The following is a 57,671-nucleotide window of genomic DNA, read 5'->3' as shown; positions in this document are numbered from 1 at the left end:
TTTTTTAGGAGCTATTTGGCTATTAATATATTTAACAATTAAGGGAGAGATAGTAGAGTTCTTCAAAGTGTTTAAAAAGAAAGAAGCACTTTATGCAGCAGCAGCGGGAGTTCTTGGTGGGCCTATTGGAATGGGAGGGTATTACCTTGCTATTAAAAACATAGGACCTTCATATTCAGCAGCAATTTCGTCAATTTATCCTATTATGGGAGCTATTCTTGCAGCTATTTTATTAAAAGAGAAACTTAATAAAAAAGGTTGGATGGGACTTATTATTGGTGTTTTAGGAGTTGTACTTCTTAGCATGGATGGTTCAGGTGGTTCAATTAGTATTAAAGGATTATTATTCGCTTTACTACCAGTTATAGGTTGGGGTTCAGAGAGTATTATTTCAAGTATTGGTATGAAAGAAGGGGAACTTAAGCCAGTTCAAACACTTAATATAAGACTTTTAGCATCAGGTGGTACTTTTGCAGCAATAATTTTACCATTGATTCATGGATATGGATTAGTAGAAAATTTATTTACAGTTAATATACCTACATTATTACTAATTGTTTTAGTAGCTTTAATTGGAGCAATTTCACTTTCATCTTATTATAGTGCAATTAATGATATTGGTGCAGTAAAAGCGATGGTTATTAATATAACTTACGTTATTTGGGCAGTTGTTTTTGGATTATTTATGGGAACAGCAACAATAACAGTTTCTAAAATTTTATTTATAGGACTTATATTTGTTGGCTCAGCCTTTGTAATCGCAAGTAAGAAATCAGAAGAATCTTTACCTGTTATTGATGAGTATATAGAGATTAAAAGAGCAAATCATGTTGAGACAGCTTATATAAGAACTGCTCAAAGAGTTGAAAAACTTAAACATAAAGAAGAGTTAGTAATTCAAAAATCTACTATGAAAATTAAGGGGAAAGAAGAACTTGAAAAAGAAAAAAATATTAAAAAAATTAATAAAAAACTCAAAGATTTAGCTTTTGAGAAATAATAAAAAGCAGTGGAATTTATTTAATTTCACTGCTTTTGTATATTTAAAAGTTTAATACACAAGCTAGTGGAAGATATATGTATGGAGAAATATCATATAGATTAATAGCATTGAGGTGGATTAAATGAATAAAAATCAAAAAGGGATAAGTAAAGGTTTAGTATCTGCTATAACTTGGGGAATAGATACTGTCATATCTGGAATTATATTATCAATGCCACCATTTAGGAAAGTGGATGGAATTATGCTTTTTGCACCACTTGTGGTTGTATTTGTACATGATTTTGTTGGTGGTTTATGGCTTCTTTTATATTTAGCAATAAGAGGAAGGCTTGGACTTTTTATAAAATCACTTAGAAAAAAAGAGGTTAAGTATGCTGTGCTCGCAGGTATTTTTGGTGGTCCTGTTGGTATGAGTGGGTATTATTTATCTATTAAATATTTAGGACCATCATATGCTGCAGCACTTTCTTCAGTTTATCCAATTATGGGTGCTGTATTTGCAGCTATATTTTTAAAAGAAAAACTTGGTCCAAGAGGTTGGGGTGGAATGATTATTTCTGTAATAGGAGTTGTCCTTTTAAGTATGGAAGGAAGTAGTGGAGCTTTTAATATGACAGGATTAATATTTGCGATAATGCCAATTATAGGTTGGGGTTCTGAGAGTATTATTTGCTCTATAGGGATGCAAAATGAAGAACTTAGACCAATACAGGTTTTAACTATAAGACAACTTGTATCAGGAATATCTTTTGGTGTGATTGTATTGCCGCTTATAGGTGGATATGGAGTTTTAAAGAGTATGATATTTGATAGAAATACAATTCTTTTAGCAATACTTGTATCACTTATAGGAGCTGTTTCACTTGGGTTCTATTATATATCAATTCATAGTATAGGACCTGTTAAAGCAATGATTATAAATATTACATATGTAATTTGGTCATTATTACTTAGTGCAGTTTTACTAGGCTCATCGATTACTTTTCAGAAAGTTATATATATAGCAATTATATTTGCAGGTTCTCTTCTTGTTATTTTTAGAAAGTCAGCACAAGAAGGGTATAAGGGATAGTATAAAAGTTATTGTTAGATAGTATTCTAGCAATAACTTTTTTTGTTAAATTGTTTAAATGGTTTACATATTGCCAATAGTATATATTTTTGTTTAGTTTAAATAGGTAGAATATTATAATATGAAACCTAAAAAGTCTAAATTCATTAGAATAGATAAATTCACTTGAGTTAGTTTATATAATATATTTTATATGGTAGAATATATTATATTTATACAAGAACTTGTATCTAAAAATTGAAAACATCAGATAAATATGAAAATAATGGGCAAAATAAAATTTGATATTATTTTTTAGGAGGATTTTGAATATGGATGATAAAATGAAAGAATTACTAGAGAAAATGAAAGAACTTGGAATGACAGAAACAGACGTTTTAAAAACACTTAATATAAGTGCAAATGAAAAAGAAGATGAACCCGTTGATGAGGATGCATTTAAAAAAGTAATGTGTCAAATGAGAACAATTATAAAAAATGCAGTAAAAGAAATTTACATAGAAAAAGTTGATAAATTAAGTGCTGTTGAAGATATAATGACAATAAGCCAATTTAAAGCAGAATATAGAGAACTTGCTATTGCAGAAAATACTAGAGTTGTATCATTTGCTAATAATATTGCTATAAAACTTTCAAAAATTGATGGAAATAAAGAATTAAGAGAAGATTTCTTAAAACTTATGATTTCAACAGAAGATGTAGTTTATGGGAATGTATTATTATTTAGAAGTGTATCTATAGGAGATTTATATAGATTTGCAATAGGAACAGGAGTAACAAAAGCAGCTTCTTACTCATTCATAAAAGAAAATGTAGAATGCAATAATATTCTTACTCTAACAACAGAAGATGAGAAGATAAAAGCAAAAGAAGATATGAAAAATCTTGTAGCTACTATTTTTAGAGGTAGATTTGCATCAGTATTAGATGATAAATATGTAGTTGAGTTTATAAAACTAGCTAGTTTAAAAGATATAGTTTTTGACGATATTAAGGATGAAGATGATATGTTTATAGCTTATGGTACGACAATATCATTACTTCTTATAATAGGAGTTATTAGAGTTAGAACTATGTTAAAAGTAGGACTAGAAGAAGTTAAGATAGAAGTTGAGAATTCAGGAAATCAAAAACTTTTAGAACTTATAGGTAGAATAAACTAATATAATAAGTAGATTTTAAAATTAAATTTAAAATTAAAGTTAGAAATCCAAATCATATCAAGTTGTATGATTTGGATTTTTTTGTTTTAGTTTATCTAGTTATTAAAGATTTTTGTTTTTTTGTTATTTCATAGATATAAAATGGTAGAGTAGAAGCAGTTATAACTAAGGATATAATTATTAATGCATTTAAGTTAAATGGTAACTTATTTGTAAGTGGCATAAGGAACGTTGAAAATGTAATAATAATTGGATGTGTTATATATATTTGTAAAATATATTTTGAAAATCTTTTTATACGTAGTAGTATTTTAAAATTGTCCTTTTGTACTATAAAATTAGCTATGTAATATAAAACTATAATACTCAAAATAGAGTAAATAAGAATTCTAAAACTACTAGGAGATGATCTATAATAGTTAACTGCTGTAAAATCAAATTTATTAAATGTATATAGATTTATATAAATTAAAGATAATGAAAAAGCAGTTATAATATAAATTTTATACTTTTGAATTAGGCTATAAATTTTATCAAAGTTTTTATAAACTAGTCCACCAAGAATGATGTAGTATCCCCATATAAGAAGACTTCTATCAAGATAGGTAAAAGTAGTAGATAGTATAGGGTTTGTAGCTTTAGAAAGCACAGTATAAGCATTTTCACTAATAAAATATTGAACTATAGTAATTAAAATAATAGATTTATAAGATAACCACTTATTAAGATAAATAACTATGTATTTAAAAATAGGGAAAAATAAGTAGATTTTGATTAATGTATTCATATACCAAAGGTGAGATTGTGCTTTTCCAAAGATAAAATCTGTGATGAAAAGTTCTACTGAATAGTTTGGCATAAATATTTTAGGAATCATAAATAGTAAATTAGCCCCTATATAGATATATAGAATTTTAGAAAATTTAGTTTTATAGAATTGTTTTAAACTTAAATTTTCGTAGCTTTTTATAATTACAAAGCCTGTGATTAGTAAAAAGATAGGAACTGCAAATCTTGAAAAGTTTAAAAGAGTTCCATATATTAGATGAGTTGAAGTAGTTGTAGCTGCAGTATTTAAAAATCTGCCTACTATATGTTGAAATACAACAAGAAAACAACAGAAAATTTTGATTAAGTTAAATTGATTAAATATTAAATGTTTCATAAAATCCCCCTTAAGTTATTAGTTTAATAATACATTTTTTGAAAAAATATGTATATTAATTAGGCGAGATTTAATAAAATGCTTACAAATATTAAATAAAAAAGAACGCCTATAAAAGGCGTTCTTTAGAGTAAATAAATTATTTTCCCATGTGAGGGTGTCCACCAATATGTGGGTGACCTTCAGGCATTTTCATTCCAGGTTTAATTTCTGGGTGACCTTCTGGCATTTTGTGACCATGACCTGTGTGACCATGTCCACCTTGTGCAGCATGTGGGTCTTCCATAAATAGTTTAGCTTCTAATTCTGTTGAAATACCTATGTTATAAAGGTAAGCATTAGCAATTTCATTTAAGAATAAAGCTTGGACTTCTTCTGATAAGTCCATTTTTGCTAAGTTTCCGATATAAGCCATAGCTCTCATTTTTGAATCTTCAATTTCTGGGAACATGAAGTAGTTAAGTGCTTCATCTTCTATTTTATAACTTTCTTTAACTATTTTAAAAATTGTTCTTCCTCCAAATAAATCAGCAAGGAATCTTGTATAAGCATGTGCAACTAAAAGCATAGGCTCTTTAGCACCAAGTTCATCTATTCTAGCAGCGTAAGCTTTTGCTGATGGTAGAGCTTCAAATTCTTTATCTCCAGCTAAAACTTTTAAATCTTTTGCTATTTGTGAAGTTCTATATAAGTCTTTAGTAACGAATGGCTTTAAAGCTTCAACATCACTATATTTATCTAAATTTCTTTCTAATGCTTCGTAAGCAACCTTTAAGTTGAATAAGTATTCAGCATAACTCTCTCTAGTAGCTTTTCCTTCAACTAATCTAGCATTGTAGCCTGTTTTTTCAGCAGCTGTATGTAAGTTTTTGTTTGATGTTCTCATTGTCATTGCAAAATTTTTATTATTCATCATAATTGTCACCTCGTAAATTATTTTTATATTTAATTGATAGTCCTTTAATTAAAATAGATAGCGTGCTAACTATTAATATACTAATAGTATAACCTTAATGATAAATAGTATCATTACAAAAATGATAAATAAAATAGTCAAAAAAAATACATTCAGAGTAAAATAGTAGGAAATAGATTTGTAGGGAAACTTTATTTATAATAGTAGAGAGTGTATTATAATATAATGGATAGATTTATTAGTAAATACAAATAAATAATTTACTAGGAAAATAAACAAAAGAAGAAAAGGGGAATTTATATGATAAATAAAGCTAGTATTATAAAAGCTTTAGTAGTATTTACAGTTGTTGCTATATTTATGTATTTATCTGGACTTGTGTTAGGGGAAAATAATAATATTATGGGATTACTTATTGTATTATTTATTTTAATGCTACTTGGAAAAGACTTAACAGGAAATCCATATAGAAACATAGCAAAGCTTTCGATACTTGGAGTAGGTTCAGTTATTTGTGCCTATCTTGCGACATTAAATCTTTTTGTTGGGGTTATTATCAATCTAATATGGGTATTTGTGATAATATACTTTAATGTATTTAACTTAAAAGTACCAATGTATTATTCATTTTTACTTACATATTTAATGTTATTAATTTTAAAAACTGATAGACATGAGATTATACCAAGATCAATTGCACTTATTTTTGCAAGTATATTAGTAGTCGTGGTTCAAGTTATTATGAGAAAGAAGAAACTTAAAACTAATAAAAGACCAAATCTACTGCGAAGCCTTAGAGTTCTAGATAAAGAACTTTCTAATATTATAAATAATAAGGATTCAAAAGAAGAGGAAGAAAAATTTTATGATTCAATGAAGTTTTGGAATTCCAATTTATTAGAAAGAAGACAAAATAACTTTTACTTTACAGCAAGTGAGAATAGAGAAAGCATAACAATGGCTAATTTAGAAAAACTTCAAAAAGAAATATTAGAACTTAAAAATCTTTATTTAAAAGATGAAAGTTATGGTGTCGTATTTGTTAGTTTAAGACTTGTCATTAATGAAATAATAAAAACCATAACACATAATGCAACTATTAAAGATGTTGAAGAGAGATTAAATCAATACTTAGAAAACTCAAAAGATAAAATAAATAATTATCATGTATATACTATTTCAGAGACTATGAAGGGATTGTTTGAACTTGTTAAAAACAGAAAGTTTGAAACTGAGGATAGTAAGATTTTAAGAGAAAGACCAACTTTCATAAAATTATTAAAATACAGTTTCAATAGAGATTCACTTAGATTTACATTTGCAGTTAGAATGGCAATATTAATATCAGCTACATATTTTGTTGTAACAGGACTTAATCTTGAGTATGGAAAATGGATTTTATTTACTCTTATGGCAGTTTGCCAACCATATGATACAACAACAGAAAAAATGGGGAAAAATAGAATTATGGGTACGGTTATAGGAGCTTTAGTTGTATTTGTAATCTTTACGCTAATTCAGAATATGGCCATAAGAATAGGTATTCTTGGAATAGGATTTTATATGTTCATAGCAGCTGAAACTCCTATTAATAAAGGTATAGGAACTACTATATTTGCACTAAGCATTGTGGAACTTACTGTAAAAGCAGGATTTGACACTATGATTATAACAGCAGATAGAGTAATGTATACAATTATAGGATTTATAGTAGCTATAATAGGAAGTAAAATTATTTTACATTATGATATTAGAAGAGAAACTAAAAGTTTAATAGATAAGTATTACAGAATTGTTGATGCAAATGCTAGAGAATTAATAGAAACAGAAGATCTAAAAAGTACAATAGTAAGACTAAGAGCATCAATGATATTTACCAAATCTATAGAGAGTAAAATTATAATAAATAATACAATTCTTAAAAATTCAGATATAGAAAAATATATAGAGAGTTCAAGAAATGTAATGATAGGAATTTACTCTAGTTTACAAAGATTGAACAAGCTAAAAGACCCTGCAGATTTAAAGAGCGTAGAGAAAAAATTAAGGGAAGTTTATAGTAAGTTTGATACAAGATATGAATCTAGTATTGTAGAAAGAATTAGTGATGATTTTGTAGTTAATGAGAAAAGTGCATTATATGTATCATTAGCAGAAGTTATAGAATCACTTACAAATACAAGAATTGCTAAAAATGAAATAGTACTATAAAAAAATGAGATATTCTAATAATAGAATATCTCATTTTTTATTTAGTTAGAATTTCGCTCATTAAATGATTTTCTAAGATTAGAAATTTCAAAATTTTTATTAGCATCTACACCGCCAGAGAGCATTTTTAAAATATTAGCAACTGACATTTCAACTCTTCTTGGAACCTCTAACTCATCAGAGTCTAGGTAATCTAGAATAAGCTGTGCTTCACTTTGATGTTCTATCATAGTATTATCTGTAGAAAGTAAAACTAACTTTAAAAATGTTTTAGTAGTTTTAATACTTTCTTCATCTTTTTTTGTTGCTTGAATCCAATTTTTAAATTCATTATTCATAATAATCTCCCTTATTAATCTAAGTAATTAAAATCACTTAAATTTCTTTAGTTTTTATAGTATATCTTTGTATCTAATATATCATATTTTAACTTTTTTTGAAGGGTGGGTTTAATTAGAATTTTGAATGAGTATGGTTAAAGGTATTAAACTAATTTTCCAAATAAATAAAAATTGAGTATAATATAAATGCTACTATAATTGGTTGTAGCAATATTTTATACAATTGGGAGATGAGAGTAGAATGGCTAATTACATTCAATGGACACCAGTATCATTAAATGAAACTTTAACATATTTTAACAATCTTCATAAAAAAGCAAAAAGTCCAAAAGAATTATATGATTATAATATAAAAATTTCTAATTTTATATCACCGACTTTTAATGCTAAAAAGATTGAAGACTTACATAATGGTAATTATAAAGTAATTGCAAAAAAATCTGGTAATAGATATAGATTAGATATTTCAAAAGGAACTAAAATTACTTATGATGTTTTACCAGTTAGACAAATTAAAGAATTACAAGATTTTAAGAATTATCTTTTAAGCAATGAAGTGAAAAAGGATTTAAAGAAAAGAAATAATATGTTTTATGTTGGTATGGGTATACTAGCTATATTTGTTATTGCTATAATAATTCTTTTTATCAAATTTAATCTATTTTAACTAAAATTTGAGAGAATTCTCCAACCTCTACAGGTGGTGAGATGAATCGATGTAGCTTTAGCTAAACGTAAATAATTCCCATGTATTAATAATTCAAGCTTGGATATAATATAATTATAGGTTTCCAAAAGCAAGTCTTAAGCTTGCAGTACCGTAGGAAATACGGAAAGGGTTCTCCTAAAAAAACCCATAGCGTTGGAAACTGATAGTCTGTAAAATAATTACCTATATGGTTAGACAGGATTATACGAAGCCCCGTCTTCAAGTCTTTAGGCTAAGTGGTGGGTATTTCACTATTTGAAATATTATAATCATATTCATATATTAAAGTGGATAAATTTATAAAGTTGTTTATTAAAAACATATTTAGTTTTTTATAAACAACTTTTTTTATTAAAAAACATAAAATATATAAAAGTTTGTGAAAAAATTAATAAATTTGAAATTTAAAGTGGTTTCTAATATGCTAAAATTTATTAGTACAAGCAATTTAAAAATATTAAAAAAACTATAAATGAGATATAATACAAATAGCAGAATAAACAGGTAATAGGAGGAATTATGTTAAAAAGTATATTTAAGTCAAATGATGCAAATCAGGTGAGTGAAGAAACAAGATTACAAGATGAAGAAAGAAGAAAAAGATTAAAAAAATTCCTAAGAAAAGCAACAATAGATGAAATAAGAAATCCAGGTATGTATAAAACCTTAATGAGGGTAAGAGATATAACAGAAGATGGGGTTAAAATAGTAGATTCGCTAGACGTTGAAAAATGGCTAAACAGACTTGTATTTAACAGATCTCAAATTATTGATGTTTATTGTGTGAAAGAAAAGAATTCAATCAAGGAATATGTAGTTACATATTGGGAAGTAGTACAACCTAAAGATTGGGAAATTAGAACACAAAATACAGTGCATTAACATAGATACACTTTAGAGTGAATCGTTTTTATATATTAAAAAGACTATCCAAATTAAAGGATAGTCTTTTTGTGTTAATTTATTTTACAGCTGAGTTAGCTTGTATTTTTCTCCAACACATATATCCATAGATAGCATTTGATGTGAACTGAATCCACATTAAAGCACCGGATATAGCACTAGCAGTAATACTTCCTGATTCAACTATTGAAACTATGAATAATACTATTCCAATTGAATCTGATACAATCCATAAATACCATTGCTCAACAAATCTGTTTGTAGCAAGTACAACAGCAGAAACTGTTAATGTAGCAGTTAATGAATCTATCATAAATTGTTTATCATGTTTGATTGTTACATCAAATAATGATTTAAAAATATCTGGTAAGTGATTTACATATGTAGCATATACTGTCCAGAATATTATAAAGAATGCAAGGAATATAAACCAATGCTTCTTTTTCATAGTTTTAGCTTGTACTGTTTCCCCAGTAGAGTTTTTGCTCCATGAGTAGAATCCTACAACTTGCATAGGTAACATATAAATTAAGTAAAGAGAAACTTCTCCATATAGGTGTCTTGAAAGTGCTACAAATATATAAGCGATTACGTTAATAAATCCCCATGTATAAGCCCACTTTTGACCCCTTGCTGTATATATTGCTGCGAATAGTCCTGCAATAGTAGATACTAAAGGTATAAGTGCATCAAAAGATATTAAACTATGAATACTACCTCCAGTGGCTAATGGACTAACGAATACCACAAGATTTATTACTAAGAAAAATATAAAGTAAATTTTGTGGAATGGTGAAAATGTTTTAAAAAAGTGCATAAAAAAAAAGCTCCCCTCGTATATGTTTATCATTTGTAAGATGTAAGTGAATTTTAATTAACACATCATCAAATTATCTATGAGTTTACAATGAATTCACAACTATTTCAATAAAATTTAATAAAATAATTAATTTTTACGAAATACTTAAAAGTTAAACCTTTACTGTTATCTATTTCACATGGATTGATTTCATAAAAATGAAATAAAAAGTAAATTTTATGCTTATATTAGGAAAAATATTTTTTGTGAGGGGGGGAGTAGATAGATTTATCTATTAGAAGGTATCGTTTAAAATGCGGTTAAGAAAAAATTATAGTAGGTAATACAATGCTTGTCAACAAGAAAAGAACTGCTCATGTATTATCGAGCAGTTCTTATATCTTTAACTAATTTAATTTTCTAATTAACTTTTAACTAATCTAACTAATTTTCTGACTAATTTAATTTATATTTTATGCTAGGTCTAGCTTAGGCAGACCTTCTATCTGAGAAGATTCTGCAAGTTTTGCAGAATCTTTTTTCTTTTGAAGTTTTCTCCAAACTATGAAACCATAGATTGAATTTATTGTGAATTGACACCACATCATTGCACCAGATAAGGCAGATATTGAGAATCCACCATGGTGAATAAGCGCTGATATGTATAAAAGTATACCAATAGCATCTGCTATTATCCATAAATACCATTGTTCTATAAATCTGTTTGTAGCAAGCACAACAGCGCAAACTGTTAATGTTGCTGTAAGTGAGTCTATTAAGAATTCCTTATCATGAGTGATTGTTATTCCAAATAAATTATCAAAAACTGCTGGTAGGTTATATACAAGAGTTCCATATGAAGCCCAGAATATTACAAAGAATACTCCGAAAATAATCCAATGTTTTTTTGTCATTCTTTTAGCTTCTACAGTGCCTTCAGATGATTGCTTTGCACTTTTTCTCCATGCATAGAATCCGACAAATTGCATTGGTAACATATAAAGAACATATAAAAGAACCTCTCCATACATATGTCCAGATATTGAGACGAATATATATGATATTACATTGAAGAATCCCCAGATGTAGGCAACAACCTGGCCCCTCGCAGTATATATAGCGGCAAAAATACCTGTAAGTGCTGAAACTAGTGATATGAGCATTAAAGGTGAAAATGCTTCATGCATACCCTCAGCTTGTACAATATGAGTAATTGATAATCCAACGTTAAATATAAAGAATACTAAGAAAAATATCTTATGAAACGTTGAAAAGTTTTTAAAAAATTTCATTTGGCCTCCCCCTCACTGAAAAAGGTTTATCTTTCGTGTTTTTTCTGTGAAAATGTTTACTTGTTATTACTCTCTAATTGTAAATTAAATTTAACCTTTTTGCAATATAAAATACAAAATATGTCGGAAAATGCAGTAAAAGTGAGGAAATCTCATATGTTTATATATTAATAAAGTATGACAAAGAAGTTAATTTTAGCTTGATAGGAAAGATTTAGAAAAAAATATGAAAAAAAATAACAAAATATTTGAAAGGAAATACAAGTATCTTACGACTTTAGTAAAGTTCTTGAGATTATTGTAGAGGAGGCTATTTTTTAGAATTTAAATTAGGTGAAAATGTATGAAAGAAATCAGTTCATTGTTTAACTGATTTCTTTTGAAATTTAGAATGTGATAAGCTTTGAAAAAATTAAGAAGCTAAATTTAAGTTCGCTTGAGAGAATTCTTCAAATTTATAGCCAAGTCCGTATACTGTAACTATAAAATTAGGATTTCCATAATTTTTTAAAAACTTATTTCTAAGGTTTTTAATATGTGTATCAATAACTCTATTAGAAAATCTGCTTTCATCAGAATGTATTAAATAATTTAATTGTTCTCTACGAAAGATTCTTTTAGGTTCATTTGTAAGTGTTAAAAGTATTTTATATTCTGTTGCAGTTAATAATATTTTTTCACCAAAAAATGAAACTTCATGATTAACAGGGTTTAAAATAAGAGTAGCACCATTGAAACTTAAATAGTTTTCATAAGATTTTTCTGTTCTTTTTAAAAGAGCCTTAGTTCTTGCTAAAATTTCCTCAGCGTAATGTGGTTCAAATATATAATCATCTGCACCAGCTTCAAATGCTAATAGCCTGTCATCAAGATTATCTTCATTTGAAATTATTATTAATGGTACATCAGAAATTTCACGTATTTCATTACAGAACTCAATATTACTTAAACCAGTAAGTGAATCATCTACTAATATAAGTAGTCTAAAATTTTGTTTTTTGAATAGTGAAAGCCCTTCTGTTTTTGTAGTAGCTTTTATAACATTGAAATTTTCATCTTTTAAATATAATTCTAATGAATCAGTTAGGATTGTTTTGTTGTTTATAATAAGTATGTTAATTTCTCTCACCTCTAAGTAATATTTGAATTTTGTAATTATCTTATTTTAAATATACTATCTTTGAAGTGGACTAACAATTAGGCACTTTTTAGTTACTACTAAAATTAGCACCCCATAACATCACTTCCCCATGCCATCATATCGTGAATTACAGGTACTAAATCTTGTCCTTTGGGAGTCAAAAAATAAAAGGATTCTATTTTATTTTTTTCTTCAAATTTTTCATTAATAACAATTTTATATTCTATAAGTAATTCCAATTGTTGAGATAACATTTTTTTACTACAGCCAGGTAGCATTCTTTGTAGTTCACCATATCTTTTTTTATCATCTCTGAGCATCCAAATTATCTTTCCAACCCATTTTTTTCCTATAATCGCACCAAGAGCCTGAATTGGGCAATTTATACTAACTTCATCTTCTTTTACTATTTTTAAACCAAACATTTAATGCACTCCTTATTATTTTAGTTAACTTATTTTAATATAACTTTGTGTCAAATAGTTGTTTTATCGTAGATAATTATACAATAAAAATGGATTTAAATGTTTTCATTTTATATTTATATATTTACATAGTGTTAGCAATGTTAAAATTTATATTTGATATAATTTAATTAATAAGAAAGAGATAAACAAAAGATGAAAAATTTAGGAGGATATGAATATGAAGAAGATAGTTGTTGTTGGAAGTATTAATATGGATTTAGTTGTGAGTGCAAAAAGAATGCCTAAAATGGGAGAAACTTTAATGGGTCAAGAAATGAACTATTTCCCAGGTGGTAAAGGTGGAAATCAAGCAGTTGCGGCAGCAAGAATTGGAGAAAGTGTATCTATGATTGGAAGTGTGGGAAAAGACACTTTTGGTGAGGATTTAATAAGACAATTAAAATTAGAAAATATAAATACTTGTTGCATCAAAAAAGAAGATATAAGCACAGGTGTTGCAACAATAATTAAAACTTCAAAGGATAATTCTATAATAGTTGTACCAGGTGCAAATGAAATGTGTGATAAAGAGCTTATTTCAAGCTTTAGACAGATTATAAAAGAGGCTGATGTTCTTGTAACACAATTTGAAATACCTACAGAAACTATTAAACTTGCCCTAAGCATTGCAAAGGAATATAAAGTGAAAACTATTGTAAATCCAGCGCCAGCAAAAGATATAGATAAAGAACTTTTAAGTAATACAGATTTTATAACACCAAATGAAACTGAATTTGAAATTATGGTAGGTAAAGATTTAAGTAGTTTTGAAACTTTAGAAGAGGAAATGATAAAGTGGCAAAGTGAAAATAAAACAAGACTTATAGTGACAAGAGGAAGTTTTGGTGTTTCATATATAGAAGAGGGTAAAATAGAAACAGTACCTTGTATAGAGGTTGAGGTTGTTGATACAACAGGGGCAGGAGATACTTTTAATGGAGTATTTGCTTGTTGCATTGCAGAAAGAATAGAAATATCAGAGGCTATAAAGTTTTCAAGTCTTGCAGCAACAATATCTGTAACAAAATTTGGTGCACAGTCAGGGATGCCAACATATGAAGAATTAAAAGAGGCTGTAAAATTAATTTACTAATTATAATAAAAATATAAAAAAAGACAGTTTGAGTTGTATCAAACTGTCTTTTGCTATTTCAAAATTAGTTGTGAGCGTGATTATGCTCTGAACATCCACAGTGACAAGTATCAGTATGTGAATCTTTCTCGTGGTGGTGGTGACCAGCTTCATGACCATGTTTGTGCTCTGAACATCCACAGTGACAAGTATCAGTGTGTGAATCTTTCTCGTGGTGGTGGTGACCAGCTTCATGACCATGCTTGTGCTCTGAACATCCGCAGTGGCAAGTTCCAGTGTGATCTGTAGTTTCGTGGTGGTGGTGTGTTGTAGCTTCTTTATTCATAATAAAAATCTCCTCTTTCTCTCAAATGTATTTTAATTTTATATATAAAGTATTTAATTTCATTTTGTTTTTTTGTTTCATGTCTTGATTATAATTTAACTGAAAATGAGAATATTATCAATTGAGTATAATTAGAGTATTATCAATTAAACTATAATAAAAGTATTAAAAATACAATGAAATATAACTATATATTATAAAATATAAAATATTAGCTATAAAATATTGAAATTAATATAAAAATGCAATATTTTTTATCAAATTGATTGAAAAATACAATTAAAAATGACTTTTTAATTGATAAAGCCATATCAGTTAAATGATATGATATTATCGAAAATGATAAGAGGGGACTTGAATATAGAGAAACAGGGGAATAAGGAAAATTAAAAAAAGAATTTTCAATTGAGAATAGTAAGTGCAATCAAAAATAAAGGATTTTATACATGAAATAGAAAGAAATTAAATGCTATAATAAAATTAAAAAATAAGATATAGAATATTAATTTAGTAGGGAGATGTTATGCATAAAATAGTAATAGTAGAAGACTCAGAAGTTATAAGAGAAGAACTTAAAACTTTTTTAGAGAGAAATGGATATGAGGTTATAGCAGTTGATAGATTTGAAAATGTAATAGAAGATATTAAAAAAGCTGAGGGCGATTTAGTTCTACTTGATATTAATTTACCTGTTTTTGATGGATATTATATTTGTAGAGAGATTAGAAAAGAGAGTAATATACCAGTTATAGTTGTTACAAGTAGAAATAGTGAAATAGATGAACTTATGAGTATGAACCTTGGTGCAGATGACTTTGTAACAAAGCCTTATAATACTCAGATTTTACTTGCAAGAATCGAAGCTGTTTTAAAAAGAAGTAAGGGAAATACAGAGGATAATTCAAAACTTACATTTTTAACATTAGAACTTAATTTAGAGAGTGGTGAAATACTTAATAAAAATGGTGGAAAAAGAACTGAGATAAGTAAAAATGAAATGAAGATATTAGCTTATCTTATAAAAAATAAAAATAAGATAGTTTCAAGAGAAGATTTAATGAATTATCTTTGGTCAACAGATTTCTTTGTGGATGATAATACACTTTCTGTAAATATAACTAGACTAAGAAAAAAGTTAGAGTCAGTTGGAATTAGTAGGGCAATTGAAACTAGAAGAGGACTTGGGTACATAATGTCAGAATGAACAATATAGAAAATAATTACCTTTAATAACTATTTTTATTAAAATATGGGTATAAAAAATAAGTATACAACAAAAGGATAATTAATAAAAGAGCTCTTTTATTTTATAAACTTAACATATAAAATTCAATAAAATGGAATTTGTTAGGAAAAAAATGGTATAATCAAGTGTGCGATAGCATAAGTTTAGTAATGGAAAGTTTTATCAAAGGGGGGACGTTAAGCAATTATGTTAATCTTGTCACTTATAATCATAGGCTTAATAGGTTTTATAATTCTAAATGAGCTATATTTAATTTTAGCTAGTAGGTTTATAAAAAATCCAACACAAGAAAATTTATTAAGGTTTATGAAAAGTTGTAAATATAGTGTTGGTAGGTCAAAAAATAATCCAGATACTTGGACAAAGCTTAGAAAAGTTCTACATATAGCAATGCTTGAAATTGATATTGATGATCAAAAGAAGTTAGAATTAAAGCATATGCTTATTAGAAAAGGCTTAAAGGATACAAAATATCTCAATAAGATTATAAAAGCAAATTCAGAGGTTTTAGATTCTTATAAGAAAGAAAATACTGGAACGCTTTCAAATAAAACAAATAATCTAGTGCAGAATAATGATAAAAAGGAAACTGGAACTTTAAATAATAAAAAAAATAATAAAGGGACAGGAACTTTAAATAACAGAAGAAATATAGGAAGTACATCTTTAGATGAATCAGGACATTTAAATGGATCTAGACCTTTAAATGAGACAGGTCATTTAAATAGAAGAAGAAATTATACTTCAAAAAATTTAAATAGAAACAATAGACAAACAAATACTTTAAACTCTGGAAGAACAGGGGAAGCAAAAGTAAACTATACATTAAAATGGTTAGCAAATGTAGGTGTAATAAACAATGTAAGATTAAAAGGACTTGGTGAGGTTCAGCAATTTGATAATATAGTTATTTCAAAAAGTGGAATATATCATCTTGAAGTTAAAAATATTGGTGGAGAAAATGGATGCAAAATTCAAATCCAAGATAGTGGTGATTGGACTAGAAAAGATAATATCACTGGTATGGAAAAAGGGATGCAAAATCCAGAATTTCAATTATATAGACATCAAAGAGTGCTAGAAGAATTTCTTATAGACCAAGGGTTTTTAGTAAAAGGCTTGGTTAAAGGGGTTATAGTAATCGCAAATGAAAATACAATCATAGAAGGCAGAGAAAATGCTAAAGAAACAATTGTTAGAGTTGATAGTCTTATAAATTATCTTGAAAGTAAATGTAATAACATTTTGAGTGAAGATGAGGTTATTGAGATATACAATTGTATAAATAAATCAGATATAAAAAATGCAGTTTAAATATAAAGCTAGGAATCATAATGATTCCTAGTTTTTTTAGTTCTTTAGATTATATGATAAAATAAATATAAGAGAAAGTGGGTGATTAGATGACTTTTAAAAATTATTTAACAGATAGACTTGGTTTTTTGATTATAAACTTAGTATCTTTTTTGCTTGTTTCAAGTACGCTTGTCATAACTAAATTTGATTTTGTAGTTATATTTTTAGTATTTATAATTTGGTTTGTACCACTTGGAATTTATATATTTTTTGAGTATTTAAAAATTAAAAATTATTATAATAATCTATTAAGTGTAAGCAAAGGATTAGATAAAAAATATCTTGTACTTGAGGTAGTAAGTGAGCCGAGTTTTTTTGAGGGGCAATTAATACATGAAGTTCTAAGAGAAAGTAATAAATCAATGAATGAACATGTAAGAGATTATAAAATTCAATCAGAAGATTATAGAGATTACATAGAAGCATGGGTTCATGAAATTAAAACACCACTTGCATCAGCAAGTCTTGTAATAGACAATAATAATAATGATATAACGCAAAAGATTGCTATAGAGCTAAGCAGGGTAGATGACTTTATAGAACAAGTTTTATATTATTCTAGAAGTAATGATGTAGGAAAAGACTATATCATTAGAAAGATAAACTTAAAAGCACTTGTAAGTAAGGTAGTTAGAGGAAGGGCAAAAGATTTTATAGGTAAAAAAATATCATTAGAGCTAGAATCATTAGAGGAAGAGGTATTTATAGATGAAAAATGGTTTGAATTTATTATAAATCAAATAATTCAAAATTCTATAAAATATTCCAAAATAGATGGAGCAAAGGTTAAAATATTCTCTGAAAAATTAGAAAATGCAGTTAGGCTATCAATATATGATAATGGTGTTGGAATATCAGAAAAAGATATTAATAGAGTATTTGAAAAAGGGTTTACAGGGGAGAATGGAAGGAAATTTACAAAGTCTACAGGGATGGGACTTTATATATGCAAGAAGCTTTGTGATGGTCTTGCAGTAGGACTTTCAATAGATTCAAAACAAGGTGAATATACAAAAGTAGAACTTATAATTCCTATTGGTGGAGTAGGTAGTCAGATAATTTGATGAGAGTATATTTTAAGAATTTTACTAAGCATGTTAAAATATAAGTAAAGAACTTAAAATAAATAAAAGAAATGGGGTGAAAGGTATGAGAGTTAATTACCATACACATACATATAGATGTACTCATGCAAATGGAACAGAAGAAGATTATGTTAAAGCTGCGATAGAAAATAATCTTTCTGTTCTTGGGTTTAGTGACCACATTGCATATCCTGATGATAAGTCAGGAAATAGAATGATGTATTCAGAGGTTAAACCATATTTAAATGAATGCTTCAGAGTAAGGGACAAGTATAAAGATAAGATTCAAATATTAGCAGGGTTTGAATCAGAGTATGATGAAAAATATCATGATTATTATGAGTATCTTTTTAAAGAACTTAAAATAGATTATCTAGTTTTAGGTCAACATTATTTTATGGAAGACCAAAAGTTTTATAATACATTTAAATTAGAATCAACACAGGATTATATTAGATATGCAAAGTCAGTTGAAAAGGCTCTTGAAACAGATTATTTTAAATTACTTGCACATCCAGATGTAATATTTATAAATGATTTTCCATTTGATGATAATTGCAGTAAGGCTATTGAGATATTAATAGAGGCTATAAAAAAATCTAATATAGTTATAGAATTTAATGCAAATGGAATAAGAAGAGGGCTAAGAGTATTCTCTGATGGAGAGAGATATACATATCCATATATGGAATTTTGGAAAAGAGCACAGGAAGAGAACCTTAAAGTTATAGTATCATCTGACTGTCATAACCCAAAACATATGTGGGATAAAGCAGTAGTAAAAGCATATGATATGGCAACAGAACTTGGGCTTAATTTAGTCTTCACAATATAATAAATAAAAGTGGTGGAATTAGTATTAATTTCATCATTTTTTATTGTGAAAATATAAAATGAAAATAACATAGATTACATACCAATCTTACAAATTTGTAAGGTTGGTGAAAGGTAAATCAATATGTGAAAATAATGGAAAAATATATAATAAGTTTAGAAACAAAAGAGAATTAACAAAAGAGGAGAAAAAATTATGTATTTTGAACTAGCTAAAAAGAATATAAAAAACAATTTAAAAGATTATATATTATACTTTAGCACTATAACAGTAATAGTAAGTATATTTTTTGCTTTTACATCAACTGATGTAGCAAATTATATTCTAAATTTACTTGGAGGTTTAAGTGGATTTAAAACTAGAAGTATGGTGGATACTAAAATTGTAATATCTGCTTTAGTAATGATAGGACTTGCTATCATTATTATTTACTCTAATTCATTCTTTATAAAAAGAAGAAAAAAAGAAATTGGAGTTTGTCTAAGTCTTGGAATGAGTAAAAAAAGCGTAGCAGGAGTTTTATTTTTAGAAGCAATATTAATTGCCATAATAGCACTTGTAATTGGAATTATAGGTGGAGTGGTATTATCACAGTTAATACTCTTTGGAATGTTACATACTGTAGGGCTTGGAAGTGCAGATTATAAGTTTATATTTTCACTAGAGGCTCTAATTGAAACAGTAGTTTACTTTATAGGTGTATTTATAGTAGTTGGGATTATAAATATGAGCTTTGCTAGTAAAAAAATATCTAATACATTAACAGAGCGAAAGAAAGGAAGTTTCTTATTACAAAAGAGATTAGTTACAAGTATTATAACTTTAATTATAGGAATTATAGCTGTATGTAGCACTTATTATGTATGGATGCTTGGTAATCTTGAAATAAAACAAGGCTTTTTTGTAAATGGAGGAATGGCTATTGTATCAACAATTATCTTTATGATAGGACTTGTTAATATAATAATTCATGTTATATCTAAAAATGAAAAAGTTTTTCTAAAAGGAATTAATATATTTTCTACATGCCAATTAAAAACAAATATAAATAGAATAATAATAACTTCTATAATAACTTCTAGTTTATTATTTATATCAATGTTTGGAATAGTAACAGCAATGCAGAGTCAAAAAGGATTAAATCTTCAAAATATTATGCCAGGAGTAGATGCAACTATAGCACCTATAATAGGGATAAATAGTCCATCAGACTTTGCTTATATTATGGATAATTCAGGGGCTAACAAGGAATATGACTATACATCAAGACTTAATATAGACTTACAGGGAAATGTAAAAGTTACAGGAGATAAAGGTCACAGAGTCTATGATAGTTTAAGTGTAATGACTCTTGATTGGTATAACAAATACATGAAAATGATTGGAAAGCCAGAAGTTAAGCTAGGGCAAAACCAAACAATAATAATTGCAAATAATGAAAAGTCAGCAAAATATTTTAATGGTATAGGTAAAAAGCAAAGTTTTGAATTTGCAGGGAAAACATATAAAGATGCACAGGTGCAAATTATGCAAAATTATCAAAATAATTATCAGCCAGATCAATTTACAATAATTCTACCAGTAAAAATAAGCATTTTAAATGAAGGTTCACATATTAAAATAACTGAAAATGGTAAAGAGATACCAATGAGTAATTATAAACTAAATGAATGGGGACCTATGGTTCAAATTAAAGCAAAAAAAACAGAATACAATACAGTAAAAGCATATAAAAGTTTGAGTACTAAACTAGATAAATTTATAAGTAATAAAGAAGTACAAAAAAAATTAGACCTTGATGTTCCAATTTATACAGGACCACTTAATAACTTTATGATAAATAGTGTGGTAGGAGAGAGATTAGGACAAACTCAAAATAAAGTAATATCAGGATTTACATCAGGATATATAGGTATTATTTTCTTAGTTGGGTCAGTAGTTTTAGTAGGACTACAAGTTTTAATAGAAACAAGCGAAGAAAAAGAAAAATATAGCACACTTAAAAATATTGGTGTGAATGAAAAAGAAATAAACTCTAACTTATTAAAACAAATAATTATAAGATTTGCGATTCCATTTATATTTGCAGGAGTTAACTTTGTAGTATTTTCAGTAGCATGGGGATTTGGAAGGGATTTTATGAATGATTTTAACTTAGTTCCAATAACACTTGTATTAACTTTGATAATTTATATCTTATACACTGCAATAACATATGCAATGGCTAAAAAGGTTATAAAAAAATAGAAATAGATTAGGCATCAAACCAAGGAGGAAATTATGTATTTTGATTTAGCTAAAAAGAATATAAAAAGGAATTTAAAAGATTATATATTATATTTCACAACTATAACGCTGATAGTTAGCATATTTTTTGCTTTCAGTTCAACAGATATAGTAGCATATATTTTAAGCACAATAGGAGGAAGGGAAACTCTTCTTGTTAGTGGGATAAAAGAAACAATGCTTGGAATATCAGTGATAATTATGATAGGACTTGCTATTATAATTATCTACTCAAATTCATTTTTCATAAAAAGAAGAACAAAAGATATAGGGGTATGCCTAAGTCTTGGAATGAGTAAAAGTAATATAGCAAAAGTTTTATTTCTAGAATCATTATTTGTCGCAGTAATTGCACTTATAATAGGAATTATAGGTGGGGTAATATTATCACAATTAATATTATTTGCATCACTTCATATAATAGGAAGTAGCTTTGAAAGCTATAAATTTATATTTTCAGTAAATGCATTAATTAAAACAATAATTTATTTTATTAGTGTATTTATAGTAGTTGGAATTATAAATATAAGCTTTGTAAGTAAAAAAATATCAAATACCTTATCAGGAGAAAAGAGAAAGAGTCTACTTGTTCAAGATAGTATTATTTCAAGTATTGTAATTTTAAGTGTTGGAATTATAGGAGTGATAACTACTTTTTACTTAGGTATGTCATTTGTTTTTGCACAAACATTGATGATAGCACTTGTATTGGGAATTATATCGACAATATTGTTTATGATTGGGCTTGTTAATATAATAATTTATATTTCATTTAAAAATACAAAAAGTTTTTTAAAAGGAATTAATATATTCTCAGTATGTCAGCTTAAAAGTAATATAGGTAGAATAGTGATAACATCAGTGATAACATCAATATTATTATTGATATCAATGCTTGCAATTGCACTAACAATTAATATACAAAGTGATACTTATGCAATGGAAAATATGAATCCAGGGATTGATGCTATAGTAAGTCCTGATATAGGAATAAGTAAATTATCACAGTTTAATTATATTATGGATAAATCAGGTGCTAGCAAAAATTATGATTATGTTGCATCAATGAGATTATTCTTTAATGGAGATTTAAAGATAAAAGGTAGTGCAGGAGTTGAGTCTTATAAACAATTTAATATTGCAACTCTTACTTGGTATAATCAATATATGAAAATGATAGGAAAACCAGAGGTTAAATTAAATTCAAATGAGGCGATGATTATTGCAAATTCAAAAGGGCAATTAAAGCTTTTTGAGAGTGCAGGAAAAAATCAAAAATTTGAACTTGCTGGAAATTCTTATAATGTTAAAGATGAGAATGTAGTGAAAAATTATCAAGGAAATTACTATATGCCATTAAATACACCTACATTAATTTTACCAGTTAAAGTAGATGTGGGAATTGAAAGTCATAAACTGAAAACTACAGTAACTCAAAATAATAAAGTATTAGATTTTAAAGGAAATGAATGTATAGGATATGCACCAACACTTGCTCTTAATGCAAAAACTCCAGACTATAACACAGTCAAAGCATACAATGATTTATGGGAATCTTTTAATAACCTTATAAAAACAAAAGATGCTCAAATGGCATTGTGGGGTAAAACAGAACAAATAAATTTAAAGATATTTGTTGTGAATAGCAGAATAGGAGATAGAAAAGAGGTAGAACAAAATATTATTATAGGAAGTTTTACAGGAGTTTATATAGGGGTAATATTCCTTATAGGTTCAGTAGCACTAATAGGTCTACAAGTTCTAATAGAAACAAGTGAGGAAAAAGAAAGATATAATACACTCAAAAATATTGGAGTAAATAATAAGGAAATTAACAAAAATTTAGTAAAACAAATAATTATTAGATTTGCTATTCCATTTATTTTTGTAGCAATTAGTTTTACAATGATTTGTGTACTCATAGGTTTTAAAGGAATGTTTGGAGCGGATTATAAAATCCTTCCAATAACAATTATAGTAACTTTAATAGTCTATATCTTATATGGGATAATGACCTATATGATGGCTAAAAAGTTTATAAATAAGTAAATTAAATCATAGGAAAAGGTAGATTTTAAGTTTGGAAAGTTAAATTCTTTATCATCAAATAGAGGAATCCTAAAAATAAACTGGAAATATTTAAAGTCTACTAAAACACTCTGGATTAATTGTAAATTTAATTGAGAACAACCGATTATTAAAATGAATTTAAAAAAGAAAGTATATATTTAATGATGAGAATCTTAAATATATGCTTTTATTTTTATCAAAATGAGAATTATATCAATTTGAATTTGGAATACTAAAGAGTATAATACAAATTAACATAACGAGACGAAATACATAACAGAAAAGGAAGTGCTTATAAATGAGAAAAGTAATACTTGGGGGAAACCCAATGAGTCTTTTTGGAAATGAAATTAAAGTCGGAGAAAAATTCCCAAACTTTGTGGCAAGTAACAAGAACTTAGCAGATTATGACTTTGCAAAAACAGAGGGTGTAAGAATAATTCTTGCAGTTCCATCAGTAGACACACCAGTATGTGATATGGAATTAAAAAGAGTAGCAAAAGAAGTTAGTGACCTGGACGGTATCAAACTTATAGCGATTTCAAAAGATTTACCATTTGCACAAGCAAGATGGTGTATAGATACAGAGAACGATGATTTAGAAACAGTTTCAGACTATAAGCATGGAGAATTTGGAAAAGTTACAGGAACATTAATTAATGAGGTTGGACTTTTAGCAAGAACTTCATTCGTAGTAGATTCACAAAACATGGTAGTATTTGCTGAATACTTAGAAGAAGTAAGTAGTGAACCAAGTTATGATAAACTTTTAGATGCAGCAAAAGCAGCTAAATAATATAGATAAAAGAACCCTTTCAAATGAGAGGGTTCTTTTTTATTGTAAAAAAGAAGTGATTTAATTATAATATAATCAGATTTTACTTTGATAAGAGGTTAGAAGTTTAAAATTTATAAGATGATTTCAAATAGAAATGGAGAGAACAAATGAAAAATTTTACATGGTTAACAAAGTTTAAAAATAGAGCTACAAATGAGGAGATATTAGAAAACATAAATGATGGTGTAAGTCTTAATATAAGTGATTTATTTATATTAATGTGTGCAATAATCATTGCGTGTGTAGGTCTTAATATGAATGCTTCGGCAGTAATTATAGGTGCTATGCTTATATCACCAATTATGGGACCAATCATAGGAATTGGTTATGGGGTAGGTACATATGATGCAAGATTTATTAGAAAAGCATTAAAATTACTTGCAATAGAAGTTTTAATAAGTATAGTTACAGCAACTATTTACTTTAAATTATCACCAATAACAGGGGCAAGTGCACAGCTTATTTCAAGAACAAGCCCAACTATTTGGGATGTAATAATAGCCTTTGTTGGGGGAACTGCTGGTATAATTGGAATTTCTAGAAAAAGTCCAGGAAATGTTGTACCAGGGGTTGCAATCGCAACCGCATTAATGCCACCACTTTGCACAGCGGGGTATGGAATAGCTAGATGGAATCTCAAAATATTCCTTGGGGCAGGGTACTTATTTCTTATAAATTCATTCTTTATAGGAGTTTCTACTATAATAGTAATTAAATTATTAAAAATGCCAAAGCATGAATTTGTGGATGCATTAAGAGAGAAAAAAATAAAAACTATTATAGTCATTAGTGCTATTATAGTGGTGATTCCAAGTATAATTTCAGCAGTACATATGATTGATACAACTGTTCAGACTAATAATTTGAATAACTTTATCACAGGTCAAATATCATCAGAATCTTATGTTTTAGAAAAGAGTATAGATAAGGCAGATAATTCTATAGATTTGGTTTTAGTAGGAACACCAATATCAACTACACAGATTCAAACTTTAGATACAAAGCTTCCTGACTATGGATTTACAGGTTATAAATTAAATATTACTCAAAGTTCAGATTTAAGTTTAAAATCATATTTTGAAAAAATACAGGATCAAAATAATGGACTTTTAAGTAGTAATAGTACAGGTTCACAAACTACTACAAATGTAGAAAATAAAGTAAAAGAAACTGTAGATAAAGTTAATGCTGCAAACTATGATAAAGTGGCAACTCAGCTTCAAGCAATATACCCTGATATAGATAAAGTTATTATAGGGGAAGGGCAAGTTTCTTATGAAAATAAACCTATAGAAACAACAAAAAGTGAGAGCACAGGGGCAGTAGATAATGCATCTAGCACTACAGATACTACTAAAATTGATGCAGATAAAAGCAATACACCAGCAGCAAAGGATACTACAGGGTCTGGGAATAGCACAAATCAAACAAAAGATGCTAAAGGGAATATAATAACAAATCCTAAAAACCCTATAACTCCAGCAGAGCCTGCAAGTCAGTCAGTTTTAATGGTTCAAATAGATACAGCAAATTCAAAACTTTTAACAGAGCAAGATAAAATTAAAAAGTATTTTGAAGTAAGTACAGGAAATGCTAATGTTTTAGTTTCAATTAACATTGTAAAAAAAGCACCAAAAACTAAAGCAGAATAAAATTTATAACAACCAAAAATAACTATCCTAAAAATGAATTAAATTTCATTGCATAGGATAGTTATTTTACTTTATTAATAAACAAATTATGATTGAACTACATAATATCTAAATCCAAATAAAGTGAATCTTAAATCTATATCAAATTTCTTACTCATAGCTGCTAATTTTTTATTAATTAATATTTTAATATTATCTGATTCGATAATCATATCATCTTTTTTTTGTTCATCCAGAACAATAGCCCATAAAGGACCCTGTCAAGAATAGCCTACGTTTTCAAGTTTTATAAGTTGTGAACTAGATGCATTTAAAAGCATTTTATTCATTCTTTTTATAGCTTTTGGTGTTATATCTAATATCATAAAAAAAACCTCCTTTTAATTAAGTCCTAAGTATATTTACACATTTTAATAAGTAGAAAATATGAAGTTATATAATTTTATAGATTTAAGGAACCTATTTATGGATATATACATATTTATAGAATAAAAATACATATAGATATTTAAGTGGGTTAGAAGAGTTTGAATCTATAAAGGGTTGAAATAACTAGATATATAGGTTTTTAAATTAAATGATAAAATTTGTCGAACGCTTTTTTATTAATAAGTATTGCATAAATATAACATTTTATTATATAATTATGCACATAGAAGAGATAATAAATTGAAAAATATGAAATAAATGGGGGACTAAGTTATGAAAAAAGGTATTATAAAAAAATTAATGGCACTTACAATGGTTACAGGATTATGTATGGGAATGTTTGCTTGTGGCAGCGCAGATGATGGTGCATCAGCAGATGGTGATAAGCCAGCAACAGAAAAAACTATGTTAGATGAAATTAAGGAAAATGGGGAGGTAGTTCTTGGAGTTTCAGCAGATTACCCACCTTATGAATTCAGAGCTACAATTAATGGAGAAAGTACAATAGTTGGTTTTGATATAGAAATTGCAAAAGAAGTTGCAAAAGATTTAGGGGTAGAACTTAAAATACAAGATATGAAATTTGATACTCTTGTTGCAGCACTTCAATCAGGAACAATAGATATGATTGTTTCAGGAATGAATCCAACTCCAGAAAGACAACAAGCAGTTGATTTTTCACAAATATATTATAAAGCAGAGCATGGAATAGTTATTAAAAAAGAAAATAAAGACAAGCTTAAAACTAAAGATGATTTCAAAGGTTTAGTAGTAGGAGCTCAAAAAGGTTCAATCCAAGAAACACTTGCAAATGAGCAAATGGAAGGAATTACATTCAGAGGTCTTGGTAAAATTCCAGATTTAATGATGGAAATGCTTGGTGGGACAATGGATGGAGCTATTATGGAAATTCCAGTAGCAAAAGCTAATGCAAATGCCAATGATGAATTAGTTGTTATAGAGAATCCTGGGTTTGTACTTGATGAAGCAGAAAAAGGTTCAGCTATAGCAGTACCAAAAGGTTCACAAGAACTTTTAGAAGTTGTTAATAAAACAATAGAAAGACTTATAAGCGAAGGTAAAATAGAACAATATATAGTTGAATCAAATGACCTTATGGAAAAAGAGCAAGCAAAATAATTAGAAACAAATAGATAAAAAAGAGGTGAGAGAGTTGGAATTAGATTTTTCGGCAATATATAAATATAAAGATTTCTTTATAAGTGGTGCAATGTACACACTTTTCATAGCAGGTATAGCAGTAGTTGGTGGAACTGTAATAGGAATGTTTTTAAGCATTTTAAAACTTTCAAAATATAAAGTTTTAAGATTCTTATCAACAGCGTATATAGAGATTTTCAGAGGAACACCAATACTTGTTCAGTTATACTTAGTATATCTTGCATTCCCATCAATGTTTGATATAAGGATGAATCCTTTAACAGCAGGGATTATAGCACTTTGTCTTAATAGTGGGGCATATGTAGCAGAGCTTATAAGAGCAGGTATAATGGCAGTAGATAAAGGTCAGATGGAAGCAGCAAGAAGTCTTGGAATGCCAGAATGGAAAGCAATGTATTTTATTGTAATACCACAAGCAATCAAAAATATACTTCCAGCTCTTGCAAATGAATTTATCGTAATTATAAAAGAATCTTCAATAGCTTCAGTAATTGGAGTTACAGAACTTATGTACAATGCAGACACAGTCAGAGGAAATACATTTAGACCTATGGAATCACTTTTAGTAGCAGCAGTCATATACTTTATGATGACATTTACTTTAAGTAAAATCGTAGCTTATTTTGAAGGGAGAATGGGAGATGCTAGTAGTAGAAAAACTTCATAAATATTTTGGTAAAAATAAAGTCCTAAAAGGGATTGATAATCATATAAAAAAAGGTGAAGTTGTAGTAGTAATAGGGCCATCAGGTTCTGGTAAATCTACATTTCTTCGTTGTCTTAATCTTTTAGAAACTCCAACTGATGGTGGAATAACTTTTGAGGGAATAGACATAACTTCTAAAAAAACGAATATAAATAAGTTAAGAGAGAAAATGGGGATGGTATTTCAGCAATTTAATTTATTTCCTCATATGACAGTAATGGAGAATTTGACAGTTGCACCTATAAAGATAGGTGGGAAAAGTAAAGATGAGGCTAATATAATAGCACTTGAATTGCTTAAAAAAGTAGGGCTAGAAGAGAAAAAAGATGCATATCCATCATCATTATCAGGTGGTCAAAAACAAAGAATAGCAATAGCAAGAGCACTTGCTATGAAGCCAGATGTTATGCTATTTGATGAACCAACATCAGCACTTGACCCAGAGATGGTAGGCGAGGTTTTAAATGTTATGAAAGACCTTGCAAATGAAGGTATGACAATGATAGTTGTAACTCATGAAATGGGATTTGCAAAAGAAGTTGGAGATAGAATTTTATTCATGGATCAGGGTAAGATACTAGAAGAGGGTTCACCAACTGAATTCTTTAAAAACCCAAAAGAAGCTAGAACAAAAGAATTTTTATCAAAAGTTTTATAGAGTTTTAGCAATAAATTAGCCTTTAATTAAATATAACATATATATAAGTTGTTCTGAATAAGGACAACTTTCTTTGCATATTAGTATAACTAAAAAAGGAAAATTGATGTATAGTGTAGAATAGTATAAGGTGAAGGAAAAATTTTACAATTTAAAATTTACTCTAAAATAAATTAAGATTTAAAAAGAACCTTCCTATTACACATAATGCACTTTGCATAATTTTAATAGATAAAAGGGGGATGGAAGTTTTGGGGTATGATGTTTTAATTGTAGGTTCAGGAGTAGCAGGGCTTTTTGCAGCGCTTAATATAAAAGAAAATTTAAAGGTATTAATAGTGACTAAGAAAAGTTTAAAAGACTGTAATTCATATTTAGCACAGGGGGGAGTATCTGTCCAAAAGAATGATGATGATTTTGAAAGTTTTTTAGAAGATACACTAAAAGCAGGAAAGTATAAAAATAATAAAGATGCTGTAAGTCTTATGATAAATTCATCAAGACAGATAATTTCTGACTTAATTGACCTTGGAGTTGAATTTGATAAAGATGGTGAGAAGTTAAGATATACAAAGGAAGGTGCACATAGTGAATTTAGAATAGTTCATTATAAAGATATAACAGGAAAAGAAATAATTGATAAACTTGTACAAAATGTTTTAGAAAGAAAAAACATAGAGATAAGAGAAGATTCAGTTATGACTGATTTAATTGTAGAGAATAAAAAGTGTACAGGCATAAAAGTTATAGAAAATGGTAAGGAGATAAACTACCTTGCACATAATACTATTTTAGCAACTGGTGGAATTGGAGGTATGTTTGATAATTCAACAAATTATAGGCATATAACTGGTGATGGAGTAAATGTTGCACTAAATAATAATATAGATTGTAAAGATTTAAACTACATACAAATTCATCCTACAGCCTTATACACAGAAGGTAAGAATAGAAGATTTTTAATATCAGAATCACTAAGGGGTGAGGGGGCATATCTTCTAAATAATAAAGCAGAAAGATTTGTAGATGAATTACTTCCAAGAGATGTAGTTAGTAAGGCTATATTTGAAGAGTTTAAAAAAACAGGTGAGAGAAATGTTTATTTAAGTTTTAATCATAGGGGGGTAGATTTTGTAAAAGAAAGATTCCCTAATATATATGCAAGATGCAAAGAGGCAGGATATATACTTGGAGAAGATTCTATCCCAGTAGCACCAGCCCAACATTATTTTATGGGTGGTATAACTATAAATAAAAATGGTAAGACAAGCCTTTCTAATCTTTATGCAGTTGGTGAAACAAGCTGTGTTGGAATACATGGAGAAAATAGACTTGCAAGTAATTCACTTTTAGAAGGACTTGTATTTAGTAAAAGAGCAGCAAGAGATATAAATCAAAGAAGTTTAATTGATGAAAAACAAGAAGAAACAATAAAAAAAGATGAAGCTTTAAGAGAAATAGAAAAAACAAAATTAAAATTATCAGATATAAAATTTAGAGAAATTGTAGAGAAGGGGAATAAAGAATTTTATGATAAATGGTTTAGATAATATGGTTATAGATAAGTATATAAAACTAGCATTAGAAGAGGATGTAACAAGTGAGGATATAACAACTAATTCGGTAATTGGAAAAGAAATTAAAGGAACTTGTGATTTAATCTGTAGAGAAGATGGAATTATTGCAGGAATGCCAGTTTTTAAAAGAGTCTTTGAAATTCTTGGTGGTGTAGAAGTTAAAGAACATTATAAAGATGGTTATATAATTAAAAAAGGTGATATAGTTGCAACTCTACAAGGCAATATAAGACATATATTAATAGGTGAGAGAACAGCACTTAACTATCTACAAAGAATGAGTGGGATAGCAACACTTACAGCAGAGATGGTAAAAGAACTTGATGGAAGCAATACAAAACTTTTAGATACAAGAAAAACAACACCTAATATGAGGATTTTTGAAAAATACTCAGTAAAAGTTGGTGGAGGATATAATCACAGATATAATTTATCAGATGGTATTCTTATAAAAGATAACCACATAGGTGCAGCTGGTGGAATAAAAGAAGCTATTGAACTTGCAAAAGAATATGCACCATTTGTAAGAAAGATAGAAGTGGAAGTAGAATCACTTGAGGGCGTAAAAGAAGCACTAGGGGCAAAGGCTGATATTATAATGCTTGATAACATGGATAATGTTATGCTTAAAAAGGCTGTAAAGTTAATTGGTAAAAAGGCAATAACAGAATGCTCAGGAAATGTAACTATAGAAAGATTAAAAGAACTAAAGGAAATAGGGGTTAATTATATTTCTAGTGGTGCTTTAACTCATTCAGCAAAAATATTAGATTTTTCAATGAAAAACTTAAAAAGAATTTAAAACGTTAAAATTTTTGAAAATATAATAAAAGAATTAAATTTAAAATACTATTGTGTATAGATAAAAAAATCTATCATAATAGTATTTTTTTTAATTTTCACTAAAAAATAGAATAAAAATAATGAAAAAAGCATAAAAATCTATTTGGAGGAGAAAAAAATCAATGAAATTTGAAAGGAAATAAGTAAAAAAACATTAAAATACTATCGTTAAACAAAATTTAACGATAAAAATTATGAAAATGTCGAAAAGAATATTGTATGTTTTTTAGGACAACCTTTAAATTTACATTAAAACTAATTAAACTTTTTTCAAAGGTTATTCTAATGAGAATTCGTATCGTACAAAAAGGTGGAAACTTAACATAATTTCCGTACAAAAGATATACCAATTAATTAATTGTCTAAAAGATAGCATTTCACGTGTAATAAAAAGAAGAACGAAAAAGATTTTTTAATGTTACATGCGATGATATACTTTAGCCATAGAGAAGAAACAGAAAAATAAAACAAGAAAAAAAGCGAAAAGCAAAATGAAATTAAGTAGAGAATGAAATTAAATAAGAAGATTATAATTGAGAAATATAAATGAGAAATATAAATGAGAAAAATATGAAGAGATAAAGGGGTAAAATTATGTTTATAGTAGAAAAGGAACCAAAATCAGTAGCAGCAGAGGCTTACAAAACTTTAAGAACAAACATCCAGTATTCAGCATACCACGAGAATTTAAAAACTTTACTTGTAACAAGCTCAAATCCACAAGAAGGTAAATCAATAACAGCTGGGAACCTTGCAATATCATTTGCACAAGATGGAAAAAAAGTAGTTATAATAGATTGTGATTTAAGAAGACCAACAATGCACAAGAAGTTTAACATTTCAAATGAAGCAGGACTTACAGAGTTATTACTTAGAAGAAAAGAAGTTACAGATTGTATTCAAGTACACTCAGATAACTTAGATATAATAACATCAGGAAAAATTCCACCAAACCCATCAGAGTTACTTGGGTCAGACCACATGAAAAAACTTTTAGTAGAACTTAAAGAAAGGTATGATTATATAATTATAGATACACCACCAGTACTTGCAGTTTCAGATGCACAGGTACTAGCTGCAAATACAGATGGAGTTGTTTTTGTTGTTAAATCATCAGAAACTAAAAAAGAAGATATAATACAAGCAAAAGCTAATCTTGATAAAGTTAATGCACCAATAGTTGGAAGTGTTCTTAATGGAGCAGATAGCAAAAAGGGAAAGTATAAATACAACTATGAGTATTATGGAGAAGATGCACAGACTAAAAAGAAATGCAGAATCTTTGGAATGAAAAAAAGAGCTTAGGATTATAAAATCTTATAAGAACTTTGATATAAAGAACTAGAAAAATTAAAAAGCCTACAAATTTATTTTAATATAAACATAAATATAAAAACCTTTAAAATCCCTGTGATAAATTATCACAGGGATTTTGCTTTACATAAATATAAATTAATTAGATGAAATAGATTATGAAAAAAGGACTATGGTAACAAAGTGGAAAAATAAAGAATATATATAATTATAAAGTATAAAATGCATAAAACTTATTAATTGTACAAGGAGGGAGTCTAGATGCCCTAAGGTGAGTGTAATTATAGCAATTAATGACGAAGGTAAATTCTTAGAAAAGTCTCTTAACTCACTAACAAATCAAACATTAAAAAATATAGAAATAATATGCGTAAACAATGGGTCAGATTATAAATGCAAACAAATTTGCAATAGGCTTAAAAAAGATGATGAGAGAATTAGTTTTATAGATATGGATAAAGGAAGATTTGCAATATCAAAGTATATTGCACTAAGAGTTGCAAAAGGAGAGTTTATAACTTTTATAGATCCAAATGATTGGATAAGAGAAGATTTTTTAGAAAAAATGTATGAGCTTTGCTGTGAAAAAAAAGCAGATATAGGAGTATGTAAAATCCTAAAGGAAAGAAACTGTTATATAGAACCAGAAGAAAACTATAAATTTGAAAGGCTTTTATTTGGGCAGGCTACTCTAAAAGAATGTTTAAAAGGTAACTATTATGATTTTTCATTTTCAGGTAAGTTTTTTAAAAAGAAGTTATTTAAAGAAATAAAAATATCAGATGGGTCAATACATGATGATATTTTAGCAGCATATTTATTGTTAAAACAATCTAAAAAATCAATTTACACAAATTATGGAGGGTATATAAAAAATGAAGCCCTTAATGGAGAATATGAAAAAATAGAATTACCATCAGAACATTATTCAAAGATTCTAGAAACTGTAGAGAGTTGGAATAGTGTAATAGAAAAAGTTAAGGTAGATTATGATGAGAGTATACTCAAAGAAACTATAGGAACATACACACGATTTATAGTAAGTTCTATACTTGATATGTCAGTAGAAAAAGATATAGATACACAGATATTTTATCTACAAGAAATTCATGAGAAAGTAGAAGAAAAGAAAGAACTTATAAAAAAATATAACAAAGTATCAAAAAGTGAAAAGTTTATTTTAAATGTATTCTTACTTGATTATAGGCTTATAACTCTTCAGAATTTTATTGTTAAAAAAATATAGAAAGAAAAATAGAAGAAGAAATGAATCGCTGAAAAGCTATTCATTTCTTTTTCTGTTTTTAAATACAATTATGAAAAGTAATATTAAAAGAATTGCTAACATAGAATGAAAAAGTCGACAGAATATTAAAAGACAATATTAGGGATTAAAGATAAATAATAAAAAATTAAACGTTAAAAATAAATAGGAAATAGATTATAAAAAATAATTTAACGATAAAAAAGCCTGAGAATTAAAGTTTTTTTAGGAAAAAAAATTTAGATTTTATTTAAAAAGTTTTAAGTTGATATAAAAAGAAATTAAACAAAAAATATTGCTTAAATAAAAATAGCATTATCGAACAGTAGTTAAAGAACTTTATAGCTAATTCAAAGAAAAAACTATACAACCTGTATAAAACATAAGAAAAAATAAATTTTACGTGTAATAAAAAGTAAAACGATTTTTATTTTAAAAATAATAAAATAAATATATACTTACAATTGTAAAAAAGAGGAAAAAAGTTATTAACGTTAAAATTTATTACTAGAAAAAATAATTTAAGGATAAAAAATATCTTTAAATAAAAAACATAGAGGGGGCACAAAAAAACATGGAAGAAGAGGTTATAAAACTAGAAGATATTTTTGCAGCACTAAAAAAAAGGTGGCTAATGATATTACTAGTAACACTAACATTTGCAGTCACGGCAGGACTTATAAGTCATTATCTTATAAAACCAGAATATCAAACTAAAGTAAAAGTTTTTATAGGAAAAGAAGGCTCAAGTACAAGCACAGAATATGACAACAATGATATAGCAATGTACCAAAACCTAATGAAAACATATGCAGAACTTGTAAAATCAAAAGACTCTGTAAAAGAAGCACTAAAAAGCATAAACCAAAATGCAGAATCAAGCAATGTAAACAGAGTTCTAGCAGGACTTACAGTATCGCCAAGTGCTGATACACAAATAATGGAGGTATCTTATACAACACAAAACAAAGCAGAGATACTACCAGTTATAAACTCAATTATCACAGAATTTATAGAAACATCAAAAGGACTAATCAAAAATGGAAACATTCAAATTATAGAAACAGCAATAGACCCAGCAGCTCCAATAGGTCCAAACAAAAAATTAAATATCATAATAGGCTTCATGCTAGGGCTTATGGTTTCAATTGGTCTTACATTTCTACTAGAGTACCTAAATAATACAGTCCATACTAGCGATCTACTAGAAAAAATAATAGGAATACCAGTCATTGGAATAATACCTATAATAGAAGAAAAAATTCTAACTAAAAAAGAACTAAAATTAATTGCAAAAAATGAAAAAGCAGAAATGAAAAAAATAGCAAAGCAAAGTGGAAATAACAAATCAAAATAAAAATAAAAAAATAGAGGCGGTAAATAGTGGTAGATATACACTCGCATATAATTCCATATATAGATGATGGTGCCAAAAGTCTAGATGTAGCAATAGCTATGCTAAAAAAAGCAGAAGAATCAGGAACAGAAAAAATAATACTAACTCCACATTACTTAAATGGAAAATCTGATAAAACAATTTTAGAAGTAAAAGCCTTAACAGAAAAAATTAAAGAAATAGCACAAAGACAAAATATAAAGATAGAAATATATTATGGGCAAGAAATTCTTTATACAAATAGTCTTATAAAGAATTTTCTAGAAGGTAAAATAGGAACACTAAATAACACTAGATATATGCTTATAGAATTTTTAGAAGAAAGTATTGATAAAAAAGTAATTTCAGATTTATGTGAATTAAAACTTAGAGGAATAGTTCCAATAATAGCACACCCAGAAAGACACAAAGACTTTATAGATAACCCAAGTTATATAAATGAATTTGCACAGGCTGGTGCATTATTTCAACTTGATGCATGTAGTATAGAAAATGTTTTTGGGGATAATGCTAGAAAAACAGCAGAAGTTTTCCTAAGAAATAAAATATATAGTTTTATAGGTTCAGATGCTCACAACACAAGAAGTAGAACTACTGATATAAGTAGATACAAAAGCAAAATAGAAAGAGTAAATCTAAAATTTATAAATGATTCAAATAAAAATGGTAAAAAGCTATTAAATAATGAAGAAGTTAAATTTAAAGGCAAAAAAATAGAACAGAAAAGTAATTTTTCATTTTCACTATTCATAAGTTAGCAGTAGAGGATATGTAGATTTTATTTTAATTAAGGTTAAAGTAAGATTTGTGTATCTTTTAAGTGTGAAGTGAGTTAATAAAAAATTAAAAAAGAAAAAAATGGAAAAATACTTTATGATATTCAGAAAAAATTAAATATAAATTAAAAAAACTATAAGATAAAAGTTAAAAAAATCAAATTTAAACTAAAATATGGACAAGAAAACCCTTAGTGATGTTCTTTGTTAACATAAAAAGTATAATTTCAATAAAATTCATGAAAAAATAGGATATTAACAATATACTTTGTCGAAAAATATCATATCGTTATTGTTTTGTAATTATTTTTACAATGTTATAATTAATTTGGTTTTATTTGTGATTTAAGTTTTATATTTTCTAACAAGAATATAAAATCAATTTTACAGATATAACAAATTGTATTAAAAAAATAATTTGTAGGAATAATTGGAGGGAACATGAACGAAGAAGTTATAAGGATAGAAGACATTATGTATGCACTCAAAAAGAGATGGATAATGATTCTAAGTATTACAGTAGCTTTCACACTTGCAGCAGCAGCGCTTAGTTTTTTTGTTATTAAGCCAAAGTATGAGGCAAAAGTTAAAGTGTTTATAGGAAAAGAAGAGACTAAGGGGAATGCTTCTAATTATGATAACAATGATATAGCAATGTATCAAAAGCTTATGAAAACATATGCAGAAGTTATCAAAACTAAAGATGCAACAAAGAGTGCTCTTGGAAAGATAGGACAAGCTACAACACAAAACAATGTAAACAGAGTTCTTTCAGGACTTGCAGTAGCACCAAGTGCAGATACTCAAATAATGGAAGTAAAATATACAACTACTACAAAATCAGAGATTTTACCAGTACTTAATTCAATCACAGAAATGTTTATAGATAATTCAGAAGATCTTATTCCTAACGGAAATATTCAGATTATAGAAAAAGCAGAAATGCCAGAATCTCCAATAAGCCCTAACAAAGTGCTTAACACTATTATAGGATTTATGCTTGGAATGATGGTTGCAATAGGAATTGCATTCTTACTTGAATATATGGATAACACAGTTAGAAGTAAAGATGAGCTAGAAAAATTATTAGATATACCTGTTCTTGGAAACATTCCAAAAATGGATTAGTAAGGGGGAAATTAATTTATGTTTATAGTAGAAACAGATCCAAAATCAATAGCAGCAGAAACTTACAAAACACTAAGAACTAATATCCAGTATTCTTCTTATGATAGAAGTTTACAGGTAATGGTTGTAACAAGTACACAACCAGGAGAGGGTAAGTCAACAACTGCTGGTAACACAGCATTATCACTTGCTATGGATGGTAAAAAAGTTCTTTTAATAGATTGTGATTTAAGAAAACCAAGTATACATAAAAAATTTAGCGTAAGTAATACAGAAGGTTTAACAGAGGTTATACTTGGCAGAATAAAACTGCTTGAAACTATCAAGCCTTATAATACTACACTTGATATTCTTACATCTGGTAAAATACCACCAAACCCATCAGAAATGCTTGGGTCAGAGAATATGAAAAGACTTTTAAAAGAGTTAAAAGAACATTATGATTACATAATACTTGATGCACCGCCTATTCTTGCAGTTACAGATGCACAAATTCTTTCAACAAGAGCAGACGGAGTTATATTTGTTGTCAAAGCTGGAACAGCTAAAAAAGAGCAAATACTTCAAGCAAAAAGTCAGCTAGATAAAGTAAAAGCTCAAATAATTGGTACAGTACTAAACGCTGTGGATACTAAAGATAGTAAAAACCAATATTATTATTACTATGGTAATGATAAGTAAGATTCACGCCAAAGGAGTTAGCACATGATAGATATACACACACACATAATTCCAAGGATTGATGATGGTTCAAAGGATGAAGGAATGACTCTTAAAATGCTAGAAAAAGCAGTAGAGTCAGGGACAACAAAAATTATACTAACACCTCACTATTTTAGAGGTAGATTCATGGAATCTTTGAAACACGTAAAGCAACATGCAGAGTATGTAAAAAAAATTGCTAGATATAATGACATAGAAATAGAGATTTATGTAGGGCAAGAAATTTACTTTACTCCATCACTTCTAGAAGATTTAAAAGATGGTGAAATTGGAACTTTAAATGATTCAAGATATATGCTTATAGAACTTGATATGGCAGAAATTGAAGATTGCACACTAGACGTTGTCTATGAGCTAAAGCTTAAAGGGATTACAGCTGTAATTGCACACCCAGAGAGATATCTAGAATTTCAGAAAAAGCCAAGCAAAATTAATGAGTATATAGATGATGGGTGCCTATTCCAGCTTAATGCAGGAAGTATTGGTGGAGTGCTTGGTAATGCTAGCAAAGAACTTGCAGAATTATATCTTAAAAGGGGTATATATAGTTTTATAGGTTCTGATGCTCATAGTGATGGTAGAAGAAACACAAATATGAAACAGTTTGTTCAGACAATAGATAAAATAAATCCAAGTTTTATTAAGACATCAGTGGAAAATGCACAAAAGCTATTAAATGATGAAAAAGTAAGTTTCACAGGAGAAAAAATAGAGCTTAAAAAGAAGAAAAAAGGGTTATTCTCATTCTTTAGAAAATAATCCTTTTAAGTGAGAAAAGAATCCAAAAGGATGAGATTTATGGATAAGAGAGAAGGGGTAAAACTTGGGTAGTGGAAAAAGATTAAGAACGGTTATCTTATTATTTGTAGATATCGTGGCAATATTTATGGCTTATATGTTTAGTTTTTACATCAAGTATGGAGAAGCAGGGCATATAGGAATAGATGACAGTGCAATATTTACAAGTCACTTTATAGTGATAGCAGCATTATATATAATTCCAATGGCATGCCTTAGAATGTATAGAAGTCTTTGGAGAATAGCAGGGTTTGAAGAGTTTGTCAGAGTTGGAATATCAGTTTCAATAGGATTTATTTTAAATATTATATATTCATTAGTAGTAGCAAAAGAAATTCCAATCACACTTACAGTTCTTTCTAGTATTCTTATAGGTTTTGCAGTTATAGGTGTAAGACTTTCATACAGAATATATAGAAGACTTGTATTATATGGAACTATCTATCTTGATAAAACAAGTGAGAGAGTTCTTGTAGTTGGTGGTGGTCTTTGTGGAACTTTAGTCATTGATGAAATGAACAAAGATTCAACTAATAATATGAAACCAGTAGCAGTTATAGATGATGATATCAATAAGGCTAATACATTTCTAAGGGGTCTTAAAGTATATGGTGGTAGAAACAGGATTGAAGAAGTAGTTAAAAAAGAAGATATAGATGTGATTTTAATTGCTATTGCAAGTCTTGATTCAAAAAACAAAAAAGACATTATAAAGATATGTAGTAAGACAAAGAAAAAAGTAAAAATCATTCCAGGTATTAATGAAGTTATAGAAGGCAGCAATGATTCTATAAAGGGTATTAAGTCTATGAGAAGTGTAGACTTACATGATTTGCTTGGTAGAGATGAAATAAAACTTGATAAAACAGGTATCAAAGAGTATGTAGAGGGCAAGGTTGTTATGGTTACTGGTGGTGGTGGGTCTATAGGCTCAGAGCTATGCAGACAAATAGCAAGATATAAACCGGAGCTTTTACTAATAGTTGATATATACGAAAACAATGCTTATGAAATTCAAAACGAGCTTAGAATGAAGTATCCAGACCTTAAACAAGAAGCACTTATTGCATCTGTTAGAGAAAGATGGAGAGTAGAGCAGATATTCAGGGATTATAAACCACAAGTAGTATTTCATGCAGCAGCTCACAAACATGTACCTTTAATGGAAGTTTCTCCACTTGAAGCTATCAAGAATAATGTAAAAGGTACTTTTAATACAGCAGACTTAGCTTATAAATATGGCGTTGAAAGATTTGTACTTATCTCTACAGATAAAGCAGTTAACCCAACAAATGTAATGGGAGCGACTAAAAGATATTGTGAAATGATAATACAAGGTATGCACAAAAAAGCTAAAGATAATAATCAAAAGTCTGAGTTTGTAGCAGTTAGATTTGGAAATGTACTTGGGAGTAATGGTTCTGTAATACCACTATTTAAAAAGCAAATAGCAAAAGGTGGACCAATAACTCTAACACATAAAGATATCACAAGATACTTTATGCTAATACCAGAAGCAGTTCAACTTGTACTACAAGCAGGTGAATTTGCAAAAGGTGGAGAAATCTTTGTACTTGATATGGGTGAACCTGTAAAAATATATGATCTTGCAGAAAACTTAATTAAATTATCAGGATTTGAACCACACAAAGACATCAAAATAGAAGAAGTAGGACTAAGACCAGGAGAAAAACTTTACGAAGAGCTTCTAATGGATGAAGAAGGACTTACAGAAACAGGACATGAGAAAATCTTTATAGCACAGCCATCAGAATATGATGTAGATACACTAAGAGATAACTTCTATGAACTTATAAAAATAGGGGAAGAAAAAGGTGATGAAGCATTAAGACAAAGACTTCATGATTTTGTACCAACTTATATAAGGAATGCGAGTGAATTAGAAGAAGTTGCGTGTACAAAATAACAAAAAAAGTTATTTAAAAAGCAATTTTATATAAAAATAATAAACGTTACAAAAAGTTTAGTATATACAAATAGTATTTCCAGTTATTACACAGTAAGTTAATTTATTGGAAATACTATTATAATGTTTAAAAAGTAAACTAATATAGGAAGTTAAGAGATTAAAGTTCCTGTATAGACATAGGGGGAGAATCATTATGAACATACCATTTTCACCACCAGATATAACAGATTTAGAAATAAATAATGTTATAGAAGTTTTAAAATCTGGATGGATTACAACAGGACCAATGACAAAAAAGTTTGAAGGTAAAATAGCAGAGTATTGTGGAACACAAAAAGCTATTTGCTTAAATTCAGCAACTGCTGGAATGGAAATGACACTTAGAATGTTAGAAATTGGTGAGGGTGATGAAGTTATCACAACTGCCTATACATATACAGCTTCGGCAAGTGTTATACATCATGTTGGAGCAAAAATAGTTATGGTAGATACTGCTAAAGATTCATATGAAATGGATTATAAAAAATTAGAAGAAGCTATAACAGAAAAAACAAAAGCAATTATACCAGTTGATCTTGCGGGAATAATGTGTGATTATGATAAGATTTTTGAAATTGTTGAAAGACAAAAATCAAAATTTAAAGCAAACAATGAATTACAAGAAAAGATTGGAAGAGTAGCTATTATTGGAGATGGAGCGCATTCATTTGGAGCGACTTATAAAGGTAAGAAAAGTGGAAATGTTGCAGATTTTACATCATTCTCATTCCATGCAGTAAAAAACCTTACAACAGCAGAAGGTGGAGCAGTTACTTGGAAAGAAATTGATGGTATTGATAGCGAAGAAATTTATAAAAAGATTCTTACGTTATCATTGCATGGGCAAACAAAAGATGCACTTGCAAAAATGAAACCAGGAGCATGGGAGTATGACATAATAGCACCAGCTTATAAATGTAATATGACGGATATTATGGCAGCTATAGGAATTGGGCAATTAGATAGATATATGGATATGCTTCAAAAAAGAAAAGAAATAGTAGAAGTGTATAATGAAGCTTTTGCAGATAAAGATAAGTACCACATAATGTCACATTATACAGACGAAGCGAGTTCAAGTGGACATTTATATCTTTTAAGATTAGTTGGAAAAGATGAAGAGTTTAGAAATCAATTAATAATAAAACTTGCAGAAAAAGGTATATCAACAAATGTACATTATAAGCCATTACCAATGTTAACAGCTTATAAAAATTTAGAATTTGATATAAAAGATTATCCTAATGCATTTGATATGTATAAAAATGAAATTAGTTTACCTTTAAACACTTTGATTTCTAAAGAACAGATTGAGTATTTATTAAAAGAAATTAAAGTATGTGAGGAAGTTTAATGCAAGTTAAAAAAAGTACATTAATAGTAAAAAGAATTTTTGATATTGTTATGGCTATCTTTGGATTATTAGTTTTAAGTCCAATATTTTTAGTTATTTCTTTAGCAATAAAAATAGATTCTAAAGGTCCAGTATTTTTCAAACAAATAAGAGTTGGGCTTGAGGGGAAAGAATTTAAAATATTTAAATTCAGAACAATGGTTACAGATGCAGAAAAAAAAGGTATGCAAATAACTGTTGGAAAAGATAGCAGAATCACTAAGGTAGGAGCGTTTATAAGAAAGTGTAAGATTGATGAAATACCACAACTTATAAATGTATTAGTAGGAGAAATGAGTTTTGTAGGTCCAAGACCAGAAGTTCCAAAGTATGTTGCTATGTATAGTGAAAGTGATAGAGAAATATTAAAAGTAAGACCAGGTATAACAGATTTAGCATCTATAGAATATAGAGATGAAAATGAAGTTTTAGGGAAAAGCAAAAATCCTGAAAAGACTTATATAGAAGAAGTTATGCCAGCAAAGATAGTTTTAAATCAAGAGTATATTAGTAAATGTTCGGTAGGATATGATATTTTCTTAATTTTAAAAACTATTAAAATTTGTTTTACGTAAAGGAGGTGAATTATGAAAGTAAGTATTGTAATACCAACATATAATGAGGCAGATTATATAAAAAAATGTTTAGAAAGTATAGAAAGTCAGACATATAGCTTAGAAAAAGTAGAAGTTATAATAGTAGATGGAATGTCTACAGATAAAACACGGAGTGTAATAGGTGCATATTCAAATAAAAGTAAATTAAATATAAAAATTGTAGATAATATTAATAAAACAGCACCATACGCTATGAATATTGGAATTAGTAATGCAAAAGGTGAAGTTTTGATAAGAATTGATGGACATGCATTTATGGAAGAACATTTTATTGAAAATGCTATAGATATTTTAAAAGAAAATAGTGATATAGCATGTGTAGGTGGCAAAATAGAAACAATTAGTGATAGTGAAATTGGTAAAGTTATTTCATATGCGATGATGTCTCCTTTCGGAGTTGGTGATGCAAAGTTTAGATATAGTAATGAAGAAATATTAGTTGATACATTAGCGTTTGGAGCATATAGGAAAGAAATTTTTGAAAAAATAGGAATGTTTGATGAGGAATTTGTTAGAAATCAAGATGATGAATTTAATTATAGATTAATTAAATCGGGAAAGAAAATTTTATTGAGTCCGCAGATAAAATCATATTATTATGGGCGAAATAGTATTGGTAAATTATTCAATCAATATTTCCAATATGGTTATTGGAAAGTTAAAGTAGCTAAAAAACATAAAAATATTACTAGTTTGAGACAATTAGTACCGCTAGTTTTTACGAGTAGTATTTGTAGTCTTATGCTATTAGGGCTATTTAGTACAGGTGCTAGATATCTTTTGATGAGCGAAGTATTTTTATATCTTATGTGTGCGATATATTTTATGAAAAAAGTTGATATGAAAAAAAATATAAAATCAAATATTTTATTGCTCAAAGTATTTTTCATTTTACATTTTTCGTATGGTATGGGATATATTCTAGGAATAAAAGATTTTATGTTTTTAAATAAAAAAGGTAATTTAAATAAAATAAGTAGATAGAATTAGGGGGATTAATTTAATGAAAAATTTATATGAGAAAATTAAAAATAAGGAAGAAAAAATAGCTATTATAGGGTTAGGGTATGTAGGGATGCCATTAGCAGTTTCATTCGCAAGAGAGATGGAAGTTGTTGGATTTGATTTAAATAAAGAAAAGGTAGAAAAATATTTAAATGGAATTGATCCAACAAAAGAAGTAGGAGATGAAATCATAAAAAATACTACGGTTAAATTTACTTGGGATGAAAAAGAACTTCAAAATTGTAAATTTCATATTGTAGCAGTACCTACACCGATAAATGATGATAAAACACCAAACTTAAGACCGGTTGAAGGTGCAAGTGAATTAGTAGGAAGAAATTTAACAAAAGGGTCAATAGTAGTATATGAATCAACAGTTTTTCCTGGTGTTACAGAAGAGATTTGTATTCCTATATTAGAAAAAGAATCTGGACTTAAGTGTGGAGATGATTTCTTTGTAGGATATTCACCAGAAAGAATAAATCCAGGTGATAAGGTACATAGATTAGAAACAATAATAAAAATAGTATCAGGACAAAATGAGGAAATATTAGATATAGTAGCTAAAGTATATGAATTAATAATAGAAGCTGGTGTTTATAGAGCAGAATCTATAAAAGTTGCAGAGGCTGCAAAGGTTATAGAAAACTCTCAAAGAGATGTTAATATTGCATTCATGAATGAACTTTCAATGGTATTTAATAGAATTGGTATAGATACGAAAGCAGTACTAGATGCTGCTGGGAGCAAGTGGAATTTTATGAAGTTTGAACCAGGGTTGGTTGGTGGACATTGTATAGGTGTAGATCCTTATTATTTAACATATAAGGGAGAACAATTAGGATATCATTCACAGATAATTTTATCAGGAAGAAGAATTAATGATGATATGGGGAAATATGTTGTTGAAAATACAATAAAAAATATGATTAAATTAAATAAAAAAATTAGTGGAGCGAAAGTTGGAATATTAGGATTTACTTTTAAAGAAAACTGTCCTGATATTAGAAATACAAAAATAATTGATATAGTAAATGAATTAAAAGAGTATGGAATTGCACCTATTATTTCAGATTATTTAGCAGTGAATGAAGAAGTTGTAGAAGAATATGGTATTGAGTTAAGTGAGCAGAGTAGATTAAATATGTTGGATGCATTAATAATAGCAGTTCCTCATAGTGAGTATAAAAAATTTGATTTTAATTATATAAAATCAATGTTTAAGAATAATGAAAGTGGTTTAATTATAGATATTAAAGGGATTATGGATAGAGAAATTTGTAAAAATGCTAATATTATGTGTTGGAGATTATAAAATCATAAAAATTTAGTTATATCATAGATAAAGACTCCTTTTAGATTAATAAATTATTAAATTTAATAGGAGTCTTTAATAATTACAAAAGACTATAAAATATTTAGAAAAAAGAAAATTTAAGGAGTAGATAAATGAAAATCTTACATATATGTCAAGATTATTATTATACAAAGCTATATAAAAGGTTTATGGATGAAATGGAAAAGCATAAGGTTGAAAATATAGTAATTGTTCCAGTAGCTAATGAGGAAATGGAGAAAGATGAGAAAAGCCTAAATAGATATGTTTATAAGATACCATGCTTCAATAAAATAGATAAATTATTCTTTTTTAAAAAGCAAAAAAAAATTATAAATGCTATAGCAAAAAAAGAATTATTTATAGAAAATAAAATCAACTTAATACATGCACATACATTATTTACATCAGGATTTTTAGCAAGGAAATTAAGTGATGATCAAGGAGTGAAATATATAGTATCAGTAAGAAATGTTGATGTAAATGTATTTTTTAAGTATGGTTTTTTTTTAAGGCGAAGAGCTATAAATGTACTAATGCAAGCAGAAAAAATAATATTTATTAATCCATCATATAAGAATAAAGTATTTACAAGATACATTGGTGAAAAAGAAAAAAAAAAGATTCAAGAAAAAAGTTTTGTCATCCCCAATGGAATTGATAGCTTTTGGCTTAATAAAAAAAGTTATCTTAAAAATTTTGATTATAATGAATCAATAAATTTAATACAAACATCAGTAATCAATAAAAATAAAAATATTAAAGGATTAATAAATTCGTATGAGTTGCTCAAAAAAAGAGGGTATAGTGTTAAAGTTCATGTAATAGGTGATGGATTATTATTAAATAAGTATACAAAAGAATATAAAAACAATACAGACATTAAGTTTTATGGGCGTTTAAATAAAGAAGATATTTTATCCATATATAAAAAAGAAAATTCAATATTTTTTATGAATTCAAAGCATGAAACTTTTGGATTAGTATATATTGAAGCTATGTCACAGGGACTTCCTATTATTTACACACAAGGAGAAGGTATTGATGGGTATTTTAAAGAGGGAGAAGTTGGGTATGCAATTCCGTATGGAGATGTCGATATAGCTGTTGAATGTATAGAACGAATTATAGAGAATTATAATGAAATATCGGAAAGGTGTTTAGTAAAATCAAGTGTGTTTTCATGGGATAAAATAAATAATCATTATTTAAAAAATTTAATAAAAATGGAGCTAGAGTAGATATGATAAAATTTTTAATGAAAAAAATATTAGTAAAATTAATCAATATTAAAATGTTGATAAAAAAGAATAATACGAAAATAAGATCATATGTACCCTTTAAGTGTGATATAGAAAGTGATATATTAATTTCTAAGAATATAGAAATAAGTAATTATATAAATAAAATAGGTGCAGGAACATATATTAGTGAATATACATTTATAAATTATTGTGAAAGCATAGGGAGATATTGTTCTATAGCAAGAAATGTAACTATTGGAGCTGGGAATCATCCTTTAGAATATTTAAGTACTAGTCCTTTTTTTTATTCAAGCTATAGAGGATATATAAAAAAAGATATTTATTCATATGTTGAATCAGATAAAAAAGCTATTATAAAGAACGATGTATGGATTGGAAATGGAGCTATTATAATGAATGGTATAACAATAGGAAATGGAGCTGTAATAGGAGCAGGAAGTATAGTTACAAAAGATGTTCCAGATTATGCGATTGTTGTAGGAAATCCAGCTAAAATATTAAGGTATAGATTTTCTCAAGATATAGTAGAAGTTTTGTTAGAAAAAAAATGGTGGGAGAAAGAAAAAGATGAAATAATAAATTTAAAATATGAAGGGATAAAGGAGTATAGGTGATATTATGAAAGCTAGAGTAAAAGTTTTTATTTTGCAATTATTAAGTTATATTTCTTTATGTGGAGTATATAAATATATTATTTTAGAGGATTTTGAATATAATGGGTTTAAGTATATTAAAAATGATGAAAAGTTTTTAATTGGAATAATAATAATTTTATGTATTTTACTTATTATTATGTTAGTTAGAGATAAGTTTTGGTTTTTAGTAATAAATATAATAGTTACAATGTATTTATTTGGAAGTGTAATATATTTTCAATTCAGTGACGGGAATATAAAAGTTGTATTATCTCAAGTAATCTTGATAATAACTTTAATTATATTTTCTAATATAAATATTAAAAATCATTTAAACAAAAAGAATTTAGAAAATAATATTTCAAAAAAGAAAATTCTTTTTATATTTAGTTTGGGAACTATGATTGTTTTTATAATATTTTATGGAAAATATATAAATCTTAATAATTTATTTCTTATTGATGTTTATGAAACAAGGCTAATATTTAGAGAAGTTAGTATTAGCATATTAGATTATATTTATGCACCTCTTTCACGAGTTATATTACCAATATTGTTAATAGTTTATATTAGAGATAAGGATAAAAAGAAAATTTATATAATTACTGTTTGTATTATAATTTCATATTTATTTGGAGCTAATAAAAGTACACTTATTGGAATTTTTACAATATTTTTATTTTACAAGGGTACATATATGAAAAAATGTACGAATTTTTTAATGGCTATATTATTAGCTGGAGTATTGAGTTTAATTGGAAAAATTCTAATAGGCAGTAGTTATATAGCTAATGCAGTTTTAAGAAGGGTTTTATTTTTACCAACACATTTAGAAAATATATATTATGATTTTTTTGAAAATAATTACACTTATGGAATGCATACTGATTTAGGAACTTTTTTTGGTGAGATGAAATATAATAAAGATATTTCGAGATTTATTGGTGAGGATATAATGGGAAAAGCAGATATGAATGCAAATGTTGGTGTTATTACAGAAGGTTTCTTTTCATTTGGAATTTTTGGTGTTGTTATAGCATGTATTGTAGTAGGTATGTTTTTCTTGTATTTAAATTATATGGATGTTAATCCGCGTTATTTTGGTGTAGCATTTACATTTATTTATTATTTTAATTCATCATTTTTAACAACATTATTATTAACGCATGGATTATTATGCTTAGTTTTCTTTATTGGAATATTCTTAAAAAATACAAATAGGGAGGAAAAAACATGATATCAAAAAAAGTTTTTTTGAAAGATTTTTCTCTGAATTTAGCCGCAAGTTTATTATTGACAGGAATCATTCAATTAATAATATATCCTTTAATTGGAAGAAGGGTTGGTAATGAAGTTTTTGGAGATATTTTAATTTTATTAGGAATTATTAATATGGTATCTAATATGATAGGAAGTAGTTTAAATAATATTAGATTGATAGAACGAGAGAGTGGCTTTTTAAATTTTGGAGTTTTATTAAAAAAATCTATAATTCTGGTGATTTTTTTAAGCTTTTTTTTAAGTTTCATTGTGTTAGGTGAAAAAATTTTTATATATAATATCCTATGTATTATAGTAATAACAGTGTTAACTATGATAAGAATATATAGTGTTGTTTATTATAGAATAACACTGAGTTATAACAAAATTTTATTGAATAATATAGTGCTTTTATTTGGTAATTTAATAGGGTTATATATATTTGGGCTTACTGAGAATTGGTATATAATATTTATTTTAGGAGAAATTTTTTCAATTGTATATATTTATTGGACATCTGATATAAAAAAAGAAAGTTTAGAAAAAGATAATAAATTTGAAGAGATACATATTAAGTGGAAGCAGTTAATTTTGAGTAATTCTATTACTAATATCATGATGTATTTAGATAGGATAATAATTTCACCTATTATAGGAAGTGAAAATGTAACAATATATTTTGTTGCATCATTAGTTGGAAAAATTATTGGTATTGTATTTCAACCAGTTTCATCAATAATATTATCATATATAACAAAAAACAAAGAAAATAATGGAAGGAAAATATTTAAAATGACTCTAATATCTGTATTAGTAGTTGGAGTTATAGCTTATTTATTAACTATTATTTTTAGTCCTTTGATAATAAGACTTTTATACAGTGATTTATTTGTGGAAGCAAGTAAATATTTTTATATTGCGAATTTAGCAAGTATATTTATGATAATGGGGGGATTGATTCAACCTGTTATACTGAAATTTTGTCCAATGTTCACACAAAAATGGATTCAAATTAGCTATATGATATCTTATATATGTTTTAGTTTTCCTTTGATGAAAATAATGGGATTAAAAGGTTTTTGCATAGCAGCTGTACTAGCTAATTTAATTCGATTAATTACTACTATAGGTGTAGGCTATTATTATATTATTAAATTAGATGATTTGAAAAAAGTGAGGAAATAGTGTTTTAGCTATGTTAGGCTAGAGTCTAACATAGCTATTTTTATCTGAAAAATTAAAAAAGCATAGTTTAAGGGGAAGAGTTTTTATGGTGAAGAAAGAATCTTTAAGTAAGATATTAAATCAGTTTGATTTTAAGGGAGAATGTTCTTGTAGGGAGTGTCATGGTGTTGGGAATATTAATGATACTACTATAGTTACATATAATTGTGATGGTAAGGATATTAAATATATAGTTCAAAGAATAAACCATTCTATATTTACAAATCCAGAAGCTCTTATGGATAATATGAGAAAAGTTACTTTACATATAGCGGATAAGGTGAAGCGTGAAGGTGGAGATTTATCTAGGGAGTGTCTTAATTTAGTTCAAACTAAAGAGCGGAATTATTTTTATAAGACAGAACAAGGAAGTTATTATAGAGCATTTAATTTTATATCAGATGCTAAAACATATATGAAGGTAGAGAATGAAAAGCATATGTATGAAACAGGTAAGGCGATTGGTAAATTCCATAAGCAATTATCAGACTTTAATGCAGATTCTTTATATGAAGTTATAAAAGACTTTCATAATACACCTAAAAGATATATAGATTTTCAAAATGCTATAAAAGAAGATAAAGCTGGTAGAGTAGCACTTGTAAAAGAAGAGATAGATTTTATAGAAAAAAGAGCAGATGAATTAAGTAAGCTTGTAAACTTAGCTAGTGATGGAAAGATTCCAGTAAGAGTTACACATAATGATACAAAGTTTAATAATGTAATGATAGATGATAGTACAGGGAAAGCAGTATGTATTATAGATCTGGATACAGTAATGCCAGGGTTATCATTATATGATATTGGAGATGCGATAAGATCAGGATGTAGCACAGCAGAAGAAGATGAAGTAGACTTATCAAAAGTAACAATAGATATAAATTTATATAATAATTTTGTAGAAGGTTTACTAAAAGAAAGTAAAGATACGTTAAACGAATGTGAAATAGAAAATATACCATTCTCAGCAAAACTAATAACAATAGAACTAGCAATGAGATTTTTAACAGATTATATAAATGGAGATACATACTTTAAAGTATCAACGGAAAGAGCAAATCATAATCTTGAAAGAACAAGAAATCAATTGAAATTAGTAGAAGAGATGGAAAGGAATTTTAAAGATATTTCATAGGAGGAGATAAAATGGGGGATAGTATTAAATTTGTAGTTGATGAAGTTATTGAATATAAAAAATATATATGTGTAAGAGTTATAATTGATTTGGAAAAAAGATATAAAGAAGCATACATTAAATATGAAAAAAAATGGGGGGAAGAGTTAGCAGAAGGTGATTTTTTTTGTATAAATGAATTAAAATATGAAGATATTTTTAAAGGGATTATTAAAAAAGATATCTTTTATGCTTTATTAAAGTTTAAAAATAAAAATAATCCATATAATCTTAAAGTGGAAAAAGTAAGATGTATTAAAGAATATGAAAAGGAGTTATTAATTAAGGAAAAGGATAGTGTTGATGATTCTCAGAATAAGGGAAGTTTGCAATTATATTTTTTAAATGTTGGTCAAGGGGATTCAACATTGATAGTAACTCCAGGTAAAAAGGTATATTTAGTGGATACTAATTATTTGAAGGGAAGAAAAGAAAGTATACTAAAGGAAATAAAAAGGATATTATTAAAATATAATTTAGGTAATAGATTAAATGGGATATTTATTACACATAAACATATAGATCATATTAGAGGAGTAGAATATATATTAGATGAATTTGATGTTGAAAATATTTTTATGAATAATATTTATGAACATTATACTAAAGCAAGTGAATTATTAATTAAAAAAATAAATGAAAAAAATACGGATTATATTGAATTAAATAAAAACTTTTCTATTAAAGAGGCAGGTTTTAATATAGATATATTAAATTGTGGAATTACTAAATCACAATTTAAAGATGTGAATGACAGCTCTATTTTAATGAAAATTTTTTATAAAGAAAGCAATATTTATTTGATGGGAGATGCTTCAAAAAATATTATATATAATGTGTTTGGAAAAGGAAAAATAGGAAAAAGTAATTTAATAAAAATCTCACATCATGGAAGTAAAACAGGAACAGACTCAATTATGATGAGTAAATTTAAAATAACACATGCATATATATCGGTAGGAAAAAATAATAGATATGGGCATCCACATAAAGAGGTTATGGATGAATTAATAGGTATTGATACTAAAATATCAGAAAAGTATAGTTTGAACTCAGTATGTTATTGCATAAAAAATAATATATCAATATGTAATGGGGTTTGTTGTTTAGATAGTATGATGAAAAACGTTTTATTGAAAACGAAGATTAATAGTCAGTTAAGAAATATTTGTTTTTCTCAAAAGACTTAGCAAGTTCGGAAAGTGCCTTTCCTCACAAGCATCCTCGGGGTACTGGGAAAAGATTGGGAATTTAAATTGGATAAAGTTAGTGTTTAAGCCGTATTGGAGAAATCTGATATGGCTTTACTTATATGGAATTTGCACTGCTTGTCTATAAAAATTAATCAGAAGAAAAAAGAAATATATAATTTAAAAGGATAACCTTTAAAGAGATAAGAGGTTATCCAATAAGGTAGATACTAGCTTTACGATAGGTAAAGGGATTCATTCCCTTTACCTTAGTGTAGTTTTTAGGGTTATTTTATAAGGTTTAGGGAATTAAGTATAATATTTGTTTTATTGCTTATACTAAGAGGGAGTTGGTGGCTAGATAGATTGATAGAGAGATATGTAGCTATCGCATTGGAGGTTTATTTTATGAAAGCAATTACGCTTAGAATGTCTGATGAATTTCATAAGAAGTTAAAAATGAAGATGGTTGAGGAAGAAAAGACAATGCAGGACCATATTATCAAACTTCTTTCTGAGGATTTCAAAAATAGTAAAAAAACTAAATAGCAAAAAAGGTATTTCCACCACTGCTTACTGAGTTGGAAATACCTTCATATAACCAGAGTTGATATAATCACTCTAAGTTAAGATTATTATATCAACTCCATTTATTAAATACAAGGAGTGATAGTTTTGAAAAAAGTATTTATTGATACGTTTTGTGGGCAAGAGGTGTTAACTACTATATGGGATGGTAACCCTTGCTGGTTTGCAAGTAAAATAGCTGAGATATTAGATTATGATGATCCTTCAAAGGCAATAGCATATTGTTTGAAGGTTGAGGAGTTTGATGTTGGGATTGATTATGAAATTTTAACAGGAACTAAGTTAAAGGAATTTAAAAGTTTACTTAAAGAAAATGGTGTTGATATTGAATCTCTTAAATATGTATCAAAGCTTATAATTTTTTATGAGGATGGATTGTTTGGATTTTTACAGTTCTCACATAAACCAATAGGAGCAAAACTTAGAAAGTGGGTTAGAGCAGAAGTTAAACCTAAAATAATGAGCGAGCTTGGGTTAAGGGAAAATGTCAGAACCTTATCTAATGATAGTAAGGTAGTGGATAATACATTAAGTTTGGTAGAGGGAAAGCGTATAACAATAGATAGGTTAAATAATAATTTAGAAAGTAATGAATTTGATATAGATAAGTTTCAACGACTTAGACTCGCAACGGAAAGTGCTAAAATGATAAAAGGATTGTTAGATGATGTGGATACAGATTCTATATGTAAACTTGCTGTAGTTAAAGCTTTGTTTTTAGAGTCTGGTATAAACTTACCTATATATTTCAATAAGAAGGATTAAATAAAAAGTTTTTGAATAGACCTAATAGGATTTTATAAAGGTTAGGAGAATGAATCTCTTAATCTTTTATTATTTTATGGATAAGTTTTATCTAGTAAGATATTGTAGCAAGTTTGGAAAGTTCCTTTCCTCACAAGCATCCCCGGGGTGCTGGAAAAAGACTGGGGATTTAAATTGGATGAAATTAGTATTTAAGCCGTATTGGAGAAATCTGATATGGCTTTATTTATGTGGAAATTGCACTGCTTGTCTTTTTGTAGAATAAGTTAAGATGGCTATGTTACTTATTTGAAGTAAGGTTATTTTAAGGTTCCGTGATTTAATCACGGAACCTTTTTTATGGGTTAACCTATAAAAATAGAATAATTTGTGATTTATTGTTTATACTAACAATGAAGTTGACTTATTAATGGATTACTGAGTTGATTAATAAATATAAATTCAGGAGGAGTTTAAGTTGAAGGCAATAACAATAAGGCTTACAGAGAATATTCATAAGGAGTTAAAACATCTTATGATTAATGAAGAAACTACTTTTCAGGATTATGTATCAGCACTTATAGAGAAAGAATTAAAAAAGAAGGGTTTAATATGATTTAGAAGTTTTGATATGTATTTAAAAATAAAAAAAGATATTTTACTCACCTGTTCAGAGAAAAGTAAAATATCTTTATATATAACCAGAGTTGTATAATAAACTTTGATTAAGTTTTATTATAGCAACTCCTAATTTTAAAATCAAGGAGTGGTTAAGTTTGCAAAATTTATTTATTAAAACATTTAATGATACAAGGGTTTATAGTTTTATTTGGAATAATAGACCTTGTTGGATTGCTGTTGAGATAGCAAAGATGATTGGATATAAAGAAACTTCTAATATGATAACATCTTGTATTAATAGAGAGTTATTTATGGAAGGAAGAGAGTATGATGTTTTGAAGGGAACTGAACTTAGAAAGTTTAAAAGTATAGTTAGTGAGGATATAAGTAAATCTTTAAAATTTGCACCAAAGCTTATTATATTTTATGAGCAAGGTTTATATGGTTTTTTACAGTATACAGAGAAGCCTATAGGAATAACATTTAGAACTTGGATAAGATTAGAGGTAATACCACAGATAAGAGAAAATGGAGCTTATGTTATGGATGATAGTTATTTTAAAAGTGAAAAAGTAAATATAGATGTAGAGGTTAATAAGGTTAATGTAAGTTGTGATTGGGATAAGGTGATTAAAAAAGAAAGGGTTAATGAGGTTAGTAGGAAGAATAATATCGCAGATAAAAACTTAGTTGAGAAGATTGCTGATAATGTTATTATATTTGATAAGTATCTTGATGGTCTTAGTATAGCTGATGAGGATAAGTTTTTATTTTTGGTATCTTTATATAAGTCAGCTAGTATTGATATTGATTTGGGTTTTATAAATTCTAATAAACTTATTTAAATTTATAGTATTATTAATTTTAGAGAACTTTAAAGGCTAGTATAATTATAAAAGATCTGATATAGATTTACTTGTGTGGAATTTGAACTACTTATTTTTGAAAATATTATGTGTGGATAAATATAAGAGGTATGGTAGTTTGGTTCTTTCTCATCTTTGGGTAAATAGAATAACTATACTTGAGTAAGAACCTATTGGTGCCAATACTGTTAGTTTATGATATTATAATCACACTTTCCTAAATTGTAACTTTTTTCTATATATTTTATATACAAAAGGAGATTAAACAAATGAAAAAAGGTCTTATAGGAATAATTATCATAGCACTTATTGGTGTAGGATATTTCGGATATACATTTATTTCACCATCAAATAATACTGCTAGTACTTCTGCTAACAATAATACTGCTAACAATAATACTGCTAACAATAATACTGCTAACAATAATACTTCTAACAATAATACTGCTAACAATAATACTTCTAACAATAATACTGCTGCTAATACTTCTACTAGCAATAATACTGCTAGTAATACTGCTAACAATAATACTACTGCTAATATTACTAAATTTATAGGAACTTATACTTTAAATATATATCCATGTTTTACAATAAATCATTTAGTTGGTGCAAAAGTAAATTTAGCTAAACAATTAATGATTGAAAAAAATACTTTTAAAAATGGAAATTATATTATAAACAATCCATATTACTATATATTTAAAGATCCTGATGGTCATTATATTGGTGGTTATGGATCAAATGATTTACCTAACCCATTAACTATACTTTTAGTTAGTTCAAAACCTTTAAGTCAAGATAAATTACAATATTCACTTAATGAATATAACTCATTTATAATCCAAAATAATATATTATTAAAAATATCTGAAAAAAATGGTAAAGCTCAAGCGTATGCTTATCAAAGATAAATTTATAGTTAGAATTAATTTAAAAGGTTATGTATATTTTAGGTAGGTTATATAGGCTAAAATAAATGGATTGAAGTATGTTCTGTGTTTAAAACACAGAACATTTTTTAGTGAAAATATATTATTTATTTTAAAAATACTTTCTTTTTTGCATATGTAGGTAGTGATTAAATATTTTATATGTAAAGGAAAGTGAGTTATATGGATAAGGTAGTTAAAAAGATTTTTTTTGGTAAGTTGGTTCATGGTTTTGTTTTGAAGGGAAGAATCTGCTGGATTGGGACAGAGCTTACAAAGGTTCTTGATTATAAGGATAGTGTGCGTACTGCTGGTGATTTTGTAAGGTCTAAGGATATGAAGATTGGTAGGGATTATGATTATATAGTGGATTATAAGCTAGATGAGTTTAAGTGCTTGTTTGATGAAGATCTTTTAGATGAGGTTAAGTCTTTAAATAAGATTATTATTTTTTATGAGTCTGGCGTTTATAAGTTTTTAGAGTATACTAGAAAGCCTCTTGCTTTGATTTTGGAAAATTGGCTAAAGTTAGAGATTATTCCACTTTTAAGTGTGGGGGAGGATTATATTTTAGACCAGGGGTGTAAGAATGATTTTTTAGTTGTAGATGGTAAGTATGATAAGTTTAATAGACTTAAAACTGCAATTGAGGGGGCGGGGTTATTAAATAAATTGTTAGCGGATGCAAAGATAGATTCTATTGGGAGGCTTGCTGTAGTTAAGGTTTTATTTTCTGAGTGTGGTATTGAACTTCCTATATATTTTGATAAAATCTGATGATAGGTTAACTTTTATTTTAAAGGTTAGAAGAGGTGATCTTCTAGCTTTTTTTGTTTTGATTTATTGTGTGAATATGTAAAGGATTTTATTTTACTTTTTGTTAATATGTTTTTTGGAGTTCACTACTTGTAATAATATGGAATAGTTGGTAAAATATTATCATAAGTTGTTGTTGGTTAGTTTGTAGCTAGTGATGATTTATGTATGCATGTTTTGCATTGATCTTTGATCGGATTAGTGGAAGTTAAAGGGTGATGGAGTAATTTTATATTTGCTGAAGTTTGTTTCAGTCGGTAACTCTGTCTATTTTAATTACTATATGTAAATAAAAATAGAGGGGGATTTTTTGCGTGGGTGAAAAGTTATATGTTAAATTTGAGGATAAAACTATAGAGGAGTTAATTGTTTTGGTGAGGGGGAAGAATTCTAAGAGTTCTGAGGCTTTTGTTGAGATTGTTAGGAGGTATACAAGTAGAATTGAGTATGTTGCGGGTTCTTATTATATTTTTGGTCATGGGAGAGAGGATATAATTAATGAGTGTAGGATTGCTCTTTTTAAGGCTACTGATTGTTATGATGATAGTCGGGGTGCTTCTTTTGATACTTATAGTGATAAGGTTATTAAAAATCATTTGGGTATGCTTATAAGGAGGGTATCTGTTCTTATTGAGTCTAAGAATAAGGTTTGTGATTTGGATTTTGCTTTGAATGTTTTATCTCATGATAGTAAGGTTTGTGAGGAAGTTTGCAGCAGGGAATATCTAAGTTATGTTAGGAATTATATTGTTGGTTTGGATAGTGAGGAACAGGCACTTTTTGATGCTGTTATTGGGCTTGTTAGTTATAAGGAGCTTAAAGATAGTGGGAGGTGCACTGGGGATGTTTATTATAAGGCATCTAGGTTAATTGCAAGGATTAGAAGTGCAATTATTGATAGGAAAAAAGTTTAGTTTTTATGTTTTAGATTATTCAGCATGTATATCTTCTTTTGAGGGTATATGTGCTTTTATTTTTTTGGTTATTCTAAGATGAGAATTTTATATAAATGGCATGTTTTTATGTGAATTTACGTTAATTTTGCGTAAATTTAAGAAATTGTTTTTACAGTTTATAGAAGTTATATGCTAGGATAAATTAGGAAGATTACTCGCTTTATTCCCTTTATTTCTTTTTTGGGGAGTAGGCGAATTTTATAGAGTGATGAGGAGGAGGATAATAGTTACTAAAATTATGTATAAATATCATTATATGTAGAACAATATAGTCAGAGGTGATTATATTGAAAAATAATAACTATAAACTTAATGAAT

At 27.5% G+C, this 57,671-nt stretch carries 53 protein-coding genes (1 of these 53 running past the window's edge); 45 read left to right on the top strand and 8 right to left on the bottom strand.

All coding sequences use genetic code 11. From position 1 onward, the window contains the following. The 3 genes from Q0V24_RS02785 to Q0V24_RS02775 all read left to right on the top strand — a co-directional run. Window positions 1-1,000 carry the 3' portion of a DMT family transporter gene (locus Q0V24_RS02785; protein WP_297518555.1) on the top strand. 152 nt of this gene lie to the left of the window's left edge, so the window shows 1,000 of its 1,152 coding nt (coding positions 153-1,152); its start codon lies beyond the left edge, outside the window; the stop codon is at window positions 998-1,000. A 124-nt stretch (window positions 1,001-1,124) separates the two neighbouring features. After that, window positions 1,125-2,075, top strand: coding sequence for a DMT family transporter (locus tag Q0V24_RS02780; RefSeq protein ID WP_297518553.1), 951 nt, complete (start codon window positions 1,125-1,127; stop codon window positions 2,073-2,075). 311 nt (window positions 2,076-2,386) lie between these two features. Next, window positions 2,387-3,238: a hypothetical protein gene (locus Q0V24_RS02775; RefSeq protein ID WP_297518551.1), complete on the top strand. Its 852-nt coding sequence runs from the start codon at window positions 2,387-2,389 to the stop codon at window positions 3,236-3,238. A 91-nt stretch (window positions 3,239-3,329) separates the two neighbouring features. Here Q0V24_RS02775 and Q0V24_RS02770 read toward each other — a convergent pair whose 3' ends face one another. Both Q0V24_RS02770 and Q0V24_RS02765 read right to left on the bottom strand, forming a co-directional pair. Then, a complete protein-coding gene (locus Q0V24_RS02770; RefSeq protein ID WP_297518549.1) occupies window positions 3,330-4,403 on the bottom strand; it encodes an acyltransferase in 1,074 nt (357 codons plus the stop codon). A gap of 139 nt (window positions 4,404-4,542) precedes the next feature. Beyond that, complete coding sequence (locus Q0V24_RS02765; RefSeq protein WP_297518547.1) at window positions 4,543-5,319, bottom strand: heme oxygenase (biliverdin-producing); 777 nt, start codon at window positions 5,317-5,319, stop codon at window positions 4,543-4,545. A gap of 300 nt (window positions 5,320-5,619) precedes the next feature. Here Q0V24_RS02765 and Q0V24_RS02760 point away from each other — a divergent pair, with 300 nt between their 5' ends. Continuing rightward, complete coding sequence (locus tag Q0V24_RS02760) at window positions 5,620-7,530, top strand: FUSC family protein (RefSeq protein ID WP_297518545.1); 1,911 nt, start codon at window positions 5,620-5,622, stop codon at window positions 7,528-7,530. Window positions 7,531-7,571: 41 nt separating this feature from the next. Here Q0V24_RS02760 and Q0V24_RS02755 read toward each other — a convergent pair whose 3' ends face one another. Further along, a complete protein-coding gene (locus Q0V24_RS02755) occupies window positions 7,572-7,868 on the bottom strand; it encodes a hypothetical protein (protein ID WP_297518543.1) in 297 nt (98 codons plus the stop codon). A gap of 244 nt (window positions 7,869-8,112) precedes the next feature. Between Q0V24_RS02755 and Q0V24_RS02750 the strand changes: the two genes are divergently transcribed. After that, complete coding sequence (locus Q0V24_RS02750; RefSeq protein WP_297518541.1) at window positions 8,113-8,538, top strand: hypothetical protein; 426 nt, start codon at window positions 8,113-8,115, stop codon at window positions 8,536-8,538. A 561-nt stretch (window positions 8,539-9,099) separates the two neighbouring features. Next, window positions 9,100-9,462, top strand: coding sequence for a hypothetical protein (locus Q0V24_RS02745; protein ID WP_297518539.1), 363 nt, complete (start codon window positions 9,100-9,102; stop codon window positions 9,460-9,462). Window positions 9,463-9,541: 79 nt separating this feature from the next. On the opposite strand, the gene pnuC (Q0V24_RS02740) is transcribed toward Q0V24_RS02745, so the two are convergent. The 4 genes from pnuC (Q0V24_RS02740) to Q0V24_RS02725 all read right to left on the bottom strand — a co-directional run bounded on the left by pnuC (Q0V24_RS02740) (window position 9,542) and on the right by Q0V24_RS02725 (window position 13,140). Continuing rightward, window positions 9,542-10,300 (bottom strand): nicotinamide riboside transporter PnuC, encoded by a 759-nt coding sequence (pnuC, locus tag Q0V24_RS02740; protein ID WP_297518537.1) that lies wholly within the window; start codon window positions 10,298-10,300, stop codon window positions 9,542-9,544. 455 nt (window positions 10,301-10,755) lie between these two features. Beyond that, window positions 10,756-11,574 (bottom strand): nicotinamide riboside transporter PnuC, encoded by an 819-nt coding sequence (gene pnuC / locus Q0V24_RS02735; RefSeq protein WP_297518535.1) that lies wholly within the window; start codon window positions 11,572-11,574, stop codon window positions 10,756-10,758. A 412-nt stretch (window positions 11,575-11,986) separates the two neighbouring features. Continuing rightward, complete coding sequence (locus tag Q0V24_RS02730; protein WP_297518533.1) at window positions 11,987-12,703, bottom strand: response regulator transcription factor; 717 nt, start codon at window positions 12,701-12,703, stop codon at window positions 11,987-11,989. A 95-nt stretch (window positions 12,704-12,798) separates the two neighbouring features. After that, the gene (locus tag Q0V24_RS02725; protein WP_297518532.1) at window positions 12,799-13,140 is read right to left on the bottom strand and encodes a helix-turn-helix domain-containing protein; all 342 of its coding nucleotides are present in this window, start codon (window positions 13,138-13,140) and stop codon (window positions 12,799-12,801) included. A 220-nt stretch (window positions 13,141-13,360) separates the two neighbouring features. Between Q0V24_RS02725 and rbsK the strand changes: the two genes are divergently transcribed. From rbsK to Q0V24_RS02680, 9 genes are all read left to right on the top strand, one after another. Beyond that, complete coding sequence (rbsK, locus tag Q0V24_RS02720; protein ID WP_297518530.1) at window positions 13,361-14,275, top strand: ribokinase; 915 nt, start codon at window positions 13,361-13,363, stop codon at window positions 14,273-14,275. A gap of 848 nt (window positions 14,276-15,123) precedes the next feature. Continuing rightward, complete coding sequence (locus Q0V24_RS02715; protein WP_297518528.1) at window positions 15,124-15,804, top strand: response regulator transcription factor; 681 nt, start codon at window positions 15,124-15,126, stop codon at window positions 15,802-15,804. 228 nt (window positions 15,805-16,032) lie between these two features. Continuing rightward, entirely contained in the window at window positions 16,033-17,160 is a 1,128-nt protein-coding gene (locus Q0V24_RS02710) for a nuclease-related domain-containing protein (protein ID WP_297518526.1), read from the top strand. Window positions 17,161-17,249: 89 nt separating this feature from the next. Next, entirely contained in the window at window positions 17,250-18,266 is a 1,017-nt protein-coding gene (locus Q0V24_RS02705; RefSeq protein ID WP_297518524.1) for a sensor histidine kinase, read from the top strand. Window positions 18,267-18,351: 85 nt separating this feature from the next. Beyond that, window positions 18,352-19,122 carry a histidinol-phosphatase gene (locus Q0V24_RS02700; protein ID WP_297518522.1) on the top strand — a complete coding sequence of 257 codons (771 nt, stop codon included), beginning with the start codon at window positions 18,352-18,354 and terminating at the stop codon, window positions 19,120-19,122. Between the two features lie 195 nt (window positions 19,123-19,317). Further along, the gene (locus tag Q0V24_RS02695; RefSeq protein ID WP_297518520.1) at window positions 19,318-21,369 is read left to right on the top strand and encodes an FtsX-like permease family protein; all 2,052 of its coding nucleotides are present in this window, start codon (window positions 19,318-19,320) and stop codon (window positions 21,367-21,369) included. Between the two features lie 33 nt (window positions 21,370-21,402). Beyond that, on the top strand, window positions 21,403-23,457 hold the full coding sequence (locus tag Q0V24_RS02690) for an FtsX-like permease family protein (protein WP_297518518.1): 2,055 nt from the start codon (window positions 21,403-21,405) through the stop codon (window positions 23,455-23,457). Between the two features lie 319 nt (window positions 23,458-23,776). Then, complete coding sequence (gene tpx, locus Q0V24_RS02685) at window positions 23,777-24,274, top strand: thiol peroxidase (protein WP_297518516.1); 498 nt, start codon at window positions 23,777-23,779, stop codon at window positions 24,272-24,274. Between the two features lie 149 nt (window positions 24,275-24,423). Further along, window positions 24,424-25,968: a DUF389 domain-containing protein gene (locus tag Q0V24_RS02680; RefSeq protein WP_297518514.1), complete on the top strand. Its 1,545-nt coding sequence runs from the start codon at window positions 24,424-24,426 to the stop codon at window positions 25,966-25,968. 86 nt (window positions 25,969-26,054) lie between these two features. On the opposite strand, the gene Q0V24_RS02675 is transcribed toward Q0V24_RS02680, so the two are convergent. Continuing rightward, window positions 26,055-26,180, bottom strand: coding sequence for a hypothetical protein (locus Q0V24_RS02675; protein WP_297518513.1), 126 nt, complete (start codon window positions 26,178-26,180; stop codon window positions 26,055-26,057). A 490-nt stretch (window positions 26,181-26,670) separates the two neighbouring features. On the opposite strand from Q0V24_RS02675, the gene Q0V24_RS02670 reads away from it, so the two are divergent. The 30 genes from Q0V24_RS02670 to Q0V24_RS02525 all read left to right on the top strand — a co-directional run bounded on the left by Q0V24_RS02670 (window position 26,671) and on the right by Q0V24_RS02525 (window position 57,311). Further along, on the top strand, window positions 26,671-27,537 hold the full coding sequence (locus Q0V24_RS02670; protein ID WP_297518511.1) for a transporter substrate-binding domain-containing protein: 867 nt from the start codon (window positions 26,671-26,673) through the stop codon (window positions 27,535-27,537). Window positions 27,538-27,571: 34 nt separating this feature from the next. Next, window positions 27,572-28,246 carry an amino acid ABC transporter permease gene (locus Q0V24_RS02665; RefSeq protein WP_297518509.1) on the top strand — a complete coding sequence of 225 codons (675 nt, stop codon included), beginning with the start codon at window positions 27,572-27,574 and terminating at the stop codon, window positions 28,244-28,246. After that, the gene (locus Q0V24_RS02660) at window positions 28,221-28,943 is read left to right on the top strand and encodes an amino acid ABC transporter ATP-binding protein (RefSeq protein WP_297518507.1); all 723 of its coding nucleotides are present in this window, start codon (window positions 28,221-28,223) and stop codon (window positions 28,941-28,943) included. The genes Q0V24_RS02665 and Q0V24_RS02660 overlap by 26 nt, the downstream gene beginning before the upstream one ends. Before the next feature lie 242 nt (window positions 28,944-29,185). Next, entirely contained in the window at window positions 29,186-30,493 is a 1,308-nt protein-coding gene (locus tag Q0V24_RS02655) for an L-aspartate oxidase (protein WP_297518505.1), read from the top strand. Beyond that, window positions 30,474-31,322, top strand: a complete 849-nt coding sequence (gene nadC, locus Q0V24_RS02650) for a carboxylating nicotinate-nucleotide diphosphorylase (protein WP_297518503.1) — start codon at window positions 30,474-30,476, stop codon at window positions 31,320-31,322. The genes Q0V24_RS02655 and nadC overlap by 20 nt, the downstream gene beginning before the upstream one ends. A gap of 635 nt (window positions 31,323-31,957) precedes the next feature. After that, window positions 31,958-32,668 carry a CpsD/CapB family tyrosine-protein kinase gene (locus tag Q0V24_RS02645; protein ID WP_297518501.1) on the top strand — a complete coding sequence of 237 codons (711 nt, stop codon included), beginning with the start codon at window positions 31,958-31,960 and terminating at the stop codon, window positions 32,666-32,668. Between the two features lie 280 nt (window positions 32,669-32,948). Beyond that, window positions 32,949-33,923, top strand: a complete 975-nt coding sequence (locus Q0V24_RS02640) for a glycosyltransferase family 2 protein (RefSeq protein WP_297518499.1) — start codon at window positions 32,949-32,951, stop codon at window positions 33,921-33,923. A gap of 592 nt (window positions 33,924-34,515) precedes the next feature. Continuing rightward, on the top strand, window positions 34,516-35,298 hold the full coding sequence (locus Q0V24_RS02635) for a Wzz/FepE/Etk N-terminal domain-containing protein (protein WP_297518496.1): 783 nt from the start codon (window positions 34,516-34,518) through the stop codon (window positions 35,296-35,298). 26 nt (window positions 35,299-35,324) lie between these two features. Beyond that, entirely contained in the window at window positions 35,325-36,095 is a 771-nt protein-coding gene (locus Q0V24_RS02630; RefSeq protein WP_297518494.1) for a CpsB/CapC family capsule biosynthesis tyrosine phosphatase, read from the top strand. Window positions 36,096-36,554: 459 nt separating this feature from the next. Then, the gene (locus tag Q0V24_RS02625; protein WP_297518492.1) at window positions 36,555-37,241 is read left to right on the top strand and encodes a Wzz/FepE/Etk N-terminal domain-containing protein; all 687 of its coding nucleotides are present in this window, start codon (window positions 36,555-36,557) and stop codon (window positions 37,239-37,241) included. An 18-nt stretch (window positions 37,242-37,259) separates the two neighbouring features. After that, entirely contained in the window at window positions 37,260-37,922 is a 663-nt protein-coding gene (locus Q0V24_RS02620) for a CpsD/CapB family tyrosine-protein kinase (protein WP_297518490.1), read from the top strand. A gap of 24 nt (window positions 37,923-37,946) precedes the next feature. Beyond that, window positions 37,947-38,723 (top strand): CpsB/CapC family capsule biosynthesis tyrosine phosphatase, encoded by a 777-nt coding sequence (locus Q0V24_RS02615; protein ID WP_297518488.1) that lies wholly within the window; start codon window positions 37,947-37,949, stop codon window positions 38,721-38,723. A 127-nt stretch (window positions 38,724-38,850) separates the two neighbouring features. Continuing rightward, a complete protein-coding gene (locus Q0V24_RS02610; protein ID WP_297518600.1) occupies window positions 38,851-40,689 on the top strand; it encodes a nucleoside-diphosphate sugar epimerase/dehydratase in 1,839 nt (612 codons plus the stop codon). Window positions 40,690-40,885: 196 nt separating this feature from the next. Next, on the top strand, window positions 40,886-42,085 hold the full coding sequence (locus Q0V24_RS02605; RefSeq protein WP_297518486.1) for a DegT/DnrJ/EryC1/StrS aminotransferase family protein: 1,200 nt from the start codon (window positions 40,886-40,888) through the stop codon (window positions 42,083-42,085). After that, on the top strand, window positions 42,085-42,699 hold the full coding sequence (locus Q0V24_RS02600) for a sugar transferase (RefSeq protein ID WP_297518484.1): 615 nt from the start codon (window positions 42,085-42,087) through the stop codon (window positions 42,697-42,699). The genes Q0V24_RS02605 and Q0V24_RS02600 overlap by 1 nt, the downstream gene beginning before the upstream one ends. A 12-nt stretch (window positions 42,700-42,711) precedes the next feature. Beyond that, window positions 42,712-43,725 carry a glycosyltransferase family 2 protein gene (locus Q0V24_RS02595; RefSeq protein WP_297518482.1) on the top strand — a complete coding sequence of 338 codons (1,014 nt, stop codon included), beginning with the start codon at window positions 42,712-42,714 and terminating at the stop codon, window positions 43,723-43,725. A gap of 19 nt (window positions 43,726-43,744) precedes the next feature. Further along, window positions 43,745-45,061, top strand: a complete 1,317-nt coding sequence (locus Q0V24_RS02590) for a nucleotide sugar dehydrogenase (protein WP_297518480.1) — start codon at window positions 43,745-43,747, stop codon at window positions 45,059-45,061. 134 nt (window positions 45,062-45,195) lie between these two features. Continuing rightward, window positions 45,196-46,323: a glycosyltransferase family 4 protein gene (locus Q0V24_RS02585; protein WP_297518478.1), complete on the top strand. Its 1,128-nt coding sequence runs from the start codon at window positions 45,196-45,198 to the stop codon at window positions 46,321-46,323. Between the two features lie 17 nt (window positions 46,324-46,340). Next, window positions 46,341-46,961, top strand: a complete 621-nt coding sequence (locus Q0V24_RS02580; RefSeq protein WP_297518476.1) for a CatB-related O-acetyltransferase — start codon at window positions 46,341-46,343, stop codon at window positions 46,959-46,961. Window positions 46,962-46,965: 4 nt separating this feature from the next. Next, window positions 46,966-48,219, top strand: coding sequence for a hypothetical protein (locus tag Q0V24_RS02575; protein WP_297518474.1), 1,254 nt, complete (start codon window positions 46,966-46,968; stop codon window positions 48,217-48,219). Further along, the gene (locus tag Q0V24_RS02570) at window positions 48,216-49,427 is read left to right on the top strand and encodes a hypothetical protein (RefSeq protein ID WP_297518473.1); all 1,212 of its coding nucleotides are present in this window, start codon (window positions 48,216-48,218) and stop codon (window positions 49,425-49,427) included. Before Q0V24_RS02575 ends, Q0V24_RS02570 begins: the two co-directional genes overlap by 4 nt. 85 nt (window positions 49,428-49,512) lie before the next feature. After that, window positions 49,513-50,601: an aminoglycoside phosphotransferase family protein gene (locus tag Q0V24_RS02565; protein ID WP_297518471.1), complete on the top strand. Its 1,089-nt coding sequence runs from the start codon at window positions 49,513-49,515 to the stop codon at window positions 50,599-50,601. An 11-nt stretch (window positions 50,602-50,612) separates the two neighbouring features. Continuing rightward, window positions 50,613-51,830, top strand: coding sequence for an MBL fold metallo-hydrolase (locus Q0V24_RS02560; RefSeq protein WP_297518469.1), 1,218 nt, complete (start codon window positions 50,613-50,615; stop codon window positions 51,828-51,830). Between the two features lie 408 nt (window positions 51,831-52,238). After that, on the top strand, window positions 52,239-52,379 hold the full coding sequence (locus tag Q0V24_RS02555) for a hypothetical protein (RefSeq protein ID WP_297518467.1): 141 nt from the start codon (window positions 52,239-52,241) through the stop codon (window positions 52,377-52,379). 126 nt (window positions 52,380-52,505) lie between these two features. Next, on the top strand, window positions 52,506-53,183 hold the full coding sequence (locus tag Q0V24_RS02550) for a Bro-N domain-containing protein (protein ID WP_297518465.1): 678 nt from the start codon (window positions 52,506-52,508) through the stop codon (window positions 53,181-53,183). Window positions 53,184-53,640: 457 nt separating this feature from the next. After that, complete coding sequence (locus Q0V24_RS02545) at window positions 53,641-53,778, top strand: hypothetical protein (RefSeq protein WP_297518463.1); 138 nt, start codon at window positions 53,641-53,643, stop codon at window positions 53,776-53,778. 160 nt (window positions 53,779-53,938) lie between these two features. Then, window positions 53,939-54,628: a Bro-N domain-containing protein gene (locus Q0V24_RS02540; protein WP_297518461.1), complete on the top strand. Its 690-nt coding sequence runs from the start codon at window positions 53,939-53,941 to the stop codon at window positions 54,626-54,628. Between the two features lie 290 nt (window positions 54,629-54,918). Next, window positions 54,919-55,563 carry a hypothetical protein gene (locus tag Q0V24_RS02535; RefSeq protein ID WP_297518459.1) on the top strand — a complete coding sequence of 215 codons (645 nt, stop codon included), beginning with the start codon at window positions 54,919-54,921 and terminating at the stop codon, window positions 55,561-55,563. A gap of 201 nt (window positions 55,564-55,764) precedes the next feature. Next, complete coding sequence (locus tag Q0V24_RS02530) at window positions 55,765-56,358, top strand: hypothetical protein (RefSeq protein ID WP_297518457.1); 594 nt, start codon at window positions 55,765-55,767, stop codon at window positions 56,356-56,358. Window positions 56,359-56,711: 353 nt separating this feature from the next. After that, entirely contained in the window at window positions 56,712-57,311 is a 600-nt protein-coding gene (locus tag Q0V24_RS02525; RefSeq protein WP_297518455.1) for a sigma factor, read from the top strand. The last annotated feature ends 360 nt before the right edge of the window (window positions 57,312-57,671 follow it).

Source organism: uncultured Clostridium sp. (assembly GCF_947039605.1).
Classification (GTDB): Bacteria; Bacillota; Clostridia; order Clostridiales; family Clostridiaceae; genus Sarcina.
Note: the sequence above shows the minus strand (reverse complement) of the source record. Positions and strands in the feature narration are given on the sequence as shown.

Coding starts and splice junctions, on each gene's coding strand:
- Q0V24_RS02780 (WP_297518553.1), top strand. CDS start 1,125: ATGAATAAAAATCAAAAAGGGATAAGTAAAGGTTTAGTATCTGCTATA.
- Q0V24_RS02775 (WP_297518551.1), top strand. CDS start 2,387: ATGGATGATAAAATGAAAGAATTACTAGAGAAAATGAAAGAACTTGGA.
- Q0V24_RS02770 (WP_297518549.1), bottom strand. CDS start 4,403: ATGAAACATTTAATATTTAATCAATTTAACTTAATCAAAATTTTCTGT.
- Q0V24_RS02765 (WP_297518547.1), bottom strand. CDS start 5,319: ATGATGAATAATAAAAATTTTGCAATGACAATGAGAACATCAAACAAA.
- Q0V24_RS02760 (WP_297518545.1), top strand. CDS start 5,620: ATGATAAATAAAGCTAGTATTATAAAAGCTTTAGTAGTATTTACAGTT.
- Q0V24_RS02755 (WP_297518543.1), bottom strand. CDS start 7,868: ATGAATAATGAATTTAAAAATTGGATTCAAGCAACAAAAAAAGATGAA.
- Q0V24_RS02750 (WP_297518541.1), top strand. CDS start 8,113: ATGGCTAATTACATTCAATGGACACCAGTATCATTAAATGAAACTTTA.
- Q0V24_RS02745 (WP_297518539.1), top strand. CDS start 9,100: ATGTTAAAAAGTATATTTAAGTCAAATGATGCAAATCAGGTGAGTGAA.
- pnuC (WP_297518537.1), bottom strand. CDS start 10,300: ATGCACTTTTTTAAAACATTTTCACCATTCCACAAAATTTACTTTATA.
- pnuC (WP_297518535.1), bottom strand. CDS start 11,574: ATGAAATTTTTTAAAAACTTTTCAACGTTTCATAAGATATTTTTCTTA.
- Q0V24_RS02725 (WP_297518532.1), bottom strand. CDS start 13,140: ATGTTTGGTTTAAAAATAGTAAAAGAAGATGAAGTTAGTATAAATTGC.
- rbsK (WP_297518530.1), top strand. CDS start 13,361: ATGAAGAAGATAGTTGTTGTTGGAAGTATTAATATGGATTTAGTTGTG.
- Q0V24_RS02715 (WP_297518528.1), top strand. CDS start 15,124: ATGCATAAAATAGTAATAGTAGAAGACTCAGAAGTTATAAGAGAAGAA.
- Q0V24_RS02710 (WP_297518526.1), top strand. CDS start 16,033: ATGTTAATCTTGTCACTTATAATCATAGGCTTAATAGGTTTTATAATT.
- Q0V24_RS02705 (WP_297518524.1), top strand. CDS start 17,250: ATGACTTTTAAAAATTATTTAACAGATAGACTTGGTTTTTTGATTATA.
- Q0V24_RS02700 (WP_297518522.1), top strand. CDS start 18,352: ATGAGAGTTAATTACCATACACATACATATAGATGTACTCATGCAAAT.
- Q0V24_RS02695 (WP_297518520.1), top strand. CDS start 19,318: ATGTATTTTGAACTAGCTAAAAAGAATATAAAAAACAATTTAAAAGAT.
- Q0V24_RS02690 (WP_297518518.1), top strand. CDS start 21,403: ATGTATTTTGATTTAGCTAAAAAGAATATAAAAAGGAATTTAAAAGAT.
- tpx (WP_297518516.1), top strand. CDS start 23,777: ATGAGAAAAGTAATACTTGGGGGAAACCCAATGAGTCTTTTTGGAAAT.
- Q0V24_RS02680 (WP_297518514.1), top strand. CDS start 24,424: ATGAAAAATTTTACATGGTTAACAAAGTTTAAAAATAGAGCTACAAAT.
- Q0V24_RS02675 (WP_297518513.1), bottom strand. CDS start 26,180: ATGATTATCGAATCAGATAATATTAAAATATTAATTAATAAAAAATTA.
- Q0V24_RS02670 (WP_297518511.1), top strand. CDS start 26,671: ATGAAAAAAGGTATTATAAAAAAATTAATGGCACTTACAATGGTTACA.
- Q0V24_RS02660 (WP_297518507.1), top strand. CDS start 28,221: ATGCTAGTAGTAGAAAAACTTCATAAATATTTTGGTAAAAATAAAGTC.
- Q0V24_RS02655 (WP_297518505.1), top strand. CDS start 29,186: ATGGAAGTTTTGGGGTATGATGTTTTAATTGTAGGTTCAGGAGTAGCA.
- nadC (WP_297518503.1), top strand. CDS start 30,474: ATGATAAATGGTTTAGATAATATGGTTATAGATAAGTATATAAAACTA.
- Q0V24_RS02645 (WP_297518501.1), top strand. CDS start 31,958: ATGTTTATAGTAGAAAAGGAACCAAAATCAGTAGCAGCAGAGGCTTAC.
- Q0V24_RS02635 (WP_297518496.1), top strand. CDS start 34,516: ATGGAAGAAGAGGTTATAAAACTAGAAGATATTTTTGCAGCACTAAAA.
- Q0V24_RS02625 (WP_297518492.1), top strand. CDS start 36,555: ATGAACGAAGAAGTTATAAGGATAGAAGACATTATGTATGCACTCAAA.
- Q0V24_RS02620 (WP_297518490.1), top strand. CDS start 37,260: ATGTTTATAGTAGAAACAGATCCAAAATCAATAGCAGCAGAAACTTAC.
- Q0V24_RS02615 (WP_297518488.1), top strand. CDS start 37,947: ATGATAGATATACACACACACATAATTCCAAGGATTGATGATGGTTCA.
- Q0V24_RS02610 (WP_297518600.1), top strand. CDS start 38,851: ATGGCTTATATGTTTAGTTTTTACATCAAGTATGGAGAAGCAGGGCAT.
- Q0V24_RS02605 (WP_297518486.1), top strand. CDS start 40,886: ATGAACATACCATTTTCACCACCAGATATAACAGATTTAGAAATAAAT.
- Q0V24_RS02600 (WP_297518484.1), top strand. CDS start 42,085: ATGCAAGTTAAAAAAAGTACATTAATAGTAAAAAGAATTTTTGATATT.
- Q0V24_RS02595 (WP_297518482.1), top strand. CDS start 42,712: ATGAAAGTAAGTATTGTAATACCAACATATAATGAGGCAGATTATATA.
- Q0V24_RS02590 (WP_297518480.1), top strand. CDS start 43,745: ATGAAAAATTTATATGAGAAAATTAAAAATAAGGAAGAAAAAATAGCT.
- Q0V24_RS02585 (WP_297518478.1), top strand. CDS start 45,196: ATGAAAATCTTACATATATGTCAAGATTATTATTATACAAAGCTATAT.
- Q0V24_RS02580 (WP_297518476.1), top strand. CDS start 46,341: ATGAAAAAAATATTAGTAAAATTAATCAATATTAAAATGTTGATAAAA.
- Q0V24_RS02575 (WP_297518474.1), top strand. CDS start 46,966: ATGAAAGCTAGAGTAAAAGTTTTTATTTTGCAATTATTAAGTTATATT.
- Q0V24_RS02570 (WP_297518473.1), top strand. CDS start 48,216: ATGATATCAAAAAAAGTTTTTTTGAAAGATTTTTCTCTGAATTTAGCC.
- Q0V24_RS02565 (WP_297518471.1), top strand. CDS start 49,513: ATGGTGAAGAAAGAATCTTTAAGTAAGATATTAAATCAGTTTGATTTT.
- Q0V24_RS02560 (WP_297518469.1), top strand. CDS start 50,613: ATGGGGGATAGTATTAAATTTGTAGTTGATGAAGTTATTGAATATAAA.
- Q0V24_RS02555 (WP_297518467.1), top strand. CDS start 52,239: ATGAAAGCAATTACGCTTAGAATGTCTGATGAATTTCATAAGAAGTTA.
- Q0V24_RS02535 (WP_297518459.1), top strand. CDS start 54,919: ATGAAAAAAGGTCTTATAGGAATAATTATCATAGCACTTATTGGTGTA.
- Q0V24_RS02530 (WP_297518457.1), top strand. CDS start 55,765: ATGGATAAGGTAGTTAAAAAGATTTTTTTTGGTAAGTTGGTTCATGGT.